This is a genomic window from Flavobacterium sp. N2038, from assembly GCF_025947185.1.
In the GTDB taxonomy this organism is placed as follows: domain Bacteria; phylum Bacteroidota; class Bacteroidia; order Flavobacteriales; family Flavobacteriaceae; genus Flavobacterium.
Map to the genome: position 1 here is coordinate 4,440,694 of NZ_CP110001.1, position 57,671 is coordinate 4,498,364.

The following is a 57,671-nucleotide window of genomic DNA, read 5'->3' on the forward strand; positions in this document are numbered from 1 at the left end:
GCCGGAGCAAAACGTGCTTTAATTTTACCTGTTGGCGGTGCATTTCACTCACCAATGATGGAGCCAGCGAGAGAAGAATTAGCTGCAGCGATTGAAGCAACGACATTCTCTACTCCTATTTGCCCGGTATATCAAAACGTTACTGCAAATGCAGTTTCTGACGCAAATGAAATTAAAAAGAACTTAATCATTCAATTAACAGCTCCTGTAAAATGGACTCAGTCTGTACAACAAATGATCGTTGACGGCGCTACTTTGTTTACAGAAGTTGGCCCAGGAAAAGTATTAGCCGGTTTAATTAATAAAATTGATAAAGAAGCACTTACTGCGAATGCTTAATTTTTAAGAGCTCAATATTCAGTTATTAACTGTATAAATAATAAATCCTCATAGACTTTAAACAGTTTATGAGGATTTTATTTTTATTTTTATTTAAATTTTACTTTGCATAAGTGGTCTTTGCTGTGCTACAAAACTTTCTTTTCCTTTTTCTTATAATTGACAATAAAAACCCCCAGAATAATAAGAGCAGTTGCAATAATAAAATCAATTGTAATGATTTCGTCCAGAAGAAGCCATCCTAAAAAAACAGCAATTATTGTATTTATATAAGAAAGAATAGAAACTTGTACTGCTGTAACATGTTTCAAAGCATAATTATAACTAAAGAAAGCAATCACTGAACCAAAAACAGATAAATACAAAGCAGCAAAAATACTTCTTGAACTCCATAAACTCAGGTCCGGATTTGGCGAGAAAATTGCAGCCAATACTAATTGGATACAAGAAGCCATTGTAAACTGATAAAACAAATTGAGTATAATATTGTTCGATCTATTTGCATGTGTTTTAGTATAAATCGTCCCGGCAGCCCAAGCCAAAATTGCAAATCCCATAAACATCATTCCGGTTCTGTAATCGGCATCCAAAAATGACCCCAATCCGTCTTTGAAAATGAAAACTACACCCGAGAATCCAATAATCACCCCTATAAATCCCTTTAAACTTATCTTCTGCAATCCAAATAAAATACTGCCCAGAAAAATAAGAATTGGAGACAAGGCACTTATTACAGAGGCCAGCCCGCTGGGTAAAGTTTGTTCAGCAATTGTTGTAAAACCATTTGCAATAACAATCATCAAAACTGACGGAATAAGCTGTTGCTTTAAATTATTCCAGCCAATCCATTTTAGTTCCTTCTTAAACAACAAAATTGTCATCATAATAAGTCCGGCCAATCCCTGGCGAATAGAGGTTACAAACCAGGGCGGAATCGTCTCAACCGCAACTCTTATTCCCAAAAATGTTGTCCCCCAAATAATTCCAACCGCCGCCAGAGCGAAAATTAATTTATAATCTAAACTTTGTCTCATGATAATCAATCATCTAAAAAAATCCCAAATTATATTGCTATAATTTGGGATTTTAAAATTTTATAATTCTAATGTAAAGAATTATTTATTCCTTACTTTTTGTTCCCATTTCCAGGCGCTCGCCATAGCTTCGTCTAAACTTAGCTCCGCTTTCCATCCTAAAACATTATTTGCTTTATCTGTATTTGCATAAGCCTCGGTAATATCACCCTCACGACGCGGCATAATCTTATAAGGTAATTTTTTATCACTAACTTTTTCGAAGCTATTAATCACTTCAAGTACTGAACTTCCTTTTCCGGTACCTAAATTGAAAGTTTCAACTTTTGATAAATTCTTCTTATTTAATAAACGCTGTAGCGCAATAACGTGTGCTTTTGCCAAATCTACCACATGAATATAATCACGCACTGCTGTTCCGTCTGGTGTTGGGTAATCATTTCCAAATACAGATAATTCCTGACGCAATCCTACTCCGGTTTGCGTAATAAAAGGAACTAAATTCTGAGGAACACCTATTGGTAATTCTCCAATTTCTGTAGTTGCATGTGCCCCTACCGGATTAAAATAACGCAATAGAATTGCTCTAATATTAGTTACTTTAGCAGTATCTGTAATAATTTCTTCTCCAATTTGCTTAGTATTTCCATAAGGAGACATTGCTGCCTGAACCGGAGCATCCTCTGTAATTGGCATTTTTTCAGCCTGACCGTAAACGGTACAGGATGAACTGAAAATAAAACTTGCTTCTGGTTTTTGCTGTAGTTCCTGTAAAAGATATACCAAACTGCTAATGTTGTTTTCATAATACAACAATGGCTGTTCAACGCTCTCTCCAACTGCTTTTGAAGCTGCAAAATGAATTACTCCTGTAACATCGTTATGTTTTTTAAAGAAATCCCGAACGGACGATTTTTCTCTTAAATCTAATTTTTCGAATAAAGGTGTTTTGCCTGTAATCGCTGTAATTCCTTTTAAAACATCTTCTGTAGAATTTGAAAGATTATCGATTATCACCACTTCATAGCCTTCATTTTGCAATTCGACTACAGTGTGAGAACCAATAAATCCTAATCCTCCTGTTACTAATACTTTCATTTTTTGGTTGTTTTGTGCTGTTGTTTATTTGGTTTATTTTTTTTACTTATTTAGAAATTCTAAAACTGAATCTGTGATAAACTTAATTTGCTCATCGTCAAGCTCTGTATGCATTGGTAAAGCAATAACTTCCTGAACTAATTGATTTGTAACCGGAAACTGTTCTTCTTTATAACGAGTATCAACGTAAGCTTTTTGAGAATGCAACGGAATTGGATAATAAATCGCACATGGAATTGCTTTATCTAATAAATGCTGCATTAAAGCATTACGATCTGCATCAATAATTCTTAAAACATATTGATGAAAAACGTGATCGTTTTCGTTTGCATCAAAATCTGGTGTAATTATATGCTTGTTACCCGCAAAAGCTGCATTGTATTTCGTTGCTGCTAAACGACGTGCTTTGTTGTATTCATCTAATAAAGGTAGTTTTGCATTTAAAACTCCTGCCTGAATACTATCTAAACGAGAATTCACCCCTACAACATCGTGGTGGTAGCGCTCGTACATTCCGTGATTTACAATTCCTCTTATTATATGAGCCAGTTTATCATCGTTTGTAAAAATTGCACCGCCGTCTCCATAGCAACCTAAGTTTTTAGACGGAAAGAATGAAGTTGCTGCTACGTGTCCGATTACTCCAACTTTAGTTTTTTCTCCAGATTTTGAGATATAATCAGCTCCAATAGCCTGTGCATTATCTTCAATTACATATAAATTATGTTCTGCTGCAATTTCCATAATCGCATCCATATTGGCTGCGCGTCCAAATAGATGTACCGGAACAATTGCTTTTGTTTTTGGTGTAATTGCTTTTTTAATTGCCTCAATATCAATATTCATATTTACCATATCAACATCAACCAAAACAGGAGTCAATTGCAACAATGCAATAACCTCAACAGTTGCTGCAAAAGTAAAATCGGCAGTTATAACTTCATCTCCAGGTTTTAAATCTAATCCCATCATTGCAATTTGCAAAGCATCTGTACCATTTGCACACGGAATTACATGTTTTGCACCTAAATAATCTTCCAGATTTTTTTGAAATTGATGAACCAACGGCCCATTGATATAAGTATTTGTGTCTAAAACTTCCTGAATTGAAGCATCAACAGTAGATTTTATTTTTTCATATTGACTTTTTAAGTCAACCATTTGAATTTTTTTCATTTTCAATTATATTTAAACTAAAGACCTGATTTTAAAACAGAATCTTTAAAACAAGCAACAAAAATAGTTATTTAATATCGGCAAACCAATGAAAATAATCGAAAGAAATGTAATTTAGCCACAAAAACAAACAGATGCTTTTTCTATATAATTTAGTTATTTCTATTGCGGGGTTTTTTCTGAAAATTGTAGCTCTTTTTAGTCCGAAAATTAAACTTTTTGTTGAAGGCAGAAAAAATGTTTTCAACATTCTGGAAGAAAAAATCAAACCTTCAGATAAGACAATCTGGTTTCACTCAGCATCACTTGGAGAATATGAACAAGGGCTTCCTGTTATAGAAAAGATCAAAGAAAAATACCCCTCTCATAAAATCATTGTAACCTTTTTTTCCCCTTCCGGATACGAAGTGCGTAAAAATAACACAGTTGCAGACGTTACACTTTATCTACCTTTGGACAATAAAGCAAATGCAAAAAAATTCATTAGGCTAGCTCATCCTGAATTAGCATTCTTTATTAAGTACGAATTTTGGCTAAACTATTTAAAGGAATTAGAAACAAATAAAATCCCTACTTATTTAATTTCAGGAATTTTCAGAGACAATCAAATGTTCTTTAAATGGTATGGCGGTTTCTATCGTAAAGCCCTAAAAGCTTTCTCCTATTTTTTTGTTCAGAATGAAAAATCAAAAGAAAAAATCGAATCTATCGGATTTCAAAATGTAATTGTATCCGGAGATACTCGTTTTGATCGTGTTAACGCGATTTTGGAAAGAGACAATTCACTTGATTTTATTGAAAGTTTCAAAAACAACAAACCCACTATCGTCATAGGCAGCTCGTGGCCAAAAGACGAAGCATTATTAACGGAATATATCAATCAGGCTTCAGAAAATGTAAAATTTATTATTGCACCGCATAACATCAAGCAAGATCAGATTTCGAACTTAAAAACACAGCTCACAAAGTCTACCGTGCTTTTTTCAGAAAAAAGTAACGCCGGCAACCTATCAGATTATAATGTATTCATCATTGACACCGTTGGCTTATTAACCAAAATTTACAGTTACGGAACAATCGCTTACGTGGGAGGCGGTTTTGGAAATCCCGGCGTTCATAATATATTAGAACCCGCAACATTTGGGCTTCCTATCGTAATTGGCCCTAATTATTCACATTTTGCAGAAGCCATTCAATTAGTTAATCTTGGCGGATGCATTACAATCTCTAACAACGCAGAATTAAAAGATAGTCTTGATCATTTATTAAATGATCAAAGTTTTCTCAGCGAAAAAAGCAGAATTTGCAAATCCTACATTCAGGATAATACAGGAGCCACAAATATCATACTGAGGATGGTCTCTGAAGCGATTTAAAATTTCAAAAAAAATCATTTTAACAGTCAAACAGTTAAAAAACACTTAAGATTAGAGTATATATTACTTTTGCCATTTACAGAATACTCAGCCAAAATCAAAATAAAGCGCAAGCCACAGGATGCAAACGGTTATTTTTTTTGCAGAATATTCAATAACAAACAATTTCTGCAAAAAATACAACAATACAAACAACTTTTACTGTTTTGGCATATTATTTGATAACTAAGATAATCGTGAGCGATGAAAATATTTTAAAAAAAAAATAAAAAAATATTTTACATATTAAAAAATTTATATCTTTGCCACGAATTAATAATTAACCTTTTATAATAAAGTAAGATGAAAAAAGTATTTTTAAGTTTAGCTGTTGTTGCTGTTTTAACTGTTGTATCTTGTAAAAAAGCTGACGCTGCAGCTGAAACTGCTGTAGATTCTACTGCTGTTGCTGTTGATTCTGCTGCTGCTGTAGTTGATTCTGCTGCTACAACTGTTGACTCTGCTGCTGCAAAAGTTGATTCTGCTGCTACTAAAGTAGAAGAAGCTGCTAAAGAAGTAAAAAAATAATTAGAACCTAAATTCTAAAGATTTTAAAACCATCCATCGTGATGGTTTTTTTATGTCCAAATTTAAACCCGGACATAATCCATAAAAAAAAAGCGTTTACAATTGTAAACGCTTTTTTTATACACCTAACCTCAACTAATCTATTTCATCCCCTACCATTTCCTCCTCATCTTCAAAAATCGATTCATTCGACGAGAAATCCAAAACCTCAGACTTAGCCGCATAAGTAACTATCTCCTTAATTCCCTTTTGCAAAAGCAACTCCGTTGTATACTTTCGACTTGTCGCAAAATGAACCTCTCCCAACATTAATTTAAAAAAATACTTTCCGCCAGAACCTTTAAACTTCAAAAACTTAGCCTGATCTATATTTGCCTTAAACTTTTCAATATCCTCCTCCCCTTCAAATTTCAATTCATAACTCAAACTCGTAAAAATCACTTTCCCTTTCCTGGAAGTGAAAACAAATTTATATTCATCATTAAATCGCCTGCTAATAACGAATGCACCCATTTATAATTTTAGATTTTAATTTTAGACTTCTTAGATTCTTTAAAACAGATTTGCTTTGCAATTCATTTTAAAACGAGAGTTTACACCATAAAAAAAGCCTCTTCAAAAGAAGAGGCTTTAGTACTCAGAGCGGGACTTGAACCCGCACGAACATTGCTGTTCACTGGATTTTAAGTCCAGCGTGTCTACCAATTTCACCATCCGAGCATTATATGGTTTTGAGCGAAAAACGGGGCTCGAACCCGCGACCTCGACCTTGGCAAGGTCGCGCTCTACCAACTGAGCTATTTTCGCATTTCAGATCTTTTCAAGAACTACAACACATCACTTGTTCTGTATTGCGAGTGCAAATTTAGGACATTTATCCAATTAAACAAGCATTTTTTGAAAAAAAAGTTCAGTTATTTTATAACATTCTGATAACCTAAACTTTAAACCTGACTTTTTTTTAGTTTTATTTCTTCACCAGCATCCTTTTAATCTCATTCAGTTTCATTAGTGCTTCGACCGGTGTAATTGCATTAATATCCAGACTTAAAATTTCCTCTTTTATTTCTTCGAGCAAAGGATCATCCAGATTAAAGAAACTCATTTGCATTTCATCGCTTGCCGCTTTAATTCCATTTAATGCATCACTTGAATGATTTTTTTCTAATTTCTTTAAAAGCTTCTGTGCTTTCGAAATAACAAGCTGTGGCATTCCGGCCATTTTAGCCACATGAATTCCAAAACTATGCGCACTTCCTCCCTTTACCAGCTTTCTAACAAACAAAACTGTATCTTTTAATTCCTTTACAGCAACATTGTAGTTCTGAATTCTAGGCAATGATTCGGTCATTTCATTTAATTCATGATAATGCGTCGCAAACAAGGTTTTCGCTCTTCCCGGATGTTCGTGTAAAAATTCAGCGATAGCCCAGGCAATAGAAATTCCATCATAAGTACTGGTTCCTCTTCCAATTTCATCCAACAACACTAAACTTCTGTCTGAAATATTATTCAAAATAGAAGCCGTCTCATTCATTTCAACCATAAAAGTGGACTCTCCCATCGAAATATTATCCGAAGCACCTACTCTGGTAAAGATCTTATCTACAATTCCCATTCTAACACTATCAGCAGGAACAAAACTTCCCATTTGCGCCAGAAGAACAATCAAAGCAGTTTGTCTTAAAATAGCCGACTTACCCGACATGTTTGGTCCGGTAATCATAATAATCTGCTGAGTCTCTCTATCCAGAAAAACATCATTAGCAATATAAGGTGTTCCGACTGGTAATTGCTTTTCAATTACCGGATGTCTTCCATTTTTAATATCCAATTCAAATGTTTCGTCAATTTCAGGACGCACATATTTATTCTCAATGGCCAGTTGTGTAAATGAACACAAACAATCTAATTGCGCAACAAGATTTGCATTCATCTGAACTGGCTTGATATAAGTTGCAATCCAGGCTACCAACTGCTCAAAAAGGTCAGTTTCAATTTTATAAATTCGCTCTTCTGCGCCTAAAATTTTAGTTTCGTATTCTTTTAATTCCTCAGTAATATATCGCTCTGCATTTACTAACGTTTGCTTTCGAATCCATTCTGCCGGAACTTTATCTTTATGTGTATTTCTAACTTCTATATAATACCCGAAAACATTATTAAAAGAAATTTTTAACGAAGAAATCCCTGTTCGCTCTGATTCTCTTTTTTCAATTCCTTCTAAATATTCTTTTCCGGAAGTTGATATTGCGCGCAGTTCGTCTAATTCTTCATTAATTCCTTTTGCAATTGCATTTCCTTTTGCAATTGCAACCGGAGCATCTTGATTTAATGTTGTTTTGATTTTTTCCCTTAATAAATCGCACGCGTGCAAACTATCACCAATAACTTTAACAGCTTCCTGAGGACTCTCAAGTGCTAAGGTTTTAATTGGAATTATAGCATCTAAAGATTCTTTTAAGTAAACAATCTCACGTGGCGATACTTTTCCTGCCGCTATCTTAGAAATCAAACGCTCTAAATCTGAAATTTGCTTAATTTGATATTGAATATTATGCAGAATTTCGGAGTTAGATTTTAAGTAAGCCACAACTTCGTGTCGGCTTTTTACTTTATTACTGTCTTTTAGTGGTAATGCCAACCAACGTTTTAATAAACGCCCACCCATTGGAGAAAGCGTTTTATCAATAACATCCAGAAGCGTAACTGCATTTGGATTATAGCTATGATACAACTCTAAGTTTCTAATCGTAAAACGATCCATCCAAACATAAGCATCTTCTGCTATACGCTGAATTGCCGTAATATGCTGCACGCGATTATGCTGTGTCTCTGACAGATAATATAAAATTGCACCCGACGCAATAATACCCTCTTTTAACTCTTCGACACCAAAACCTTTTAATGAAGTGGTTTGAAAATGTTTAGTAAGGATTTCTAAAGCATAATCTTCTTTGTAAATCCAGTCTTCCAGATAAAAACTATGAAAGTCTTCTCCAAAAGCCTCTTTAAAATCATTTTTATTATTCTTAGGAACCAGAACTTCACTTGGATTAAAATTCTGCAAAAGTTTATCTATATATTCTGCATTTCCTTGTGCTGTCAAAAATTCCCCTGTTGAAACATCCAAGAAGGACACTCCAATATTTTTATTAGCAAAGTAAACAGATGCTAAAAAGTTATTCGATTTAGACTGCAAAACCTCATCATTTAGAGAAACTCCCGGAGTTACAAGCTCAGTCACTCCTCTTTTAACGATTGTTTTAGTCATTTTAGGATCTTCAAGCTGGTCGCAGATTGCAACACGAAGTCCTGCTTTTACTAATTTTGGCAAATAAGTATTAACGGAGTGATGCGGAAAACCGGCCAAAGCAGTTTCAGTTTCGGATCCTGCACCTCTTTTGGTTAATGTAATACCAAGAATTTTAGAAGCTCTAATGGCGTCTTCTCCAAAGGTTTCATAAAAATCTCCTACTCTGAAAAGCAGACATGCATCAGGATATTTACTCTTGATTTCGTTGTACTGTTTCATTAAAGGTGTCTCTTTCACCACTTTTTCTTTAGCTGCCAAATTATTATATTTTAAATGAAAAATTAAGACAGCGAATTTATGCTTTTTTAGCGGCATATCGAAAGCTTCAAAAATTAAAATATTTTAAGATATTTTTAAGCGAGCATTTAAGATTTTTACATAGATTTGTTCATAATTAAAAACAAAGACCCTAAAAGATGAAAAAAATAATTTTATTTGTTATGCTAGCTGTAGTTGGAATTACAGCTTCTAATGCACAAAGCGCTAAAAAAGCTAAAGTTGCTAAAATCGAAGGTGCAGGAATGGCTTTTGAAACTGAAACTATTGACTACGGAACTATCGCTCATAATGCTGATGGTAAACGTGAGTTTGTTTTTGTAAACAACGGAACTAAACCATTAATCATTACAAACACACAAGGATCTTGCGGTTGTACTGTACCAACTACACCAAAAGAACCAATCGCTCCGGGTGCAAAAGGTATTATTGGAGTAAAATATGCTACTGACAGAGTTGGTGCTTTTACTAAAACTGTAACTGTTACTTCTAATGCAGAAGGACAACCAACAAAAGTACTTACAATTAAAGGTACTGTTTTACCAGATCCTGTAAAAAGTTAATCTGAAAACAAAATAAAATAATCGAAAAAGCTTCCTTATCTTTGGAGGCTTTTTTTATGCTCTGAATACAACACCAATGAGAAAACTTGAAAACAGCGAGCTGGATCGCAAATCAATTGAAGATTTTAAAAAATCAGATAAAACACCTTTAATATTAGTATTGGACGATATTCGCAGTCTGCATAATATTGGATCTGTTTTTAGAACTGCTGATGCTTTCCTGATTGAAAAAATTATTTTATGCGGTATTACAGCTACTCCTCCTAATAAAGAAATACACAAAACTGCTCTTGGTGCAACTGAAACTGTAGCCTGGGAACATCATGAAAATGTACTGGAAGTCATTGAAAATCTTAAGAAAGACAATGTACTAACAATGGCAATTGAACAGGTTGAAAGCGCTGTTTTTCTTCAGGATTTCAAAGTAGAGAAAAATCAAAAATATGCATTAGTTTTTGGAAATGAAGTTTTTGGTGTAGCTCAGGAAGCCGTTGCAATATGTGATGGCTGCATCGAAATTCCACAACTGGGAACTAAACATTCGCTTAATATTGCTGTAAGTGCCGGAATTGTAGTTTGGGATTTGTTTCAAAAATTAAATTGGCCAAATTCTATTTAAAATACATTTTAACTATCGTAAAATGATACTTTACAACGAGTTTTCCCTTGTAAATATTAGAAAATGAGATAATTTATAAAATTGAGCACAATTATCTAATTGACACATTTTCTAATTATCTAATTCAATTTCTTCTGAATTTCATTCAAGATAAAAAGATAATCTTCGTGTTTTTTTACAAAATCACGATCTGATACATCTATGATTAAAACATTGAGATCTGTTTGAGATTTAATATAATCCAAATAACCATTGTTGATTTTATCGAGATAACCCGCCTCTATATTTTGCTCGTAACTTCTGCCTCGCTTTTTAATATTCTGAAGCAGACGCTCTGTATTTTGATACAGATAAATATACAAATCGGGTTTTGGCATTTCCTTATAAATGATATCGAATAAATTTCGGTACAATCGATATTCATCTTCTCCAAGTGTTATTTTTGAAAAAATCAAAGATTTAAAAATATGATAATCCGCAACAATAAAATCTTTAAACAAATCAAATTGCTTTAAATCATCTGATAATTGCTGATAACGATCTGCCAAAAAAGACATCTCAAGAGGAAAAGCATAACGATTTTGATCTTTATAAAACTTGGGCAAAAACGGATTATCTGCAAATCCTTCCAAAACTGGTTTGGCATTAAAATCTTCTGCTATTTTATGTACCAAAGTAGTTTTTCCTGCCCCAATATTTCCCTCAAAAGCAATATAATTAAATTTCTCTAATGCAATTTCTCTCAAAGGATTCCTTAAACTCTGAACAACAGTACAAACACTTTCATCCGGGCTAATGGTAATTAATTCTGAAACCGTTTTTTGTAAAATAGGATGTTCCCAATCAAGTTTTAAATCCTGCATGGGCAATAAAACAAAATTCCTGTTTTGCATTAAGGGATGCGGAATCTGAAGTTTTTCCGAATCAATAATTTCACTATCAAAAGCAATCAAATCAACATCAATTAGTCGGGATTGATATCCTTCCTGATTGAGTCTGATTCTGCCCAATTGTTTTTCAACTTTTAAAACCTGATTCAGTATTTTTTGTGCTGATGAAGTACTATGCAAAAGCAGTGCGCAATTATAAAAAGCATCACTTTCAAATCCCCAGGCTGGTGTTTCGTATAGTCTGGACACCCTGATTACCGTACCTACTTCCTGATGTATTAAAGCAATACAACTTTCGATATTTGCTAACCTGTTTCCCTGATTACTCCCTATAGATAAAACGACTTGATGCTGTGACTTCATAATTAATGCAAATTAACTAAAACTATTTTAGAATTAACCAATATATTTGTGAAACGACACATAGAATTGATTATAGAATTATGTGTTAAAAATTGTAACATATTATCTGTTAACACTACTTATTAAAAAAATATACGTATGAAGTTTTTAGGAAATGTAATTGCCACAGTGATTGGTATTTTTGTATTTATAATGATGTTTTTCTTTGGAGTAATTCTTTTAGGAGCCATTTTTGGAGGTGAAGAAAGTGTATCAGTCAAAAAAGATTCTGTTATTGAACTAAATCTGAAAGAAATCAAAAATGACTATGCCGGTAAATATAAAGATCCATGGGTTACCATTTTTTCTGAACAAAAAGGAATTGGATTAACAGATATAATCAATGCAATTGAAGCGGCAAAAACAGATGATAACATCAAAGGAATTTCTATTTTAAATGATGAATCTTCTTTAGGACTTGCTCAATATAAAGATTTAAGAAATGCACTTGAAAGCTTTAAAAAATCAGGGAAATTTGTTTGGGCATATGCCAATACTTATTCTCAAAAAGAATATTATCTAAATTCTGTAGCCAATACTGTTTATTTAAATCCTGCGGGCGATTTAGACTTTAAAGGACTTTCTTCTGAAGTAATGTTCTTTAAAGATTTCCAGGACAAATCCGGTATCCATATGGAAGTGATTCGTCACGGAAAATACAAAAGTGCCGTTGAGCCCTTTTTAGAAAACAAAATGAGTGATGCCAACAGAGAGCAAGTTACAGCATTACTAAACTCAATCTGGGCGACAGTTTCTGCCGATATTTCTAAAAGCAGAAATATTCCGCTTCCAAAACTTAATGAAATTGCAAACGGCTTATTGGCCAGAACTCCGGAAATGGCGAAAGCTAACGGTTTAATTGATATAATTGCCTACGAAGATGTATATCACGATGCTATTAAAAAAGCATTGAAAGTAACCGGAGATGATGAATATAATAAAATTTCAATTTCAGATTATACTCAAAACAATATCACTACAGCCTTAACGAATACGGCTGATGATCAAATAGCCATTATTTACGCTCAGGGCGAAATAGAAAGCGGTGAAGGAGATGTTACTGTTATTGGTGAAGGCTCTATGCGACGTGCACTTAAAGAAGCCAGAAAAGATGAAGATGTAAAAGCAATTGTATTAAGAATTGACAGTCCGGGTGGAAGTGCTTTAACTTCTGATTTAATCTGGAGAGAAATTGAAATAACAAAAAAAGTAAAACCTGTAGTTGTTTCTATGGGTAATTATGCTGCTTCCGGAGGTTATTATATTGCTTGTAATGCCAACAAAATTTTCGCCGAAAATAATACCATTACAGGTTCTATTGGCGTTTTCGGAATATTGCCAAATTTTAGTCCGTTGGCTAATAAATTAGGGATTAATACAGAGCAGGTAAAAACACATGAAAACGCTGCAAATTACAGTCCATTTGTGCCTGTTGATGAAAAATTCAAAGCTTTTACTTTAGAAGGTGTTGAGCACATTTACAACACTTTTGTAACTCATGTTGCTCAAGGCAGAAAAATGACATTTGCTCAAGTTGATGCCATTGCACAAGGAAGAGTATGGTCTGGTTCTGAAGCTGTAAAAATTGGTCTGGTGGATAAAATTGGCGGATTAAATGATGCTATAGCTGAAGCTGCCAAAATCGCTAAAATAAAAACATACAGTACTCAAAATTATCCTGAGTATGAGAAAACAGTTGGAGATCTTTTATCAAAAATGCCTTTTGCACAATCTAAAGAAGCGTTTATAAAAGAAGAAATCGGAGACGAAAACTATATGCTTATTGAGCAGGTTAAAAAACTTCAAAAGCAAAAAGGAGTTCAGGCCATGATGCCATTTGAAATCAACATTAAGTAATTCAATCCGAAAAATGAAAAATTTATTTTTGTTTGTAAGCGTACTGTTTTTCTCCATTGTAAATGCACAAACCAATAATCAGGATACTTTTAAAGAAACCAATGTTACTTTAAAAATCAATGTTGATCAGCTTTATGGTACGCTCACAGTTCCGGATAATATAAAAAAATGTCCGGTCGCTTTATTAATTACTGGTTCCGGCCCAACAGACAGGAACGGAAACAATCCGATGATGAAAAACAATTCCTTAAAAATGCTGGCCGAGGCTTTAGCAAAAAACGGAATTGCATCATTAAGATATGACAAAAGAGGAATTGGAGAAAGCAAAGCTTCTGCCATAACAGAATCTAGTTTGGTTTTTGAGAATTATACCGAGGACGCCAAAAGCTGGATTAATTTTCTAAAACAGGATAAACGTTTTTCACAATTAACAATTATTGGACACAGCGAAGGATCATTAATTGGAATGATTGCCGGTGCAAAAGCAAATAAGTTCATTTCTATAGCAGGAGCCGGTGAATCTGCAGATCAATTAATAAAGTCACAAATTGCTTCAAAATCAAATAAACAGATAGAAGAAATGACTTTCCCGATCATAGACAGTTTAAAAAGTGGTCATAAAGTAAACAAAGTTGATCCGCTTCTTAATTCGCTTTTCAGACCAAGTATTCAGCCTTATCTGATTTCATGGTTTAAATATGATCCTAAAGCAGAAATAAAAAAGTTGACTGTACCAGTTTTAATCGTACAGGGAAGTAATGATTTGCAGGTGATGGTTAAGGATGCTGAAAATCTAGCGCAGGCCAACAAAAATTCTGAATTAATAATCATTGATAAAATGAATCATATCATGAAAATTATCGATGGAGATAATAAGGCCAATATGGAAAGCTACAATAATGAAACCCTTCCGATTTCAGAAACAATGGTAAATAAGATTGTTTCATTTATTAAAAAATAGATGCAATATCAAAATCGTAAATCCGTTTGAAAATTTCAAGCGGATTTTTTTTATTAAAAATTAATACAATTCTTACATTTTTAAGAAAACTTTATCTGCAAACTGTAGCAAAAAAAACTATTTTTGCATAACTTGATTTTTAAGTAAACCCTCAAATCTATAAATTATGTTAAAGAAAATTTTAAAAATAACCGCCATTATGCTCGTGGTTTTCGTGGCCGCACTATTTGCCATCCCCTATTTCTTCAAGGATCAGATAAAAGCTAAAATTGCTGATGCTATTAACGAAAGCGTTGATGCCAAAGTAAGCTTCGCAGATGCTGATTTAAGTTTGTTCAGAAACTTTCCGAATGCTACTGTCGGAATCGAAAAACTTGTTATTATAAACAAAGCCCCTTTTGAAGGAGACACTCTTGTTTCATTGGGTGAATTGAATTTAAAAATGAGTGTAAAAGAGCTTTTTAAAGGAAAAGAAGAACCATTAAGCATTCAGGGAATTACTTCTGAAAATGGTTTAATCAATATTATTTTTAATAAAGACGGTGTCGGAAACTTTGATATTGCTTTAAAAGACAAAAAAGAAACTCAGAAAGACGATAACAGCAAACCCCTTTCGTTAAAAATTCAGAATTATAAAATCGAGAATTTTACATTCAGATATATTGATCAGGGTTCTAAGATTAAAATGGTAATTGATAGTTTAAATCATGAAGGAACCGGAGATTTTACCAACTCAAAATTAGATCTTACAACAAAATCTACAGCAAAAGTATCTTTAGATATGGACAAAATCAATTACATGAAAAATGTAAAACTGACTTTGGATGCTGTATTAGGAATTGATTTAAACCAAAGCAAATATACTTTTAAGGAAAACAAAGCTTTAATCAACCAATTGCCTTTAGAATTTGATGGTTTTATTCAAATGACAGATAAAGCTCAGATTTATGATTTAAAGTTTAAAACACCTACTTCTTCATTTACCAATTTCTTAGGATTAATTCCATCTGCTTATGCCTCAAGTTTAGATGGTGTAAAAACTACTGGAGATTTTACTGTTGCAGGTTTTGCAAAAGGAGAACTTACAGATACTACTGTTCCTAAATTCAACATTGCGATTGCATCAAACAATGCTTCTTTTCAATATCCTAACTTACCCAAATCGGTTCAGAATATTGTAATTGATACAAAAATTATCAACGAAACAGGGATTCTAAATGATACCTACGTCAATTTAGATAAACTGTCTTTCAGAATTGATCAGGATGTTTTTAATGCAAAAGCAAATATTAAAAACATTACAGTAAATCCTATTGTAGATGCCGCTTTAAAGGGAACAATCAACCTGGCTAATCTTTCAAAAGCATATCCAATTAAAATGGATAAGCCTCTTGCTGGTATTTTGAAAGCTGACGTTACTACAAATTTTGATATGGCTTCTGTTGAAAAAAGCCAATATCAAAACATCAAAAATGCCGGAACAATGAGTTTATCAGGGTTCAAATATACTGATGAGAACAACAAATCTATGAATATCAGTACGGCATTGGTAGAATTTAATCCGAGTAAAATCAACTTAAAGCAATTTAATGCAACTACCGGAAAAAGTGATCTTGCGATTAATGGAGTTTTAGAAAACTTCTACGGATTCATGTTCAAAAAGCAGGAATTAAGAGGTAATTTCAATATGAGTTCAAATCAGCTTGCAGTTGATGACTTTATGACTGCCGGAGAACCTGCAAAAGCAGAAACAAAAACTGCAGCAAAACCAGCTGAGGCAATGAAAATTCCCGCTTTCTTAAACTGCACGTTAAATGCTAAGGCAACAACGGTTTTATACGATAATTTAAAACTGAAAGATGTATCCGGAAGATTGATTATTAAAGATGAAAAAGCACTTTTAGAAAACTTTAAAACTTCTATTTTTGGCGGAACTATTGGTTTAACCGGAGCTGTTTCTACAAAAGAAAAAGTACCTACGTTTGACATGAATTTAGGCTTTAATCAGGTTGATATTGCACAAACTTTCACGCAATTAGACATGATGAAAAAAATTGCTCCTATTGCCGGAATCATCAACGGAAAATTAAATTCTACAATTAAATTAAACGGAAAACTAGATTCAAAAGAATTAACTCCGGATTTAAGTTCAATCTCGGGAGATTTATTAGGACAATTGCTTTCATCTACTGTAAATGCTAAAAATTCCACTTTATTGAATGCTTTAGGCTCAAACATTAAATTTATCGATATGAATAAGGTGAATTTAAATGATATTAAAGCGGCTTTAACTTTTGAGAATGGAAAAGTTAATGTGAAACCATTTGACATCAAATATCAGGATATTAAAATTACCGTTGGCGGAACTCATGGTTTTGATCAGACTATGAATTACAACTTAAAACTTGACGTTCCTGCTAAATATTTAGGAAGCGAGGCAAATGCATTTATATCAAAAATGTCCCCTGCTGATGCTGCCAAACTGGAAAATATTCCAATTAACGCGATGATTACAGGTAACTTTTCTAGTCCAAAAATTAGTACTGATATGAAAAGTGCCGTTAGCAGTTTAGCTTCTCAGGTTGCTAATCAGCAAAAGGAAAAATTAACTCAAAAAGGTACTTCGGCTTTAAATGATTTAATCAACAAAAACACTAAAGCAAAAGATACTACTCAGGCTGCAAAAACTGAAAAGGAACAAAAAACTCAGGAAGTCACTAAAAAAGCAAGTGATTTACTAAATGGATTATTTAAGAAGAAAAATTAAATCTCTACAAAAAAGGGTCAATCTAATCGATTGACCCTTTTTTTTATTAAACTGCTCTGGAATATATATTGAGTCTGCCATTGTTTAAAATACTATTGAAGATTTTAAAATAATCATTTCTGGAACAGTCATAAACATTTATTCCTATACTGCTGTTATCGTAAGGTTCGTATTTTTTTAAATTAGAAACCGAAAACAATCCAACTGTTGGAGTCTGAGCCGAACTTGCTAAATGCATAATACCACTATCGGCACCAATAAACAATTCTGTATTTGCAATCAACGCTCCAATTTCTCTGATATTTTTACTGTAAAACGATGGAGCCTGAAAGCCAATCTGAGAAACGTTTTCGACAGGTAGAACCTCTATAATATTGTAGTCTTTATATTTCCTTTTCAGATCTTTATAAAAAACTTCCCACCAATTTTCTTCAAGGCATTTTGCTCCTGTAGCATAAGTAAAAATACAGATTGTTTTTTTAGAATTAGGAACCAGTTGATCAAGTGCTTTTTTGCCTTCCGTTAATTCAAATGAATTTAATTTCAGGTCTACAGGAGCAATTATTCGGTTACTTTTTTCTATTCCTAATGTCGTAAGATAATTTCGGAAGTTATAAACCGGATATTTTGCGATATGCTCATAATCAGGTTTAAGATCAATTTGACTGTCGGGAAAATCTCCAAAGAATTTATATTTAGCATTTGCCACCTTAACAGCTAATCTTCCTGATGAAGAATTCTGATCAACATTTATTGCAAGATCATATTTTCCGTTTTTGATCACAAACCATACTTTGATATACTCGAGTAAGCTTTTAAAAGGCTTTTTAGGCAAATCTATTATCTTTTCGACATTCTCATAGTTCTCAAAAATAATTGGAGCTAATGTTCCCTTAACAAACAAATCGACTTTACAATTTGGAAACGTTGAAGTTATTTCCTGAAGCAAAGGAGTTATCAGTAAAAGGTTTCCTAATCTCCCGTTTGGTCTGCATACCAAAACTCTTTTGATTTCTGATTTGTTGAGCAAAACAATATTCTGGTCAACTTTTGACTTACCTATATTCCTCGTCAGTAAGTTCATTACTGATCTTCTAAAGGAATTAATTTTACGTGAAACATTCATCTTATAAATAATTTACAGATTAAAATTTTTCCTTTATTTAAGAGAAAAACCGTTCTAAAAGAACTGGAACTAAACTAGTTAATCCCATTTTTTAAAACTAAAATATTTCAATAAGTAATTATTACAAAATTGTAATCAAATGTTTCAACATCTACATACAAATGCAATTTACTTATGTAATAAAATTAATCAAATTATTTATAATCAACAAATTATCAAGTAATTACAAAAATAATAAGTCAAAAAAAGCTTTATACATTTATCGCCACAACATAACCCTCTGAGCCACGTATGTTGAAAACAGTACCGTTTTCGAAGATTAGATACTGCCCTTTAATCCCTTTCAGTTTCCCCGAAAAAGAAGGTGTCTTATCCAGATTTAAACTCGAAATTTTTGCAGGATAACTCAAAACAGGATATTTTAATTCATAAACATCGTTTTTCTGACTGTAAAAATAATCTTTAACTTCTGCAGGAATCAAGCTTTCTACTTTTGCTTTTTCGGCAATTAAATCAAAATCTGTACTAGTATGTTGCAGCATTTTTCGCCAGTTTGTTTTGTCTGTAAAATGATCTTTTAAGGCCACCTCAGTGATTCCGGCCAAATATCTGTTTGGAACTTCAACAATAGAAATTGCCTGATCTGCTCCCTGATCGATCCAACGAGTTGGTACTTGTGTTTTGCGGGTTACCCCTACTTTTACTTCACTTGAAATAGCCAAATAAACAATATGGGGCTGTAATTGTACTTTTTGCTCATATTCAAGATCACGATCTGCGATTCCTAAATGAGCAGTGCTTAATTCAGGTCTCATAATCCAGTCTCCAACAGCAGCACTCGAGTAAAAACATTCATAGCAAAAACCCTGACGGTATATTTTTTTCTTTTTATTGCAATTTAGACATTGGTAACCAACAAAATTAATTTCAATTTCTTTATCCAATAATTGATTCATACTCAAAAAACTGTCTTCGAAAACTAAATAATATTGAATTGGGTCTCCCAGTTCAGTCTGCATTTTTGTAAGTACTCCCTGATATTGCATAAGGCTTTAATTTTTAGATTGCTTGTTATAGATCTTACAATAACCTGAAGATTTTAGAGTTTTTATTGTTAAAAATTCAGGTTATGATTTGGAATCTTTGTTGTAAATAGAGCCGTTTTTTATAAAAAAACACTATTTTTGATATAAGGACAAAGTTAGTATTTGTCTGTCGATATTCAAATCTTAAATTTATGCGTTTTGTTCCCGGACAAAATTCAAAATCTAAAATATAAAATCTTCATGCCCGTATCAATTATCAACTCTTTCGCCTCTTGGGTCCTCAAGCAAAGGATACACCAAATTGAACTTTTTCTTAAATATCCGAATGAAGTTCAGGAAGAACTGTTGCATAATTTACTGACTGCCTCAGAATATACTGTTGTTGGTAAAAAATATGATTTTGCATCGATAAATTCCTATCAGACTTTTACTGAAAGAGTGCCAATATCGAGTTATGAAGAACTACAGCCTTTAATTGAACGTACTCGTCAGGGTGAGCAAGGTGTTTTTTGGGAAACCCCTATAAAATGGTTTGCTAAATCAAGCGGTACAACAAATGCCAAAAGTAAATTTATTCCGGTAAGTAATGAAGCTCTGGAAGATTGCCATTATAAAGGCAGTAAAGATTTGCTTTGTTTGTATTTGAATAATAATGAAGATTCTGAATTGTTTTTAGGAAAAAGTCTTCGTTTAGGTGGAAGTTCTCAGATTTATGAAAACAACAACACTTTCTTTGGAGATTTATCGGCTATTTTAATTGAGAATATGCCAATTTGGGCAGAATTTAGTAGTACGCCAAGCAGCAAAACTTCGCTAATGAGTGAATGGGAAACCAAAATTGCTGCCATTATAAATGAAACTAAGAATGAAAATGTAACCAGTTTTGCAGGAGTTCCGTCCTGGATGTTGGTTTTAATGAATAAAGTTTTAGAAAACACCGGCAATCAAAACTTACTGGAACTTTGGCCAAATCTTGAAGTTTATTTTCATGGTGGCGTAAGTTTTTCTCCTTATAAAGAGCAATACAAGAAAATATTACCGAGTAAAGATTTTAAATACTACGAAATTTACAATGCTTCCGAAGGCTTTTTTGCCATTCAGGATTTAAACAATTCAAGTGATTTATTGCTGATGCTGGATTACGGAATTTTCTACGAATTTATCTCAATGGAAACTTTTGGAACTCCTAATCAAAAAGTGATTCGTTTGGCAGATGTCGAATTAAATAAAAACTATGCGATTGTTATTACGACTAATTCTGGTTTGTGGCGCTATTTAATTGGTGATACCGTTCGTTTTACTTCTTTGAATCCTTATCGAATAAGAGTTACCGGCAGAACCAAACATCATATTAATGTTTTTGGTGAAGAGTTAATGGTCGAAAATACCGATCAGGCGATTGCAAAAGCATGTTTGGTTACTCAAACCGAAGTTATTGATTATACCGTCGCTCCAATTTTTATGCAGGATAAAGAAAAAGGCGCTCACGAATGGATGATCGAATTCAAGAAAAAACCTGCCGATGTAGGTCTTTTCCAAAAAGTTCTGGATGAAACTTTACAGACTTTAAATTCTGATTATGAAGCGAAACGCTACAACAATATGACACTAAATCCTTTGGTGATTAATGTAGCTCGTGAAAACTTATTTTATGACTGGCTTAAAGAAAGAGACAAGCTGGGTGGGCAACATAAGATTCCAAGACTTTCTAATCAGAGAGATTATTTGGAGCAGTTGAAGGAAATGTAGATTTATTTGACAAAATTATTATCATAAAAATTGATGAAAAAAATCTGGATTATATTATTTTTTATTTCATTTCAAACATTCTCTCAAACCAAAGAAGAATGCATAAAAATAATTACCGATTATGGCAACAATTATAATAAACCAGAATTTTCAATTGACTATGTTGATCAAAAGATAAATCCAACATTAATCAAAATTCAAACTTTAATCTGCGAAACTAAAGACAAAGAACTTCTAGAAATTTTTTTAGAAATGATTATAAAATCTTCCGGTTCTGCAAACGAAAGTCCCGCAGATGTGTTAGGTAACATTTTTATTTGTAATCCAGAAATTGTTGAAGAACAATTAAAAGACAAATATAGAAATCACATACTCTTTGATTATTTAGAACTTGGATTTTATAATATTACAATGCACTGGCCTATAAATGGCAAAAATACAGATCTCCAAATAAGAATGAATAAATTGATCACGCAAAAAGACTAAACCAATAGCGAGGATTTCACAAATTTCCACGAAATTTCAATATCTATTTTTCTATTGCCCCTAGCTTCAGCTAGGGGTCGTAATATATTTACTCTGGCTTTAACCGAATTCTACATTGCTAAATAATTTGGCTAAAGCCAAAAAACTTATTTCATTCAATATCCCTCCAGTTAAAGCAGGAGGCAATTCATTCTAATCAGAGAGATTATTTGGAACAGCTGAAGGAGATGTCATAAAAGTTCTCCACGAGAATTTCTCGATTTTTTTATATAGTATAGAAACCCGACAGGTTTTAAAAACCTGTCGGGTTTGATTTTTAAATAATCTTTTAAAAGCATAATTCCACCGAATCGCATGAGGGATAGAAGTGGAAATCCTTTTTGTTTTTTCTTTAAAAACAAAAAGATTGAAACGGATAGCCCGACCCGCCTTTTTCGGCGGGACATGCCCATAAAAAAACCTTAGTCTTTATTGAAAACTAAGGTTTGTGTTTTATTTTGATTGTGGAGTTACTTGCGAAGATTTCTCCTTACGTCGAAATGACAAAAATGCCGTCAACATTGATGACTACATCATATCAATATATCGGTCGTGATATCCTAAAAGATATAAAACTCCATCAAGCCCTAAACTTGAGATTGAGGTTGAAGCACTTTCTTTTACTTTTGGTTTGGCGTGGAAAGCAATTCCCAGACCAGCCAGGTTCAACATTGGTAAATCATTTGCACCATCACCAACAGCAATGGTTTGGTTGATATGAATTCCTTCTTTATCGGCAATAGCTTTTAGTAATTCCGCTTTCTTTTGTCCGTCTACGATATCACCTAAATATTTCCCCGTCAGTTTACCATCTTTAATCTCTAATCGATTGGCGTGTACATAATCGATTCCCAGTTCTTTTTGAAGATAGTCTCCAAAATAGGTAAAACCTCCTGAAAGAATTGCGGTTTTATAACCATAATATTTTAAGGCTTTCATCAATCGATGTGCACCTTGTGTTATAGGTAAATTGATTGCAACGTTTTGCAAAACTTCTTCACTTAATCCTTCCAGCAAAGCCATACGTTGTTTGAAACTTTCGTTGAAATCTATTTCTCCATTCATGGCAGATTCTGTGATAGCACGTACTTGCGGGCCAACTCCGTTTAATTCTGCCAGTTCATCAATAACTTCGGTTTGAATTAAAGTTGAATCCATATCGAAGCACACTAAACGGCGGTTTCTTCTGTAAATATTGTCTTCCTGAAAAGAAATGTCTACGTTTAAGGTTCTGGAAATTTCCATAAAACTTGCCGTCATGGCAATTTTATCGACAATATCTCCTGTTAGTGATAATTGTATACAAGATCTTGGATATTCTTCTTTTTCTACAACAGAAGTTCTACCGGTTAATCTTATGATAGAAACGATGTTTAAATTTTGATCAGACAAAAGTTTTGCTACTGCAGCCAATTGTGAAGCAGCCAATTTTTCGCCTAAAATATTAATGATATAACGCTGCTTGGATTGTGTTTTTACCCAATTTTCGTAATCTTCAAGAGAAATTGGAATAAATTTTACTTTAACTTCCAATTCATAAGCTTTAAACAGCAAGTCTTTCAAAACCGGCCCCGAGGTAGAACCCGCTTCAATCTCGAACAAAATTCCTAAAGAAAGTGTGTCATGAATATCGGCTTGCCCAATATCCAGAATAATAGCATCATAAGCCGCTAACACCGCTGTTAAACCAGCGGTAACTCCTGGTTTATCATGTCCTGAAACTTTTAATAAAATAATTTCTTTATTCTCTATTGCCATTTTATCTGAATTGATTTTATGAAGCGACAAAAATCGACAATCTCTTGGTGATAAAAAAGAATAACAGTTGTTTTTTTACAGCAAAAAAGCACATCATTATGTGCTTTTCTGAGTAATTTAACAATTATGTTCCGCTATTAGAATAACGTAACTTTTTCGTTTATGCACCTGGCTGATTCTCATCGAAGTTCACCATCCAGTTGATACCAAATTTATCTGTGAACATTCCAAAATAAGCCCCCCAAAATGTTTTATTCATTGGCATAAAAGCGTTTCCACCTTCTGAAAGTCCATTGAAAATTCGATCTGCTTCTTCTGTGCTTTCTACATTAACCGAAACAGAAAAGTTTCCTCCAAATTTCACATCACCGGATTGTTCGCTGCTATCACTTCCCATTAAAATAGTATTTCCAATTGGTAGTGAAACGTGCATAATACGATTGGCATCTTTTTCTGAAACTTCAGTACAGCCACCATCTTCAGCAGCAGGCATGTCTTTAAATTTTCCGATATATGGAAATTCCCCTCCAAATACGGATTTGTAATGTAGAAATGCCTCTTCGCAATTTCCATTAAAAACTAAATAAGGATTTACTGTTGTCATGATTTCTTGTTTTTTTGTTGTTATTTTTTGCTTTTTATTGTTCTGAAAGTTCTTTTACCTTCTCCAATCCGTTTGGAAAAGTTTCTTTATAGTAATCTAGATATTTCTCCACTACATCTATCTGAGCAATCAAAGAAGTAAATTCCTCTTCCGGAATTAAACGATAGGTCTCCATTGCACCTGTCCAATTTTTTGTTTCTTCATTAAGAGGCAGTTCTTTAAAGTCTTTTATTTCGCCTATATGTTTAAAGGCCATATATTCGTTTGGCGTTTTGGTTTCGATTACACTATACATTCCTTCTCCATTTGGAGACATAAAATGTATTTTATCACCTTCGTTCCAGTCGGTTATGGTATGTGAACCTTCGCAAAAAACACTTGTCCATTTTTTATACGTTTCATCATCCCATAAAACATTCCAAACTTTCTCAGCTGGTGCTTTAATCTTGATTGTAAATTCTAAAGTTTCCATAATTAAGATAATTTACTAAAATCCATAAATAGTACATTCCAACGATGACCATCCAAATCTGAAAAGCCAAAACCATACATCCATCCCTGACTTTCTGCAGGAGGGCTAAAAATTTCACCACCGGCATGTTGTACTTTTTTTGCCAGTTCATCAACTTCTTCTTTACTCTCGGCATCTATAGAAATCAAAACTTCAGAACTTTGCTTAGTGTCTGTTAAACTGTTTTGAGAGAAACTTGTAAAAAGTGAATCCTCAAAAAGCATAACTACAAAATGCCCCTCACCAACTACCATGCATGTCGAACTTGGCGTATCGTGTTGCTCATTAAACGAAAAACCAATTTCCCAGAAAAATTTTTTCGCTTTTGCAACATCTTTAACCGGTAGATTCAACCAGATTTGTTTTGTCATTGTTTGATATTTTTTGTTAGAAAATTATTTAAACTATAATTAAATGATAGACACTAATCTATATAGTCTCTATTTTTAATCTTTGAATCTTCGCTACTTAGAGCTTAAAAGCTAATTGCTTTCTGTATAATTCTTAAAACTGTCAAGAATAGCCTGCCAGCCACCTCTTTGCATTTCTTCCGGATTTTGTGTTTCGGGATCAAAACTTTCTATTACTTCTACTCCATTTGGTGTTTCGGTAAAACTAATTTCAACCTTTCTTCCGTCACCCATTACATACTCGATAGCTTCATTTGTTTTGACCAAAGTATATTCTCCTTCAAAATCAAAACTCATGCTTCCGTCTTTGGCAGCCATTGTCGATTTAAATTTTCCTCCTTCTCTTAAATCATTTTCAGAATATGGTGTATGCCATTCCGGAGAGGCCGAACACCATTTTGAAATATGTTCCGGAGAGTTCCAAAAATTCCACACTTTGTCTACAGATGCCTTTATTGTACTTTTTACTGTTATCATTATATATTAATTTTAGTTTTAAATTATTTATTTTAATTTTCTCTTAAATACTCTCAACATATTTCTTAAAATTATCGATTACAGCCTGACACCACATTTGTTGCATACTTACAACATCTGTCGCATTAGGTTCAAAAACTTCTGTAATTTTCACTTGATCCCCATCAATCTCAAAATAAACACTTCCTGTCCTGTTGTCTAGCAGTTTATATTCGATCAATGAGAATTTTTCTACTTTAGTATATACTCCTTCAAAGTCAAAACCGGCACTATTATCTTTTGCTGCCATTTCATATCGGAACTTGCCATCTACTTTCAAATCATTCTCTGCAAAGGGAGTATGCCAAGTGTCAAAAGCATAATTCCAATTTTGTATGTGTTTGGGCGTAATCCAAAGTTCCCATACTTTTTCTACAGCTGCATTAATTGTATTTTGGACTGTTATCATTTTTGCTCCTTTAAAATAATTACATCTGAGCCGGTATCTTACTTTCATCCATAAAGAAAAGTTCCCAATGGTGTCCATCTAAATCAAGAAATGACCTTTGGTACATCCAGCCATAATCCTGCGCTTTCATATAATCTGTTGCACCGGCTTTAAGCGCTTTCTCAATCAATGTATCAACCTGCTCACGAGTTTCTACCGAAATAGAAATAATAACTTCACCAGTTGTAGTCGTATCACAAATTTGCTTACTGGTAAATGTTTTGTAGAACTCTTCAAGCAAAAGCATTACATTTATATTTTCTCCTATTACCAAACAAGTTGCTTTGTCATCAGTAAATTTTTGATTAAACGAAAAACCTAACTGAGTAAAAAAAGCAATTGAACGATTTAAATCTTTTACGGCAAGATTTAAGAATATCTTTGTTTTCATGTTTATAAAATTACGAATTAATCAAAACAAATTTAAAATATTACCATTATCTAAATGATACATTAAAAGTCAACTTTAGGGGCATTTAAGACATTTTTCATACTTTTGTAAGGAAGTTATTTTACAAAAAAGCAAAAATCATGACTAAAAAAGTAGCCTTAATTGTTCCGCACGATTATAAATTGTTAAGTATAGCAGCGATTTTAGAAGTTTTTGAAACTGCCAACAAACTGAGTAAAGAGAAAGAGAAACCTTTTGAAATTACGATTTTTCAATTGGCCGAACAAATCAGTCAGGATCGCTTATTTGGATATGAAACCAACTCTATTGAAGGATCTGACGAAATATCAGAATTAATTTTAATTCCTGCTTTTACGACAGACAATATGAGCGAAATGATTGCAAAGAATAAAAATTTTATTCCGTGGCTGCAAAAACAACATCAGGCTGGAGCAGAACTGGCAAGTTTTTGTACCGGAGCATTTTTGTTTGCCGCATCAGGTCTGCTAAATGAAAAATTAGCAACTACACATGTTGATGCCTGCAGTGCTTTTACAAAGGCTTTTCCGATGGTTAAATTAAAACCAGAGGAAACTCTAACGGCCGACGGAAGTTTGTATACCAGCGGCGGCTCTACCTCAACTTTTCATTTACTGATTCTTTTGGTGCAGAAATATTGCGGAAATGAAATTGCGGTGCAAATTGCGAAGATTTTCTCAATCGATTTAAACCGATATAAACAGAGTTATTTTAGCACTTTCAGACCTAATCATTTGCATAATGATACTTTGGTTGCGATGCTGCAGCAAAAAATCGAAAGCCAATATCATAGTATAGAAAAACTGGAAGAAATCACTAAAGATATCCCAACCAGTACCAGAAACATGACACGCCGTTTTAAACAAGTTACCGGAATTCCTCCCATAGAATATCTTCAAAATATTAGGGTTGAAAGCTCAAAGAAATATTTGGAACAAACACAACTTTCGATTTCAGAAATAATTGAAAAAACAGGATATAATGATCCTAAAGCTTTTAGAAAAGTATTTTATAAAATGGTCGGAATGAAACCTATTGAATATCGTGAGAAGTTTAGAGTACAATAAAAACATTTAATCTCTTTTTTCCTATATTTACTTAAACTATTCTAAACCATTATAATAAATGAAAAAAATTATTTCTATTTGTTTACTTACATTTACTTTATTTAGCTGTAACTCAGATGAAATTATAAATGGATTCGATTTTGATACGTCTTTAAACATAAGTATCACTGGTTCAAATGGTCACGACTTACTAGATCCCATTAATTCTGATGCCTTTGATCAAAGTAAAATAAAAATACTTTACTTAGTCGGCGGTAAATTAATTCAAAAGCCCAATGGTACTGATTATCCTGGTAATTTTTTAATTTACAAACAAGATAATCGTACAATCATGAGAATTTTCCTAAACGATTCTGAAGACGAAAAATATCCGGAAACCTATATTCAGTGGGATGAGAATCATACTGACATCATAAAAATTGAATTCAACAGAACGAAGAACGCTGTCTCTAAAAAAACAATTTGGTTTAATAATGAATTAAAAACTGATATAGTTCCTTATTTAAAAATTGTCAAATAATTTTTATCGTATTTTATTACATAAAAAAAACACCTAACAAATATTATGTCAGGTGTTTTTTTTTTTATTTAATTCACAAAATTTATTAAGAAGCAATTTCCATTCGCTTCAATAAGTTTTTGCTTAAAGTATGTTCTGCATAATCTTTATCGATTGATAAAACTTTATCGTCTGAACTTGGTAGTTCATACATTGCATCTGTTAAGATTGCTTCGCATAACGAACGTAATCCACGTGCACCTAATTTGTATTCTAATGCCTTGTCAACAATAAAATCTAATGCTTCATCAGTAATACTAAATTCAACCTCATCCATTAAGAATAATTTCTGATATTGTTTTACTAATGCATTTTTTGGTTGTGTCAAAATTGCACGCAATGTTTCTCTATCTAAAGGATCCATGTGTGTCAAAACTGGTAAACGACCAATAATCTCCGGAATCAAACCAAAATCTTTAATATCTTTTGGAATAATATATTGCAATAAATTGTCTTTATCGATATTATCTACATTTTTTGAAGTAGAATATCCAACAGCCTGACGGTTTAAACGTTTCGAAATAATACGTTCAACTCCATCAAAAGCTCCTCCGGCGATAAACAGGATGTTTTGAGTATTTACCTCAACAAATTTCTGATCCGGGTGTTTACGTCCTCCTTTTGGCGGTACGTTTACAACTGTTCCTTCTAATAATTTCAATAATGCCTGTTGAACTCCCTCACCAGAAACGTCACGTGTTATGGATGGATTATCGCTCTTACGGGCAATTTTATCAATTTCGTCAATAAATACGATTCCTCTTTCAGCTTTGGTTACATCATAATCAGCTGCTTGTAGCAAACGTGTCAAAATACTTTCAACATCTTCTCCTACATAACCTGCTTCTGTAAGTACAGTTGCATCAACAATAGCCAAAGGAACGTCTAACATTTTTGCAATAGTTTTTGCTACTAATGTTTTTCCTGTTCCGGTTTGACCCACCATGATGATGTTACTTTTTTCAATCTCTACCTCATCATCTAATTGCTGTTGCATTAAACGTTTGTAGTGATTGTAAACTGCAACCGACATTACTTTTTTTGTCTGATCTTGTCCAATAACATATTGATCTAAGAAAGCTCTAATTTCTTTTGGTTTCTTTAAAATTAAATCACCAACAAGTTTTGCGCTTCCGCTTGATTTTAATTCTTCTAATACAATTCCGTGTGCCTGTTCAATACACTTATCACAGATATGTGCATTAATACCCGCAATTAATAAATTAGTTTCTGGCTTTTTTCTTCCACAAAACGAACATTCTAATACTACTTTTGCCATTCTTTATTTAAGTTACTAAGCTGCAAAGATACTAAGTTTCTAAGCTTTTTAATTAAAACTTTAAAACTTAACTCCTTACAGCTTAATCTTTTTATTTTTTTGTTTCAAGTTTCAGGTTTCATGTTCCAAGTTGCTTGATAAACTTGAAACATGAAACCTGAAACAAACTTTAACTTTAAGAATTATCCTCTTCTTAATACTTCGTCAATCATTCCGTATTCTTTTGCTTCATCTGCAATCATCCAGTAATCACGCTCACTGTCTTTGTGCACTTTGTCAAAAGTTTGTCCTGAATGTTGTGAAATGATATTGTATAATTCATCTTTCAATTTCAACATTTCACGTAAGTTGATTTCCATATCTGTTGCAACTCCCTGTGCTCCTCCAGATGGCTGGTGAATCATTACTCTTGAATGTGGTAAAGCCGAACGTTTTCCTGCTGCTCCTGCACATAATAAAACTGCTCCCATAGAAGCTGCCATTCCTGTACAAATTGTAGCAACATCTGGCTTAATGTATTGCATGGTATCATAAATTCCTAATCCTGCATAAACACTTCCTCCCGGAGAGTTTAAGTAAATCTGAATATCTTTTGATGCATCAGCACTTTCTAAGAATAATAACTGAGCCTGAACGATATTAGCGATTTGGTCATCGATACCAGTTCCTAAGAAAATAATTCTGTCCATCATTAATCTTGAAAATACGTCTAATTGAGAAATATTCAACTGACGCTCCTCGATAATATATGGAGTCATATTAGTTGGATTCATTGCTGCTATGATTTTGTCATAGTACATAGCATTTACTCCTTGGTGCTTTGTAGCAAATTTTTTGAATTCTTTACCGTAGTTCATATGTATCTGTTTTACGTTTATTTGGTGTATATATTTTTATTCTCTTCAAAGGTCATACCTTTTTAAAAAGAATGTCAATTTGTCTTCTTTTTTAAGATACTAAGGTTCTAAGCTGCTAAGATTCTAAGTTTTTTTTAAAACTTAGAAACGTTCACCAACTGAAACCTGAAACAAAAAAAGAACGTCAATAGAAGAAAAACTTCCATTGACGTTCAAATATAATTATTTTTATCTTTCAGTTTCTGTAATAAAATCTTAATTTTTAAAATCAAGTTAATGAAGCCTCCATCTTAACTTTTGACTTTACAACTTTCGACTTTCAGACTAAAATTTATTCTCCGTAAGAAGCTGCAATAAATTCTTCGTAAGTAACCTCTTTAGTTGTTGGGTTTGCTTTTTCTTTGAAAATCTCCAACAATTTAGCTGCTACAACTTGCTCAGAAAGTCTTTTCACTTCTTCCTGGTTAGATAAAACTCTAGCCACGATTCCCTGAACTTCTTCTTCTGTTGGATTTGTTTGTCCAAATTGAGCCATTTGTTGTCTGATAGCACCTGATGTAAACTCTTTCAAGTCTTCAAATGTAATTTGAATATTACTTTGAGCCATTGCTTTTCCTTCGATTAATTGAAAACGTAAACCTTTTTCAGATCTTGCGTATTCAACTTCAGCTTCTTCTGCAGAAAGTTTTTTCTCTCCAACAGTTTGTAACCATTTTTTAAGGAATTCAGAAGGTAAATCAAATTTAGTGTTCTCGATCAAGAAATCCTGAACATCTAATAATAATTTTTGATCTGCTTGCTGCGCGAATTGAGCTTCAGCATCTTCTTTAATTTTAGATTTTAAATCTTCTAAAGAAGCTACTTTTCCTTCACCAAAAAGTTTATCGAATAACTCCTGGTTTAATTCAGCCAATTCAGCACCGTTGATTGCTTCGATTGTAAAGTTTACTTCGATATCTAAACCGTGAACATCATCATGAGCTACTTTTAAGTAATCCATTAATTGGTGATCGTCTTCAAATAAACCTTTTGTGCTTACTGTAACAACATCTCCAACTTTTTTACCGATGAATTTATCACCTGCTTTTTTATTGAAAGTAGATACAGAAATTGTAGTTGTATTGTTGATTCCTTTTTCTTCGTTTGCGAAAGTTCCAGTTAAGTCTGAATCAGCTTCAACTTTATCCTGAGGAATTGCTTTTCCGAATTGTTTTTGGATACGCTCTACTTGTCCGTCGATTAATTTATCATCGGCAGTAACGATGTATTTTACGATATTATTTTTTGCTTCTAAATCAATTTCGAAGTTTGGTACTAAACCAATTTCATATTCGAAAGTTAGTTCTTCTGCATCCCAATCAAAGTTTTCGTTTTCTTTAGCAAGAGGAGTTCCTAAAAGGTTTAATCTTTCAGATTGAACAAAACGCTCTAAAGCCAAATCAACTACTTTTTTAACTTCTTCCTGCTTAATTGCTTTTCCGTATTGTTTTTCAACAAGGTCTTTAGGAACTTGCCCTTTTCTAAAACCTTTAACGGTAGCCAAAGGCATTTTTTCGTTAATTCTTTTTGCTACTTGACCTTTATAATCCATGTGAACAACTGTCATTACAATCGTTTCATTCACTGCATCTATTGCTACTCTTTTAATATCCATCTTCTTCTTTAATTTACATAATAAAATTGGGTCGCAAAATTATAAAATTTTTGCAACCCAACCAAGTTTTTAATCTATTGTATTTGAAGCTGTTTTAATGTGCTTCATTTGTTTTATTTATCGTCTCCCAGTATTTTATAGGTAATGGATTGCAGAATAGACAAAATAACACTAAAAATTAGCGCTGTCCAGAAGGAATCGACTGCAAAGCCTCCTACAATGTTTGTACATAATAAAATAATGATAGCATTGATTACCAGCAAAAACAAACCAAGTGTAATAAATGTAACAGGTAATGTCAACAGAACCAAAATAGGTTTTATAAAAAGATTTAATAATCCTAAAACCACGGCCACAATTACAGCAGTACCAAAACTAGCCACATGAACCCCAGTTAAAAGATTAGATAATAACAAAACCAGAGCCGCAGTAACAAGGAGTCTAAGTAATAATTTCATAGTTTTTAATTTTAAAATTTATTTAAAAGTAATAAAATTTAATAATACAATCCTCTATTTAAAATCCCATCAATTGCTTTTTTTTCGTGTGCAATTAACCTTTCCCTTTTAACATCTTCAATATCATGTCCTACTCCATAGTATTCTATACTGAAAAATTTCAGAATTTCATCAAAAATAAGTTTTACTCTTTCTAAATGATAATCTGAAGTAATGACGATAGCAGAAAGCAAACCATGATCCTCTAATATTTTTTTTGACAGAACTGCATCTTCAACTGTATTACCCGATAAAGCAGGTTCTAAAAAACTTCCTGCATCTACTCCTTTATCCATTAAGTATTTCATTGCATAAGTTGCATGCGGATCAGGACTAGTATTAAAATGTGTTCCAAAACCACCTGTGCAAAGTATATAATGTTCTCTCGGATTAAATATTTTTAAACAATAATTCAATCGATCTTTAGGAGTACTACTCAAATCCCCTGTTTCGGAATTTTTTGCACCCAGTACAATTAAAACTTTCATCTCTTTAAATTTTGCACCACTAAAAGCAATAGTTTTTATATCTGAAATTCTATTCCTTTAAAAATTCTGCTGTAAGTTCAAAAAACATTTTAGGATTTTCGGCATGAAGCCAATGTCCTGCATTTGGAATCGTTTCTAGTTTTAAATTCGGAAAGTGCTTTTTAATAGCATCAATTTCTGAATCCTGAATATATCCTGAATTCCCACCTCTTATAAATAATGTTGGTTTATCAAAAACTAAACCTTCTGCCAATGGTTTTCCAATTGCGTCAAGATTATTATTAAAGGCCTCTAAATTAAATCGGAATGCCAATTGCCCCGGTTCTGCCCAATATAGATTCTTCAGCAAAAACTGACGTGTTCCAAAATCTGAAACATATTGTGATACAATTGCTTCAACATCATTTCTGCTTGGTTTTACAGAGAAATCAACAGCATTTAATCCTGCCAGAATATCCTGATGATGCTGTTTGTAAAACTTAGGACCAATATCAGCAACAATTAATTTATCTACTATTTCGGGATGTGTTGTTGCAAAAAGCATGGCTACTTTTCCTCCCATCGAATGCCCAAGAATATCAATCCTTGTTAATTGATGCTCCTGACAATATTCGAATACATCCTGAACCATGGCCTCGTAACTCCACTCATCTGAATGAAAACTACGCCCATGATTTCTTAAATCTAAAATATGAACCTGGAATCCGGCTTCTACATATTGTCCGGCAAGTGTTTTCCAGTTATCCGACATTCCCAGAAATCCATGCATGATGACAAATGGTTTTCCTTCTCCTTCTATTTTTGAGTATAACATTTAGTATAGGTATTAATAAGTTTTACAAAGATAAAAAAAACTTATCAGGCAAAAAATGCAAGAATACTTCTAATATACTGACTACTACGTTTAGTAAATAAAATTTTACGTTTTTACGGAAACCCGTAAACATCTACGAAATGAATGAACTACCTTCGCCAAAAAATCAAAGCCAAAACTTTTGATTTAACAACTAATTTAAATACCAAGTTATGATTAAAAAATTCCTTTTATTATCGTTAGTTGCTTCGCAACTTATGGTTTCATGTTCAAGCGACGAAAGCGGCGAAGAAACTACTAAACCTGAAAAAGAATTAACTCTTGAGGAGCAAATTGCTAATCTTGTAAAACAACCATACTCAAAATTAACTCCTACTGAACAAAAAGCAAAACTAGAAGTTGAAGCTAACGACATGTTGGTTCAGTTAGACAAATCTAAAAGCTCTAGCGCTATCGAAGCGATTGAAAACTTAAACCGCTTATTAGACATTGCTACTGTTGATATTTTTGGCGGAAAAAATGATAACGAAGTAGAAGATATTTTAAACATCTCTGGTGCTTACGGTATCTATACATGGAATAATACTAAAAAAATCTGGGATAAAACAGCTTCGACTACAGAATTAAAATTTGTTTTCCCTGCTAAAGAATCTCAAACTGCAAATAATGCCATTTTTTCGGCAAAAGGTGTTTCGTCTGATGTAAAAATTAAATATTACGACGGTTATAATGATACTAAAGGCTCAGATGTATATGACAATCTTTTTTTTCCAAGCTCATCTGATGCAACTTTAACAATAGACAATGCTCAGGCAGCTACATTTACTCAAACTGCTAAATATTCATCTAAAAACTCATCTCCAGACGAATTTGCTTACAAGATGACTTTAAATGATGGTTATGTTTGGGAAATGAGTGGTAAAAAAGGTACTGAACCTACTGCTAAAGCTATCCTTACATACAACGGGAAAAACTTAATTGACTTTAATTCAGGAAGCACTGCTAACATTGATGGTTTAATCGAAAATGATGCGTTAATTCAATATAGAGGAAAAGCTAATGGATTAATGAAACTTATGGACAATTTTGTTATTGTTGCCAATATGGATTTAGCAACTGAAGCAACTGACGAAATTGCTCTTGAAAAAACTTTACCAAATTCTGATTACAATACCAAAACATACTATTCAGATATAAACGCAAGTAACCTTAAGTACTCTGAAGGTTCAGTTCTAAACTTCAACAAAAATATGAAGTTAATGTTAGTATCTAAAAAAGACGGAACTAAAATAGCTGATATTGTTCAACGCTCTGCAAAATCAGGATCTTACACTCAGAATGTAAAATGGATTGTTGATACTAAAAACAACAACGGAGGTTATTGGTCTTATGACGCTAATAGTGAAGGCATAGTTATTAATGAATATGAAGAAGTTTTTTACTTAAAATTCAACGATAACACTGAAGCTTCATTTAGCACTTACTTCTCTGTTGGATTCGAAAAATTCGAAGCTAAATTTGAGGATTTCATCAAAGCTTTCAATAAATAATAGCTTTTAAAATATATTTTAAGGCCGATTTGAAGAAATTCAAATCGGCTTTATTTTTTTGGTGGTGTTTTTACAATTATCGTGCTTTGCCCGTATCCTGCCCAAATTCCTATTCCTCCTTTTATATTCGATTTTAAACTTGTATTTGAAGGATAAATTGGATTTCGGCTGTTTACGATTTCGTTCTGCCAGCTGTTCCAGAAATCTAATGCATCTTTGTTTTGTGTTCTTAACTTTACATGAATTAGATCTCCATCTGCAAAATAAGGGGTAAATTTTGTTTTTGGGAACAATAAAATCCCTCTATTTATCTGAACCGAAACCGAAGGAGAACTAAAATTCTGATCATCCAGATTACCATAAAAAGAAGGAACAAAGATGGGTTCTTCGCCATTAATTTTTGTTGCAATCTGATAATAGTTTTTTTCATCAACTTGGTCATCAAATTTTACAAAAACATATCCCGTTGTATCTGTTGGATTCTTTTTGATATACTCAGCACTTTTAAGTGCCACCGATTTTGGAATTGTGGTTGTAGCCTCAACTATACGATTTAAAAACTCTATTTTAAGCGAATACTTTTTTCCGGCTTCTCCTTTTAGTGTGTTTCCAAAATAAACAAACGGCGGTATCCTGTTTTTGTCATTTTTAACACTTAGAACTTCTGAATTTTCTCCATCCGAAATTGTAATTTTTGCCGATCTGATTACATGGTTCAGCACATTAGTCGAATCAATAACATCTGTCACAGGAATACTACTGGATAATAAAACATTGGCATAATCGCCTTCTTCTATCCAGCCTTCAACAACTATTTTAGATTCAATACTTTTTTGCTCACTAAAGTCGTCTTTTGAACAACTCATCATTAATAAACCAAAAAGAAATAGTAGACACTTTTTCATCTTTTAAAATTTAAATCTCCAACTAACAGATGGTAATATTCGATACAGCACTTTCTTTTCCTGAGTTACGACCACTTTACTTTTATCTTCATTTACCTGAATGTTCAAAACAACATAAATCGGGTTTTCGATATTGAAAGCATTATAAATCGAAAAATTTAAAGCACTTTCTTTCTTGGCACTTTTTATAAAATAATAATTTGCCGAAAGATCGGTTCGAATATAATTTGGCATTTGCGCATTATTATATCCTGAATATTCTTTGACCGGATTATTATTAATAAAATACCACGAAGTTGGCATTGTAAATCGATTTCCTGAACTAAATATTTGCGTAACACCAAAACTCCATTTTGGATTTAAGTCATACATTCCCACCACAGAAAGATTATGACGTCTGTCGTATTTGGCAAAATACGTTTTTCCATTATTCAATTCGTCAAAATTCCTGTCAGACCAACTCAGGGTATAACTTACCCAGCCATTAAATCTACCGTTACTTTTGCGAAGCATCATTTCAAATCCATAAGCTTTTCCTTTTCCTACAAGCAAATCATTTTTTAAAGTTGTTACTTCATTAAATTGAGTTATCCCGTACGGGTATTCCAAAAGGTTTTTCATTGAGCGATAAAACCCTCCAAAAGAAGAAGAAAAATTTCTCGTAATATTTTGATTTGAACCTACCGCAAACTCATCCGAAGATTGTGGTTTTATTCCGTTAGTACTTGCGATCCAGAAATCAGTAGGAATTCCAACACTCGAAGTAGTAATCATACTCAAATATTGATACTGTTTATTATATGACGCATAAAATGAATACTTTTCATTTGCAAAATAATTCACAACAGCACGAGGCTGAAAATGCAAATAAGAGTCAGTTCCGGAAGTATAATAATTAATTCGAAGTCCCAATTCTGCCGTTACTTTTTCAAATAATTTTGGTCTTGCAATTGTAAAAATTGCTGCTTCATTGGCGTTAATAATCTGCTGTGAATTATTATTAACCGATGTCAAATTTTCAACATTTACTTTCTGCGGCTGCAAGTTATGGTAAACATATTGCGCTCCTGATTCAAAAGGAATATTTTTGATGAAATATTTTACTGAATTTGTAAATCCAAAATCTTTAATATAAGAAGAAACTTCAAATTGAATGGTTGCCTGATTCATATTCAAATCGTTTGAATACTGGCTAAAATAAACCGAATTTGACATACTGGTTTTAGGAGACAATGTAGTCGTCAGAGTTGGCGAAACCGTGAAGTTACTCCATTTTAAATTGGTTCTTAGCGCTAGATTATCATCTTTAACTTTTAGTTCATCACTACTAACAAAGGCATCAACAGAAAATAAATTATTCTTTGAAAGTTGTGAAATGAAGGCAAAATTACCATCTGAAAAACCATACTTCATGTCCTGAACGTCATTGTTTGATCCCGACTTTAAGATTGGCCCAACAATTTCGTCAATGTACGTTTTCCGTCCTGAAATATAAAAACCTGTTTTATCTGTAACAGGAACAGCCAATGTTAATTGAGAGGCCAGAATCCCCAAATTTCCCTGAATTCCAAATTCAGCAGGGATTTTTTTATTCGGATTTAATAGCGTTGTTGAGCTTAAGCGCCCTCCATATTTTGCATTAGAACTTGATTTATCAAATTCTACATCTTTTATATGATCCGCATTATAAAACGGAAAAATTCCGAGCAAATGTGACATTCCATATATGGGCGTTCCGGCGTACAATATTGCATTATGCCCCGGATCTCCTCCTCGTACATAAAAGTAACCATTTGCATCTCCGGAATTCTGAACTCCGGGAGTTAATTGCAATAATTTGATGATATCGGTAGTTCCTAAAACAGTCGGAACATTACTAAGCTCTTTTAGATTAAAAGAAAGCTTTCCTCCGGATAAATTAGTGATGGCACTTTTCTTCCCATTAGCTATAACAACTTCTTTTAAATGAGAAATGTCTTTTTCTAAAACAATAGAAATTAGAGTGTCTTTTGAGAAATTAAAATTAAAGGCTTTTTTAAGATAGCCTTCTTTATTTATATCAATTTTAATCTTTCCAACCGGAATTTTTTCCAAGAAATTGCCCAGTGTATCCGTTATCACAAAATACTGCTGATTATTGATCTCTAAAGAAATGCTGGTACCTACTAAATTTTCGTGTTCGGCAGATTTTATATTCCCAGTTATTGTTGCCTTAGATTGCGCAAACACATTGGAAAAACAGAATAAAAAAAAGATAAAAATTGATTTTGGCACTTGATATTTAATAAGAAAAGTGCGAAAATAAACAATTATAACCCAATTATATCAGGTTATAATTGTTTAATTACTATTCTTACTTTAATTTATTTAAATACATATTAACCACATTATCCAGACCAAGATAAAGTGCCTCGGCAATTAGGGCATGACCAATTGAAACTTCTAATAAACCAGGAATGTTTTGTTTAAAGAACTGAATATTCTCCAGACTTAAATCATGTCCGGCATTAATACCTAAACCTAATTCATTTGCCAGCTCTGCTGCTTTTACATAAGGATCAATTCCTCTTTCGTTTCCTAAACCATATTGATGTGCAAAAGCCTCAGTATACAATTCAATTCTGTCTGTTCCTGTTTTTTTAGCTCCTTCTATCATTTCTAAAACCGGATCAACAAAAATCGATGTTCTGATTCCATTTCTTTGAAACTCCTGAATAACCTCTGTTAAATACGCCTGATTATTTATCGTATCCCAACCTGCAGAAGAAGTAATAGCGCCAATAGCATCAGGAACCAATGTTACCTGATCTGGCTTGCATTCTAAAACTAAATCAATAAAATTATGCTGCGGATTTCCTTCAATATTATATTCTGTAGTAATAATTGATTTTAAATCCCGCGCATCCTGATAGCGTATATGGCGTTCGTCCGGGCGAGGATGAATCGTGATTCCCTGTCCGCCAAAACGCTGAATATCTACAGCTACTTTCACTAAATCAGGTACATTTCCACCTCGAGCATTTCGAAGCGTTGCAATTTTATTGATATTTACACTTAACTTTGTCATATAAATAGATAATTAATTCTAGTAACACTATATTTGTTACGACAAAAATACAAAGTAAAACGTAGCAGTTTTTGGTATTTTTTGATTATTTTGCATGAAATATCCTCAATTGATTTATGACAGAAATTACAAACTATATCACCAATGATTTCAGAGCAATTGATAGTCAGGAAACGATAGCATCGGTTCAGGACTTTTTTGCCGAAGTTGATTTTTCGCATTTTCCGGTTTTGGAAAACGGAATCTTCATTGGAAGTATCGCTTCTGATGACGTTGAAACTTTTGATACTGATAAAAAAGCAATTGACTACAAATATACACTAGAACGTTTCTTTGCAAGAAAAGAAATGATCTGGCTGGATGTTCTGGAGGTTTTTGCTAAAAATCACACTAATACTGTTCCCATTCTTGATGAAAATAATACCTATGTAGGTTATTATGAAATGGAAGACATTATGAGATTTTTTCAGGAAACTCCATTTTTAAAAGAACAAGGAGGAATTATCATTGTTCAAAAAGGGCTTTTAGACTATTCTATGGCTCAGGTAACTCAAATTATAGAAAGCAACAATGGTAAAATCCTGGGCTGTTTTATATCCGAGGCCGATTTGGAAAATGTTCAGATCACGATAAAAGTCAGCACAGGACCAATGAATGAAATTATCCAGACTTTTAGACGCTACAATTATGAAATTATTTCTGAACATCAGGAAGACTCTTATATCAATAGTTTAAAAGAGCGTTCTGATTATTTAGACAAATATCTCAACATATAAATTATGAATGTGCCAATGAGAAAATTAGTTACTTAGATAATTTTCGAATTTACCAATTATCTAATTGACACATTGACAAATTATCTAATTTAACAAGAATGAAAATAGCCATTTACGGACAATATTATCAAAACAGTACTGAACCTATTATAAAAGACATTTTCTCTTTTCTTACTTCTAATCATGTTGAAATAGTTATTGAAGAGAACTTTCTTCAAATGCTTTATGAAAAACAACTTGTAAAAAAAGATTACAAAACCTTTACTTCCAGCACGATATTAGACAGTAGTTTTGAAATGTTAATTAGTATTGGTGGAGATGGAACCATGCTCCGATCAGCTGCTTTTGTTCGTAATTCCGGCGTTCCTCTTTTGGGCATAAATGCAGGACGATTAGGTTTTTTAGCCAAAGTTCAAAAAGAAAACATTGATAGTTTGTTACAATATGTAATCGATCAAAACTATACCACGTCTGAACGCACTTTACTTGGATTAACTTCCGAACCCAATAATGACGCTTTCAAGGAACTGAATTTTGCAATGAATGAAGTAACTGTCAGCAGAAAAGATACCACTTCGATGATTACGGTTGAAACATATCTTAACAATGAATATTTAAATTCTTATTGGGCAGACGGACTAATCATTTCGACACCTACAGGATCAACAGGGTATTCTTTAAGCTGTGGTGGCCCATTATTAACACCCGATGTAAAAAGCCTGGTAATCACCCCTATTGCACCACATAATTTAACCACAAGACCATTGGTTATTCCGGATGATACCGAAATCACATTACGTGTCTCAGGTAGAGAAGATCAATATTTAGTTTCATTAGACTCCAGAATTTCATCAGTAAAAAACGAATCTATTTTAAAGATAAAAAAAACAGATTACAAAATAAAAATGGTTGAGATTCCGGGCGAAACTTTCCTTAAAACTTTAAGGAACAAATTACTATGGGGTGAAGACAAAAGAAATTAAGTCTTTTTCTGACGACTCACTATACGATAATGCTACTTTTTCTCGTTCTGCATGTATCGAATCCTTATTAAATGGCTCAAAATCACATTGTAAATTGAAAAAAAAGCACATTTAACTAAAGCAACGTTGATTCGTATCGATAATTATTATATTTGCACGCAATTTCGAATTAAATGAAGAAAATTTTTAATTTATTGTTATGTTTTTTCCCCTTTATTACACTACAGGCTCAAATCAATGAGATTGGTGTTTTTCTAGGCGGAAGCAACTTTGTAGGTGATGTAGGAAGTACTACTTATATCGCTCCCGAAAAACTAGCTTTTGGTGTTCTGTACAAGTGGAACAAAAGTCCCCGACATTCGTATCGTTTTTCTTATACACAATCAACTGTGATAGGAAATGACAAAAAATCAGATGAAACAGGAAGAAGTAACAGAGGTTACAGATTTGAAAATAATGTAAAAGAATTTTCTGCTGGCCTGGAATTTAATTTTTTCGATTTCAATCTTCATGATTATCATCCAAAAATTACACCTTACGTATATTCGGGTTTAAGCTTTTTTCTCTACGATGGCTTATATCGCTATAACACCAACCCAAATAATATATATAGCGTGAATTCAAATTCATTTGCAATTCCAATGACACTAGGTATAAAATCGAATGTAACACCACATTTTATTTTAGCAGCAGAAGTTGGTGCACGTTATACTTTTACAGATAATATTGATGGCAGTAATCCGAATACCAGCAATGCTAATATTTTAAAATTCGGAAATTTAAATAATAATGACTGGTATGTGTTTTCTGGTATTACTTTAACGTATACCTTTGGACAAAAACCTTGCTATTGCGCAGAATAATAAAATGAATTTAATAGACTCTATAGACCATACAAATTTACCTAAACATCTGGCCATTATTATGGACGGAAATGGACGTTGGGCAAAACAACAGGGTTTTTTACGTGCTTTTGGCCATGAAAACGGAACAAAATCGGTAAAAAAAACAATTACAACTTGTGCCAAACTTGGTATTGAGTACTTAACATTATATGCATTTTCAACAGAAAACTGGAATCGTCCAAAACTGGAAGTTGAAGCCTTAATGAAAATATTAATCAATTCATTAAAAAAAGAGCTTACTACACTTCAGGAAAACAACATCCGTCTTAATGCTATTGGCAATCTTGATAAATTGCCAAAATCAGCCCAAAAAGAGCTTTTGGATGTAATTGAAAAAACAAAAAATAACACACGTCTTACGCTAACACTAGCATTAAGTTACGGATCACGAGAAGAATTGGTAAATGCCGTCAGAATCATCAGTGATAAAGTTAAAAATAATATAATTTCAATAGACACTATTGACGATTTAATTATAAATGAGCATCTTTACACGCAAAATTTACCTGACGTAGATTTATTAATAAGAACAAGTGGAGAACATAGAATAAGTAATTTTTTGCTATGGCAGATCGCCTATGCCGAATTGTATTTTACTAATGTCTTATGGCCAGACTTTAAAGACCAAGATTTATATGAGGCTATTATTAGTTATCAAAAAAGAGAACGTAGATTTGGAAAAACCAGTGAACAAATTAAATAATTTTTTAGTGTTACAAAAAAGAGTACAAATAGTCCTTACCCTACTACTTTTGGGTAGTTTTTCACAAATAAAAGCACAAGATCGAGTTCCTTTTGATCAGGGAAAAAAATATATTCTTGCTAAAGTTTCTGTCGTTGGTAAAATAAGCTTCAATGAACAAACCGTCGTTACATTTTCCGGCCTTCAAAAAGGACAGGAAATAACGGTTCCTGGTGAAGAAATTAGTGGCGCTATTAAAAAATTAGGTAAACTAGGTTTATTTGATGAAATTGCTTTTTACATTAATAAAGTAGAAAATGACAGCATCTACCTGGACTTAAACATAGTCGAACTTCCAAAATTAAACGAAGTTAAAATCGTTGGTGTTAAGAAAAGTAAGGTTGAAGGTCTTATTAAGGATAATAATTTGACAAAAAACAAAATTGTCAATGAAAACTTAATCACGACTACTAAAAATTACATCGAAAATAAATATAAAAAAGAAGGATACTATAACACAAAAGTTACTATCACAAATACACCTGACACCTTAGCCGGAAATCAAGTAAATATGCTTGTTCGGATTGACAAAGGCGATAAGGTAAAAATTAGCAGTATTGATTTCAGCGGCAACAAACAACTTACTGATACCCAGCTAAGAGCTGCAATGAAAGACACTAAGCAGAAAAATGTACTTCGTGTACTAAAAGCTTCTAAATTTATTCCTGAAAAATACAAAACCGACTTAGAAAAGGTTATATCAACGTATAAAGAAAAAGGATACCGTGATGCTCGTATTATTTATGACTCTGTTACTTATAACAAAGAGAAAAATATGCTTGCAATTAAAATTAATCTGGAAGAAGGAAATAAATACTACTTCGGAAATATTAAATTCTTAGGAAACACCGTATATTCAGATCAGCAATTAAACCGTTATTTAGGTATAAAAAAGGGCGAAACATACAATGGTGTTTTACTTGAAAAAAGAATTGCAGATAAATCAAAACCAGATGCTGAGGATATTACCAACTTATACCAAAACAACGGTTACCTATTCTCTAACATCAATGCTGTAGAGGTAAAAACAGCAAATGATACTATTGATTTTGAAATTAGAGTAACAGAAGGTCCTATTGCATACTTCAATAAAATTTATGTTACAGGAAACGACAAAACAAATGACCACGTTATTTACCGTGAGTTAAGAACTAAACCAGGAAACAAATACAGTAAAGAAGAATTAGTAAGAACAATTCGTGAAATTGGTCAATTAGGTTTCTTTGATCCGGAATCTATCAAACCAGAATTTAGAAATGTTGATGCCGGTGCCGGAACTGTAGACATCGAATACCAACTTGTTGAAAAAGGATCTAGCCAGGTCGAACTTCAGGGAGGTTACGGTGGTGGAGGTTTCATCGGGACCTTAGGACTTTCATTTAACAACTTCTCGGCAAGAAAACTATTTGACAAAGAAGCTTACAAGCCTCTTCCTATGGGAGATGGTCAAAAAATAGCACTTCGTTTACAAGGAAGTACATATTTCCAGACTTATAGTTTATCATTCTCTGAACCATGGTTTGGAGGAAAAAAACCTGTACAATTTAGCTCATCTATCTCTTATAGTAAACAATTCTTAAACAATTATATTACAAGAGATGTAGACAAAAGCAAAAGTTTTAATATTTTTACAGTACAAGTTGGTTTAGCAAAAAGGTTAACAGTACCGGATGATTACTTTGTATTATCACAATCGGTAAGTTACCAACATTATGATCTGAATAATTACAACACTGGTTTGTTTACTTTTGGTAACGGAGCTTCAAGAAACTTAGCTTACACAATTGGACTATCCAGAAGTAATAAAGGGGTTAACCCAATATTCCCAACATACGGTTCGGAGTTTAGTGTTTCTGCAAAAGTAACACCTCCTTACTCATTGTTTAACGGAATTGATTATGCTACTCTTGGTGATAAAGAAGAGTACAAAATGAAGGCTACTGCTGATGCTACAACGGGAGATGCAAATGGGCAAATGATCAAAAAAGGAGATTATCTTGATACAAGTGGTAACAAAGTAAGTACTTATCAGGAAGCTGCTGCAGATCCTGCAAAAGTTGATCAACAAAAATACAATTGGTTAGAATATTATAAAATTAAATTTAAAGCAGACTGGTACACGAAAGTTTATGGTAAATTAGTTTTAAGAACATTAACTGAATTTGGTTTCTTAGGAGCTTACGATCAGGCAAGAGGTGTAGTACCATTTGAGCGTTTTTATTTAGGAGGAGACGGAATGGCACAATACTCAATGGATGGTAGAGAGACTATTGGTTTAAGAGGTTATCCTAATAACTCATTAACTCCTGTAAACTCTAAAGGCGAACAAATTGGAGCAACTATCTATAATAAATTCTCGATGGAATTAAGATATCCAATTACCTTAAAATCATCTGCATCTATCTATGCTTTAACGTTCTTAGAGGCTGGTTCATCTTATCCGACTTTCAAAGATTACAACCCGTTTGATTTGAGCCGTTCTGCTGGTGTTGGTTTACGTGTATTTATGCCTGCATTTGGATTGTTAGGAATTGATTTTGGATATGGTTTTGATGCATTACCAGGATCTGTTACTAATAAAGCAAATGGTTGGGAAACGCATTTCATTATTGGACAACAATTTTAGAAAAATAACGTTTGGTTAAAAATCATCAAATAAAATTATGTTATGAGAAAACAATATTTATTTATATTTTTAGCCTTGATTGTAGCAAATACAAGTCAAGCGCAGACAAGGACGACGAGAATTGGCTACATTGACATGGAATACATATTAGAAAATGTTTCCGATTATAAAGAAGCTACAGCTCAATTAGAGTTAAAAGCCCAAAAATGGAAACAAGAAGTTGAAACCAAAAAGCTAGAAATAAATAAATTAAAAGAAAGTCTAAAAACTGAAAAAGCTTTACTTACTAAAGAGCTAATAGAAGAAAGAGAAACTGAAATTAAGTTTCTGGAAACTGAAATGCTCGATTACCAGCAAAAACAATTTGGTTCAGATGGAAATTTAATGCACCAAAAAGCTGCTTTAGCAAAACCGATTCAAGATCAGGTTTTCACGGCGGTTCAGGATATTGCCGAAGCTAAAAATTACGATTTTGTTTTTGACAGATCATCTGATTTAACAATGCTTTTTAGTAATAAAAAATTTGATATAAGCGATCAGGTTATCCGTATTTTAAACAGAACTGACAAACGAGAACAATTGACTAAAAAACAATTGAAAGATCAGGAAGTTAAAGAAAGTAAAGAAAATGCAATTGATGAAAACCCTGCATTAGCAGATCGTCAAAAAGCTTTGGATGAAAAGAAAGCCGCCAGAGAAAAACTTATAGAAGACAGAAGATTAGAGCAGGAAGCTAAGAAAAAAGAATACGACGACAGAAGAAAAGCTATCCAGGCCGAAAGAGAAGCGAAAAAAAATGGCACGGTTTCTGAAACTGCTAAAACAACCGAACCAGCAAAAACTGACGGTACAACAGCAAAACCAGCTACAGCCACAGCTACCGGAACTGCACCAGCAACCACTGAACCTGCCGTAGACAAAGCTGCAGAAAGACAGAGATTGTATGAAGAGCGTAAAAAAGAATTAGAAGAAAGAAGAAAGAAAATACTAGAAGAACGGGAAGCGGCCAAAAAAGCAAAAGAGGCCGAAACACAAAAAACAAATACGACCAATAATTAATTAATATTTTAAAAATGATGAAACAAATCAAAACTTTACTAATTGCTGCGATACTAATTTTAGGAGCAAGTAACACAATGAATGCACAGGCGAAGGTTGCCCATGTTGATGTTAGCGAGATTATGTCGAAAATGCCTGCTATGCTAGATGCTCAAAATCAACTACAAAAATTAAGTGGTACATATGATGCTGAATACAAAAAAATGGTTGATGAATATCAAACAAAAATCAAAAAGTATGAAGCTGAAGCTGCAACAGTAACTGAAGCTATAAACGGTGAGCGTTCTAAAGAAGTTCAGGATATGCAAAAGAGAATTGTTGACTACAGAGACAATGCTCAAAAAGAATTACAACAAAAAGAAAGTGATATCGTAAAACCATTAATGGAAAAAGTAAGAGCTTCTATCCAAAAAATTGGAAAAGCTAAAGGTTTCCAATATGTATTAGATGGTTCTTCTCTTCTTTTAGCTGATGGTCCAAACATTACTGCTGATGTGAAAAAAGATTTAGGATTCTAAAAAAAGAATACCTTATTAAAAAACTGCTCAAACCTTTAAAGTTTGAGCAGTTTTTTTTTACATTTATTTAAGATTATCATGCAATAGAATTTGAAGATTTCAGTTAAATTAGAATATAAATTTATTTTAAAAAATACTAAATTTGTACTATGACAAACAATAATCCTATCGGCGTTTTTGACTCTGGAATTGGTGGAACCTCAATTTGGAGCGCAATTCATGATTTACTTCCAAACGAAAAAACTATTTATTTAGCAGACAGCAAAAATGCGCCATATGGTCAAAAAACCAAAGAGGAAATTGTTGCGTTGAGTAAAAAAAATGTCGATTTATTACTTGAAATGAACTGTAAATTGATTGTTGTGGCTTGTAATACTGCAACAACAAATGCTATTCGTGAACTTCGTGCAGATTACAACATTCCTTTTGTTGGTATTGAGCCCGCAATAAAACCAGCAGCCACCAATTCAAAAACTCAAGTTATAGGTATTTTGGCTACCAAAGGAACTTTAAACAGCGAATTGTTTAATAAAACAGCCGAAATGTTTCAGAATACCACTATAATTGAACAAGTTGGCCATGGTCTGGTACAACTTATTGAAGATGGAAATCTGAACTCACCAGAGATGACTCAGTTACTAGAATCTTATTTACAACCCATGATTGATGCCAATATTGACTATCTTGTTTTAGGTTGCAGCCATTACCCATATCTGATTCCTCAGATAAAAAAAATACTGCCTGACCATATTCAAATTATAGATTCAGGAGAGGCAGTAGCACGCCAAACACAAAATCTTTTACGTGAAAAAGTTGGTTTTTCAGATGCCCAGAAAAGTGCACCTGAATTTTATGTCAATTCTAATCCTGCAGTTTTAAACTCAATATTAGAAAACAAATATCCTGTAATTCGAAGAGACTTCTAAACCGTTATTCAATCTTTCGTTTCACAAACCAAATTCCGTCTAAAGACAAATTAAGAGACAACTTATGATAATTTTCTTTAATTAAATTATCTGAGATTCTTCCTTTTTGTCCATACGAATAAGAAATGTTTAAACTCGAAAAAGTATTCTCTATCGGTAAATTAAGTCCAATTGAGATTGCAGCATTATTAATTCTTTTTCCGTCAATTTCCAGATAACCATTATCAAAATTTGCGCCCATCGCGTATTGCACTCTATCCCAATACTTGCGAATATTTTTTCTAGGTTTATAGGTAAACCCCAAAGCAAATCTGTCCTGATTTACAAAATCACCGTATAACTCAGATTGATTGGTATTACTCCATAAACTCTTTTCGTAATCAAATGTTATATTTAAATTGTTCTTAAAACGTTTGCTGATTCCAACGCCTATCTCTGAAGGCAAATAATAATCATCTACGTTTGAAGCAACATCAGACTCAACAGTTGTTACTACCTCATCTGTAACCATCTGAACAGTCTGTACTTTTGACGCTTTAATCTGAGCCGGTAACTTAAACGTTGATGCAATTGTAAAAGTTGAATCTATTTTATACTGTGCCCCTAATGTTGCACGCAGACCATTGTAATTTGTTTTTTTGCTAATTGCTGTAACCGAATTAACAATCAGATAACTTCGTTCATCGGTTGTGTTTCCAAATAATACAGAAGCTGATACTCCGGCTGAAAATTTCTTTCCAAATCGATATCCATACGAAAAATCAAAATTGTTTAATCCGCCGGAACCCACAGCTGTTAAATAATAAAAGTCCTGGCTGTTTGTAATGGGTAATTTTAAATTCGATATTTTAAAAGTAGCACTCGAATAGGGTCTTAATGCTACACTAAATCCCGAATTCTTAGTCACCGGAAAAGCAAAAGCAAGATGCGAAAACTGAAAATTATTTCGATTCTCTGTTCTTGAAGCACTTTGATAAGTCGACGCAATTGCCTTCCCTCCTATGTCAAACATAAAATGATTTAAAGGCATATAACCCAGCGAAGCCGGATTTAGATTATTTATAAATGTATCTGACGGCAAAGCCAAACCTGATGACCCAATTGAAGGAAGAATTCCAAAATCTGAATCATATAAACTCCCTACCCCATAAAGAGAATATGGCGAACTTGAAATACTTTGAGAAAATGAAGTCATTGACAATAAAACGAAGTAACTTAAATAAATTATTTTCTTTTTCATTTAATAGGAGATGTAATAAATTTTCAATTGAATTTTATTGTTCAGATTCTTTTGGTCTCCCAAGACAATTCGGTTGACTGTTTTATTAATTCCCGGCAATGTCAGAATAAGACTGGACCTGGAATCGCTTTGTTTTAACATTTCTTTCTGCAGGAAATTACCAACCGGAATGGTGTAACCCACATTTTCATTAAACTCGTCGCTTTTTTTATTTAAAATACCAAAAACAGCTGTTCCTGCAGCATTTTGCAGCGAACCACTAATCCTGTTTAGGTTGTCCCCCACATAAACCGCTAAAGAATCTGCCAACGGATATTGCTTTGTATATGTATTATTGACCGCTTTCAAAACAAGTTCGGCATTTACAATTGCGCCATTTTCAGAAATATACTTTAGCTGTTTGATATTTGGAAAATCGATTCGACAAGCCACCCCTGTTCCAGACTGAATAAAGCCTTGTTTATTGATTAACGAACTTGACAATGCTTTACTTGAAACAGGTAAACTCGAGAGCAGTGTTCCTGTTTTATCCAACGAAATAGAATTAAACTGTTTTGAAATATCCAAAATGGTAAAATCAACAAAATAGGATATTTCTGTATCGGCCTGATATTTTGAATAATACAGCCGTACTTTACTTGTAGCGGCATGAAAACCAATAACGCTTGAAGAATTGGATGTTGATGGTACAATAACAAGTCCTTTAAGGTATTCTGTAAAATTATCAAACCCAGTAACTTCTCTTTTTTTAATCTTTTGAAAAAGTTCACTCCCAAAAGTGTCACTCATTTTAATCACAATTGAGTCTTTTTCAAGAGGTCTGGGTTTATATGAAATTGTCCCTAGACTTTCACTATTATAAGCTAGTGCCGAATTGTTGTAAAAACTGTCATTATCCGTATTTGGCTTTACCTTTTGTATTAGTCTGTGAATATCTAACGTTTGTACTTTTGTTGTATCTCCAAAATAGTACTTATCATATTTTAAAATCATAGCAATAGAGTCAAAAACAAAGTTTGTTGCCTCTGTATCTGAACCACTGGAATTTAAGGAATAGATTGCCCCCGACACCTGGAAATAACTATTTGATTTTACTTTTCCGAAAATAGGGTCATCATAATTTCCAACTAAAATTCGGCTTTGACCCGATGTAACCAAAGAATCAAAATTTATTGTAGACATTTCGACTGAAACAGTATCAATCATAATTACTTTATTATTTACGGCTAAATAATCAGATCCAACAACAAATTCGCCAGCATCTGTATCTGTACCACATGAAAGCAATGTGATGGCAAAAAAGAACATCAATAAAAACTTGTGCATAATAAATTTTTTCAACAAATATAAAAGGCACACTTCTGCACTGCACTATAACATATACAGCCCCGTATTTTTAACCTACAGACAGCAAAAAAACATCTACAACAGAACAATCAGTACAAATTATTGTTTCGACCGCAAAAAGGAGGATTTAGTCTATCAAAAAGTGCCATACATATATATTCTTTTTTTTAAAAGCATGAGGAAACTACTTTTGAGCCAATAAATAAGTAATGAAAATAAGGCTCTTAATATGTTCGTTTTTTACCATTTCATTTTTTAGCATGAAAGCTCAGGAAACCTTTTCGGCAGATTTTAATTTAAAAACAGAATCAACTGATCAAATTGATTTCACGGAAATCAATATGGAGATGCAATACAATAAAAAAACAGATAACAAAGATCAACTGACAAATACATTTGAGTATACAAATCTGAATGTAAATTACGAATTGGGCCGTTTTACAACATATAAAAATTTGGATCGGTTTAATCAATTGAAAAACAAGACCGATTTCCTGCATAAATTTTCAAATACAACAAAAGTAAATTTCAGCTTGATACCAGTATTTAGTTTTCAGCAAAACCCGGACATTTCAGATTTTTCTATTTTAGGAAGTCTTGAAATTATTCAGCAAATAGACTCAAATATAAGTCTGGCTTTTGGTGCAGCCAGAGCAGCTGTGTTTGGTTATCCCGGATTTATACCTGTTGCATCTTTAAACTTTAAAATAAACAACAAAAGTAATTTGTTGATAGGGTTTCCGGATTCGAAGATTTCTTACTCCAATAATATTCGAAACAAATTTAATCTGAGCAATAGTTTCAATGGTAATTTCTACAATTTAGATCAGGCGATAGCTACAAATACAGCTACAAGGGCAAGCTTAGCACAGATGACATCAGCCTTTGAATATGAAAGAAATGTCGAAAAAAACTGGTTTATTCATTTTAGGGCCGGATATGATTTTAATAAAAAATACAAACTGATGGATTCTGACAATCATAAAATATATGATTTTAATTCAGGCAACGGATATACTTTGGGAGTTGGCATCAAATACAAACAATAAATAAATTTAATACACTATGAATAATTTAAAAAAAGGAATATTATTCGCAACATTGCTTTCGGCTCTCTTTTTGGTAAGCTGCAGCAACGATGACGACGACGATGATTTAATAGGAAACTGGATTAAAAAATCTGCATTTGATGGACCAGCCAGATCAAGCGCAACTAGTTTTGTTATTGGTGATTATGCTTATGTCGCTACAGGATATACCGGCGATGAATATTTAAAAGATTTATGGGCTTACAACTCTAATGGTGATTACTGGGAACAAAAAGCAGATTTTACCGGTGTTGGAAGAAGTTCTGCTTCTAGTTTTACGCTTAATGAAAAAGGATATGTTGGTCTTGGGTATGACGGAACAAACAAATTGAAAGATTTTTATCAATACGATCCCGTTAGCAATTCCTGGTCTCAAAAAACAGACTTTGCAGGAACTGCCCGTTATGGCGCACTTGGATTTCAGGTTGGTGGAAAAGCTTACTTTGGCACCGGCTATGATGGGAATTACTTAAAAGATTTTTACCAGTATAACGATCAGACTAATGCCTGGACGCTTATGAACGGGTTTAGCGGAAACAAAAGACGAAATGCTACTGTTTTTGTAATTGGAGATAAAGCGTATATAGGCACAGGGATTAACAATAGTGTTTATCAGGAAGATTTTTGGGAGTTTGATCCTTCTACTGATGTCTGGACAAGAAAACGCGATATAGACAAAGATACTGATGATGATTATACCTATAACGATGAGTATGCAATTGTGCGTGCAAATGCATCTGCTTTTTCTATGAACGGATTAGGGTATGTTGTAGGTGGTGAAAGTATCAAAACTGTTTGGGAATACAACCCATCAACAGATTATTGGACAGAAAGAACCGCAATGGAAGGAGCTACAAGAACCGATGCTGTTGGATTTGCCATCAACAATCGTGGTTTTTATATGTTAGGACGAGTTGGCTCAAGTTATTTTGATGATGCATGGGAATTTAAACCTCTGGATACACAAAGCGACGATGATAATTAATTCCAAAAAACAATTCTTCTGGAGTAAAATCCGGAAGAATTTACTGTTTATCACAGTAGTTCTATTAATTTCTTCCTGTACTCAAAAGGAAGTTTTTAAGATCCGTTCTTTCAAAACCAATACTGGCTGGGGATATACAATTACTTATAAAAACAAAACTATAATAAAGCAATCTGTTGTTCCGGCGATAAGTGACAATAAAAGTTTTTCCAGTGAAGACGATGCTTTAAAGACAGGTAATTTAGTAATTGAGAAACTCCGGAAGAAGACATCTCCAACGGTAACAAAAAATGATTTAATTTTATTAAAAATAAAATTCTAAATGAAGATCGATACCATTAAAAATACAAGTTCAAATAAAATTCTATTCCATTGTATCATATGGATTTTCTTTATATTGACTTCTTTAATTCAATTTTATGAAAGTCCTTTTAAAATCAATAATGATTTCTATGCACAATGGATTACGGGAATAATTTTGTTTTATCTGAATTATTTTTATCTGGTACCCGCTTTGCTTCTGGAGAAAAAATACTGGCTCTATTTTGTTTTTGCACTGGCCTTGATTTTTGCTTTTATGGCCATCAGAGTAAATTATTTTATTCCCGAATTCAGACACCTCAGATCAGAGAATATGATATCACCACGAATGATGCCTCAGGACGCAAAATTTTTGGAACATGCACCTCATTTTAGAAGAGAAATTCGACAACCGCTTTTTTTTAAAATTGCTCCGTCATTTTTCTATATTTTAATTATTACTATAAGTGCCATTATCAGAACATTGTCTGAGTTTTACAACAATCAGCAAAACAAATTAATTGCCGAAACACATAGAACAAATACTGAATTGATTTATTTGCGTAAACAAACCAATCCGCATTTTTTATTCAACTCTTTAAACAGTATTTATTCATTAGCACACAAAAAATCTGATTTGGTCCCTAATGCCATCGTAACATTATCCGAACTTATGCGGTATATGCTGTATGAAACTGATAACAAAACGGTGGCTTTAGAAAAAGAAATCAATTACATTCAAAATTACATCGAATTACAAAAACTCAGATTAAACAATATTGAAGATATTGTAATAAATGTTCATGGTAACACCAAAAACAAATTTATCGAACCACTGCTTTTGATTTCTTTTGTTGAAAATGCCTTTAAATACGGAACAGATTATAAAGGTGCGGCACACGTAAAAATTAAGATTTTTATTTTGGAAAATAGTCTCGATTTCTGGATCGAAAACACCATTGAAAATTATGTTAAAGATCCTGAAAACTCAGGAATTGGTTTAGTTAATATCCAAAACAGACTTGATTTACTATATCCAAATGCACATCAGCTTACTATAACACATGATAATGAATATTATCGAATTCATCTGAACTTAAATTTAGATCAAATTCAGACCGCTCAAAACTAAATATTCCCCTCTAAAAGTTAAGATTTAATTATAAAATAAAGGGCTTATTTTATGATAACTTTAAAACTTAATTAACTGGTTTAAAAGTACTTTTGAGCACCAAAACAAAATTTAAAAACTTAATTTTCAACAAATGAAATGTGTAATTATAGACGATGAACCTTTAGCGGTTGAGTTACTGGAAGATTTTGTTCAGAAGATAGATTCTCTGGAATTAATTACAACTTTCAATAATGCAATTGATGCGGTATCATTTATCAATCAAAATAATGTCGATTTAATTTTTCTCGACATTCAGATGCCACATTTCTCCGGAATTGATTTTTTAAATACAATCGAAAAAAAACCTTTAGTCATTTTTACGACTGCTTACTCTGATTATGCAGTCGAAGGTTTTAATTTGGGGGCTGTTGATTATTTAGTAAAACCAATTCCGTTTCACCGTTTTTTAAAATCAGTCGTCAGAGCACAGCAAATTTTTAATCCGGCATCAAGTATCCAGACCATTTCTGAGAACATAACAGCTCCTGAACTAGAACAGGATTTTATGTTCGTTAGAGCTGAATATGAAAATGTTAAGATGAATTTTTCAGATATTTTATTTATTGAAGGCCTAAAAGATTATGTGAAAATTTATACTACGGATAATAAATTCACACTTACCTTAATCAGCTTAATCAAATTAGAAAATTTACTTTCCAACAAAGGTTTCTCCAGAATCCACAGATCCTATATCATTAACATAAAACATGTTAAGTCGATTCAGAAAAATAAAGTTTTGATTAGTGATAAAAGAATTCCAATTAGTGAAAGTTATAAAACTGCTTTTTTCGAAAAAATCAACCTTTAATTAAATTCCAAAATAAAAAATTCCAAATACCAATAAGACATATGCATCATTGGTATTTGGAATTTTATTTTTTAAGATATTGTTCTAATTATTCTTCGTTTTTAAGCCAGCCAGAATACATAACATAATTATTTGAAATACGCTCAATTTCACCAGCAAAGTCAGATTGATCGATATCTTTTACTTTTGTTGCCGGCACACCTGCGTAAATACTTCCGGATTTAACAACCGTGTTTTGTGTTACAACTGCACCCGCAGCAATAATAGAATTGCTTTCTATCACACAATTATCCATAACAATCGATCCCATTCCTATTAAAACATTATCATGAACGGTACAGCCGTGAACGATTGCATTATGACCTATTGAAACATTATTTCCTATAATTGTTGGGTGTTTCTGATACGTACAATGAATTATTGCTCCATCCTGAATGTTAACTTTATTACCGATTTTAATAAAATGAACATCACCACGTATTACAGCATTAAACCAAACACTACATGATTCGCCAAAGGTTACATCACCCACTATTGTAGCATTTTCAGCTACATAACAATCCTCTGGAATTTGAGGAGATTTTCCGTTTACAGATTTGATTAACATAAAAAAAATTAATTAATAGCAGGGCAGTTACAATCATAACGTTCCTTTTTACAAAATAAATTAATACCCAAAGTAATTTGATGGTAACCACCAGTATCAAATTTTACATCACCAGTTACCTGTGTATAGGTATAGGCAAACATAAAATTCTTGTAATTTATACCAATTATAGGCGTAAAGTATTGCAGTTTTTGAGTTTGAATTCCGCTTCCTGTATTATACTGCGCTCCATCAAAACTTCTTCTATAAGAAAGCGCAGCCCATAAACTTCCAAAATCCATATTTTTGTACCCTTTCATATTCAAGTCAATAGATTTTTCTTTTGTCTCATCAAAAATCTGAAGCAATATCGAAGGCTCCCAGGTAAAGTTTTCTTTCTTACCAAAAACATACCCTGCACTAAATAAAAACTTCCTTATATTATCACTTTCATAATCGGTATACATATCTCTTCTGCTTTCAACTAAACCCTGAACTGTCGCATGAGCATAAAAATCGAGATAATTGTATGATGCTCCAACATCAACAGTAAAATAAGTATCTTTTTGAATCGATCCAAAAACTATCGGATCAAAAGTCCCTCCAAATTTTGTCTCGTCTAACTGATTCTGAATTATGCCTCCACTAATACCAAAAGAAAGCTGATTCAAGTCAATTTCATCTCTGGAAAACATTATATGATGGGCATAGGTTGCTTTTAATCCTTTCTGTGAATGATAACCATTTTTATCATTAAAAATAATAACTCCGGCTCCGGATCGCTCCCCTACTCTTCCATTAAAACTTAAAGTCTGCAGAGATGGCGCATCGTCCTGACCAAACCATTGTTTTCTGGCAGTTAATCTAATTTTGGCACAATTTGCCGCGCCAGCCATTGACGGGTGAATTAAATAATAATTATCTGACAAATAATCCGAATAGACAGGAATTCCTTCTTGTGAATAAGAGTAAATTGCAGTTAGACAAAAAATAATTAAAACCCTGATTCTAAATCCCATAAAAGCAAAATAGTTTAAAAATATTTTTGACTCCCTTAATTTAATACGATTTATTTGAAAAGAGTCTTAATTATTTTATTAAAAAATCAAATATAGGTATTAGTAGAAAATAACTTTAGTAAATTTGCGAAAAATTACATACCATGACAAAAATCACTATAAGAGAAACACAAAATCCTACTATATTAAAATTTGAGTTTGAAGATTTCATTACACAAAATCAAAACTTTGAATTTAAAAATATTGATGAAGCACAAGAATCGCCATTAGCACAGCAATTGTTTTATTTGCCATTCGTTAAAACAGTTTATATTTCAGGTAATTTCATTGCAATTGAAAGATATAGCATTGTAGACTGGGATGATGTAAAAGATGCCGTAGCAGAGCAAATTGCTGCATTTGTTGATAAAGGCGGGGTGATCATTAAGATCGACGAAAACAAAGCAAAAAAACAACCTATAACGGTTTATGGAGAAACAACTCCAAATCCATCTGCCTTAAAATTTGTAGTTAGCAGAATGTTAACCCGAAATGCAGTTGAATACAAAAATATTGACCAAACTGCTTCTTCTCCGCTTGCACAGGAGTTGTTTAAATTTCCTTATGTAAAAGAAATTTTTATTGATGAGAATTATATTTCGGTTACAAAGTATGAAATCAATAACTGGGACGAAATTACTTTAGAATTAAGAACATTCATTAAACAATTTATCGAAAATGGTGGAACTGTTCTGGATGAAAGCTTAATTGAAACAGCCACTAAAAATGATATTACTAAAGATGAAGCATTTGATAAATTGGATGTTACATCACAACAAATCATCAATATCTTAGAAGAATATGTTAAACCGGCTGTAGCTGCAGATGGAGGAAATATTGCTTTTGATTCTTATAACGAAGAGGACAAAACTGTTAAAGTAATTTTACAAGGTGCCTGCAGTGGTTGCCCATCTTCTACATTTACATTAAAAAGCGGTATCGAGAATATGCTAAAAAGTATGCTAAATGATGAAGGTATTAAGGTTGAAGCCTTGAATGCTTAAAAAAATAATATTAAAAAAAGAAAGCGTCCCGATTGGGGCGCTTTTTTTATGCAAGAACTTATCTGTCTAATTTTCAATAAATTATTTTAACAATATCATCATTATTCTCTAAAAAAGTTTAATATTGTAATCTAAACCAATCAATATAAAACTATGGGATTATCATCATTCTTCAAGAATTTATTTGGCTCGACCAAAGAATCTGTAACTGAATTGGCAAACAATGCCGAAAGTACTTTTGAACAAGCTAAAGAAGCTGCTGCTCCTTATATTGACAAAGCAGAAACTTTTGCAGAAGAAACAATTGCAAAAGCAAAAGTAGCTTCAGAACCAATTATTGAAAGTGCTGCCGAATACGCAAATCAGGCAAAAGATATTGTAAGTGAGTATGTTGAAAAAGCTTCTGATTCAATAGGAGAAGTAATCGATTCTGTAAAAGAAAAAA

56 protein-coding genes and 2 tRNA genes (2 of these 58 only partly in view) are annotated in these 57,671 nt (G+C 32.9%); 28 read left to right on the forward strand and 30 right to left on the reverse strand.

Annotation, left to right across the window (positions count from 1 at the left end; translation table 11 throughout):
- A protein-coding gene (gene fabD, locus OLM51_RS19405) for an ACP S-malonyltransferase (RefSeq protein ID WP_264552223.1) crosses the window boundary here: on the forward strand, positions 1–339 show its end. It extends 537 nt beyond the left edge of the window; the window shows 339 of its 876 coding nt (coding positions 538–876); its start codon lies beyond the left edge, outside the window; its stop codon occupies positions 337–339.
- Positions 340–467: 128 nt separating this feature from the next.
- Here fabD and OLM51_RS19410 read toward each other — a convergent pair whose 3' ends face one another.
- The 3 genes from OLM51_RS19410 to OLM51_RS19420 form a co-directional block, all read right to left on the reverse strand.
- Positions 468–1,373 carry a DMT family transporter gene (locus OLM51_RS19410; RefSeq protein ID WP_264552224.1) on the reverse strand — a complete coding sequence of 302 codons (906 nt, stop codon included), beginning with the start codon at positions 1,371–1,373 and terminating at the stop codon, positions 468–470.
- 81 nt (positions 1,374–1,454) lie between these two features.
- Positions 1,455–2,471: a UDP-glucose 4-epimerase GalE gene (galE, locus tag OLM51_RS19415; protein ID WP_264552225.1), complete on the reverse strand. Its 1,017-nt coding sequence runs from the start codon at positions 2,469–2,471 to the stop codon at positions 1,455–1,457.
- A gap of 42 nt (positions 2,472–2,513) precedes the next feature.
- Positions 2,514–3,647 carry a DegT/DnrJ/EryC1/StrS family aminotransferase gene (locus OLM51_RS19420; RefSeq protein ID WP_264552226.1) on the reverse strand — a complete coding sequence of 378 codons (1,134 nt, stop codon included), beginning with the start codon at positions 3,645–3,647 and terminating at the stop codon, positions 2,514–2,516.
- 134 nt (positions 3,648–3,781) lie between these two features.
- On the opposite strand from OLM51_RS19420, the gene OLM51_RS19425 reads away from it, so the two are divergent.
- Both OLM51_RS19425 and OLM51_RS19430 read left to right on the forward strand, forming a co-directional pair.
- A complete protein-coding gene (locus tag OLM51_RS19425) occupies positions 3,782–5,023 on the forward strand; it encodes a 3-deoxy-D-manno-octulosonic acid transferase (RefSeq protein WP_264552227.1) in 1,242 nt (413 codons plus the stop codon).
- Positions 5,024–5,365: 342 nt separating this feature from the next.
- A complete protein-coding gene (locus OLM51_RS19430; RefSeq protein WP_213254559.1) occupies positions 5,366–5,590 on the forward strand; it encodes a hypothetical protein in 225 nt (74 codons plus the stop codon).
- Positions 5,591–5,725: 135 nt separating this feature from the next.
- On the opposite strand, the gene OLM51_RS19435 is transcribed toward OLM51_RS19430, so the two are convergent.
- The 4 genes from OLM51_RS19435 to mutS all read right to left on the reverse strand — a co-directional run bounded on the left by OLM51_RS19435 (position 5,726) and on the right by mutS (position 9,164).
- Positions 5,726–6,103, reverse strand: a complete 378-nt coding sequence (locus OLM51_RS19435; protein ID WP_264552228.1) for a DUF1508 domain-containing protein — start codon at positions 6,101–6,103, stop codon at positions 5,726–5,728.
- Positions 6,104–6,224: 121 nt separating this feature from the next.
- Positions 6,225–6,310, reverse strand: a tRNA-Leu gene (locus OLM51_RS19440).
- Positions 6,311–6,324: 14 nt separating this feature from the next.
- Positions 6,325–6,397 (reverse strand) — tRNA-Gly (locus OLM51_RS19445).
- A 160-nt stretch (positions 6,398–6,557) separates the two neighbouring features.
- Entirely contained in the window at positions 6,558–9,164 is a 2,607-nt protein-coding gene (gene mutS / locus OLM51_RS19450; protein WP_264552229.1) for a DNA mismatch repair protein MutS, read from the reverse strand.
- Between the two features lie 158 nt (positions 9,165–9,322).
- On the opposite strand from mutS, the gene OLM51_RS19455 reads away from it, so the two are divergent.
- Both OLM51_RS19455 and OLM51_RS19460 read left to right on the forward strand, forming a co-directional pair.
- Positions 9,323–9,745, forward strand: a complete 423-nt coding sequence (locus tag OLM51_RS19455) for a DUF1573 domain-containing protein (protein WP_264552230.1) — start codon at positions 9,323–9,325, stop codon at positions 9,743–9,745.
- A 76-nt stretch (positions 9,746–9,821) separates the two neighbouring features.
- Positions 9,822–10,364 carry an RNA methyltransferase gene (locus tag OLM51_RS19460; RefSeq protein WP_264552231.1) on the forward strand — a complete coding sequence of 181 codons (543 nt, stop codon included), beginning with the start codon at positions 9,822–9,824 and terminating at the stop codon, positions 10,362–10,364.
- A gap of 119 nt (positions 10,365–10,483) precedes the next feature.
- Here the strand turns inward: OLM51_RS19460 and folK are convergent, their stop codons facing one another.
- Positions 10,484–11,617 (reverse strand): 2-amino-4-hydroxy-6-hydroxymethyldihydropteridine diphosphokinase, encoded by a 1,134-nt coding sequence (gene folK, locus OLM51_RS19465; protein ID WP_264552232.1) that lies wholly within the window; start codon positions 11,615–11,617, stop codon positions 10,484–10,486.
- A gap of 138 nt (positions 11,618–11,755) precedes the next feature.
- On the opposite strand from folK, the gene sppA reads away from it, so the two are divergent.
- The 3 genes from sppA (at position 11,756) to OLM51_RS19480 (ending at position 17,241) form a co-directional block, all read left to right on the forward strand.
- Positions 11,756–13,513: a signal peptide peptidase SppA gene (gene sppA, locus OLM51_RS19470; protein ID WP_264552233.1), complete on the forward strand. Its 1,758-nt coding sequence runs from the start codon at positions 11,756–11,758 to the stop codon at positions 13,511–13,513.
- 13 nt (positions 13,514–13,526) lie between these two features.
- Complete coding sequence (locus tag OLM51_RS19475; RefSeq protein WP_264552234.1) at positions 13,527–14,474, forward strand: alpha/beta hydrolase; 948 nt, start codon at positions 13,527–13,529, stop codon at positions 14,472–14,474.
- A gap of 166 nt (positions 14,475–14,640) precedes the next feature.
- On the forward strand, positions 14,641–17,241 hold the full coding sequence (locus tag OLM51_RS19480) for an AsmA-like C-terminal region-containing protein (RefSeq protein ID WP_264552235.1): 2,601 nt from the start codon (positions 14,641–14,643) through the stop codon (positions 17,239–17,241).
- Positions 17,242–17,287: 46 nt separating this feature from the next.
- Here the strand turns inward: OLM51_RS19480 and OLM51_RS19485 are convergent, their stop codons facing one another.
- Together OLM51_RS19485 and OLM51_RS19490 are read right to left on the reverse strand one after the other, a co-directional pair.
- Positions 17,288–18,325, reverse strand: a complete 1,038-nt coding sequence (locus tag OLM51_RS19485; protein ID WP_264552236.1) for a glycosyltransferase family 9 protein — start codon at positions 18,323–18,325, stop codon at positions 17,288–17,290.
- 293 nt (positions 18,326–18,618) lie between these two features.
- Complete coding sequence (locus OLM51_RS19490; RefSeq protein WP_264552237.1) at positions 18,619–19,413, reverse strand: DUF2797 domain-containing protein; 795 nt, start codon at positions 19,411–19,413, stop codon at positions 18,619–18,621.
- 240 nt (positions 19,414–19,653) lie between these two features.
- On the opposite strand from OLM51_RS19490, the gene OLM51_RS19495 reads away from it, so the two are divergent.
- The gene (locus tag OLM51_RS19495; RefSeq protein WP_264552238.1) at positions 19,654–21,162 is read left to right on the forward strand and encodes a GH3 auxin-responsive promoter family protein; all 1,509 of its coding nucleotides are present in this window, start codon (positions 19,654–19,656) and stop codon (positions 21,160–21,162) included.
- Positions 21,163–21,195: 33 nt separating this feature from the next.
- On the forward strand, positions 21,196–21,648 hold the full coding sequence (locus tag OLM51_RS19500; protein WP_264552239.1) for a hypothetical protein: 453 nt from the start codon (positions 21,196–21,198) through the stop codon (positions 21,646–21,648).
- 567 nt (positions 21,649–22,215) lie between these two features.
- Here OLM51_RS19500 and serB read toward each other — a convergent pair.
- From serB to OLM51_RS19535, 7 genes are all read right to left on the reverse strand, one after another.
- Positions 22,216–23,445, reverse strand: a complete 1,230-nt coding sequence (serB, locus tag OLM51_RS19505; protein WP_264552240.1) for a phosphoserine phosphatase SerB — start codon at positions 23,443–23,445, stop codon at positions 22,216–22,218.
- A gap of 160 nt (positions 23,446–23,605) precedes the next feature.
- Positions 23,606–24,049, reverse strand: a complete 444-nt coding sequence (locus OLM51_RS19510; RefSeq protein WP_264552241.1) for a VOC family protein — start codon at positions 24,047–24,049, stop codon at positions 23,606–23,608.
- Between the two features lie 34 nt (positions 24,050–24,083).
- Positions 24,084–24,521, reverse strand: a complete 438-nt coding sequence (locus OLM51_RS19515) for an SRPBCC domain-containing protein (RefSeq protein ID WP_264552242.1) — start codon at positions 24,519–24,521, stop codon at positions 24,084–24,086.
- Between the two features lie 2 nt (positions 24,522–24,523).
- Positions 24,524–24,931, reverse strand: a complete 408-nt coding sequence (locus tag OLM51_RS19520; protein WP_264552243.1) for a VOC family protein — start codon at positions 24,929–24,931, stop codon at positions 24,524–24,526.
- A gap of 111 nt (positions 24,932–25,042) precedes the next feature.
- Positions 25,043–25,447 (reverse strand): SRPBCC family protein, encoded by a 405-nt coding sequence (locus tag OLM51_RS19525; RefSeq protein WP_264552244.1) that lies wholly within the window; start codon positions 25,445–25,447, stop codon positions 25,043–25,045.
- Positions 25,448–25,490: 43 nt separating this feature from the next.
- Positions 25,491–25,895 carry an SRPBCC domain-containing protein gene (locus tag OLM51_RS19530; RefSeq protein ID WP_264552245.1) on the reverse strand — a complete coding sequence of 135 codons (405 nt, stop codon included), beginning with the start codon at positions 25,893–25,895 and terminating at the stop codon, positions 25,491–25,493.
- A gap of 19 nt (positions 25,896–25,914) precedes the next feature.
- Complete coding sequence (locus tag OLM51_RS19535; protein ID WP_264552246.1) at positions 25,915–26,325, reverse strand: VOC family protein; 411 nt, start codon at positions 26,323–26,325, stop codon at positions 25,915–25,917.
- 140 nt (positions 26,326–26,465) lie between these two features.
- Between OLM51_RS19535 and OLM51_RS19540 the strand changes: the two genes are divergently transcribed.
- Entirely contained in the window at positions 26,466–27,431 is a 966-nt protein-coding gene (locus OLM51_RS19540) for a GlxA family transcriptional regulator (protein ID WP_264552247.1), read from the forward strand.
- Positions 27,432–27,489: 58 nt separating this feature from the next.
- Entirely contained in the window at positions 27,490–27,951 is a 462-nt protein-coding gene (locus OLM51_RS19545; RefSeq protein ID WP_264552248.1) for a hypothetical protein, read from the forward strand.
- A gap of 85 nt (positions 27,952–28,036) precedes the next feature.
- Here OLM51_RS19545 and clpX read toward each other — a convergent pair whose 3' ends face one another.
- From clpX to OLM51_RS19575, 6 genes are all read right to left on the reverse strand, one after another.
- Positions 28,037–29,269: an ATP-dependent Clp protease ATP-binding subunit ClpX gene (gene clpX, locus OLM51_RS19550; protein WP_264552249.1), complete on the reverse strand. Its 1,233-nt coding sequence runs from the start codon at positions 29,267–29,269 to the stop codon at positions 28,037–28,039.
- 182 nt (positions 29,270–29,451) lie between these two features.
- Positions 29,452–30,126: an ATP-dependent Clp endopeptidase proteolytic subunit ClpP gene (clpP, locus tag OLM51_RS19555; protein WP_089054473.1), complete on the reverse strand. Its 675-nt coding sequence runs from the start codon at positions 30,124–30,126 to the stop codon at positions 29,452–29,454.
- Positions 30,127–30,457: 331 nt separating this feature from the next.
- Complete coding sequence (locus OLM51_RS19560) at positions 30,458–31,780, reverse strand: trigger factor (RefSeq protein WP_264552250.1); 1,323 nt, start codon at positions 31,778–31,780, stop codon at positions 30,458–30,460.
- A gap of 113 nt (positions 31,781–31,893) precedes the next feature.
- Positions 31,894–32,238, reverse strand: coding sequence for a phage holin family protein (locus OLM51_RS19565; RefSeq protein WP_213254623.1), 345 nt, complete (start codon positions 32,236–32,238; stop codon positions 31,894–31,896).
- A gap of 38 nt (positions 32,239–32,276) precedes the next feature.
- Positions 32,277–32,765 carry a YdcF family protein gene (locus tag OLM51_RS19570; protein ID WP_264552251.1) on the reverse strand — a complete coding sequence of 163 codons (489 nt, stop codon included), beginning with the start codon at positions 32,763–32,765 and terminating at the stop codon, positions 32,277–32,279.
- Positions 32,766–32,814: 49 nt separating this feature from the next.
- Positions 32,815–33,579, reverse strand: a complete 765-nt coding sequence (locus tag OLM51_RS19575; RefSeq protein ID WP_264552252.1) for an alpha/beta fold hydrolase — start codon at positions 33,577–33,579, stop codon at positions 32,815–32,817.
- A gap of 212 nt (positions 33,580–33,791) precedes the next feature.
- Here OLM51_RS19575 and OLM51_RS19580 point away from each other — a divergent pair, with 212 nt between their 5' ends.
- Entirely contained in the window at positions 33,792–35,129 is a 1,338-nt protein-coding gene (locus OLM51_RS19580) for a hypothetical protein (RefSeq protein WP_264552253.1), read from the forward strand.
- 50 nt (positions 35,130–35,179) lie between these two features.
- Here the strand turns inward: OLM51_RS19580 and OLM51_RS19585 are convergent, their stop codons facing one another.
- The 3 genes from OLM51_RS19585 to OLM51_RS19595 all read right to left on the reverse strand — a co-directional run bounded on the left by OLM51_RS19585 (position 35,180) and on the right by OLM51_RS19595 (position 39,101).
- Positions 35,180–36,034: a DUF4249 domain-containing protein gene (locus OLM51_RS19585; RefSeq protein WP_264552254.1), complete on the reverse strand. Its 855-nt coding sequence runs from the start codon at positions 36,032–36,034 to the stop codon at positions 35,180–35,182.
- Between the two features lie 3 nt (positions 36,035–36,037).
- Positions 36,038–38,155: a TonB-dependent receptor plug domain-containing protein gene (locus OLM51_RS19590; RefSeq protein ID WP_264552255.1), complete on the reverse strand. Its 2,118-nt coding sequence runs from the start codon at positions 38,153–38,155 to the stop codon at positions 36,038–36,040.
- Positions 38,156–38,387: 232 nt separating this feature from the next.
- The gene (locus tag OLM51_RS19595) at positions 38,388–39,101 is read right to left on the reverse strand and encodes a pyridoxine 5'-phosphate synthase (protein ID WP_264552256.1); all 714 of its coding nucleotides are present in this window, start codon (positions 39,099–39,101) and stop codon (positions 38,388–38,390) included.
- Positions 39,102–39,217: 116 nt separating this feature from the next.
- Here OLM51_RS19595 and OLM51_RS19600 point away from each other — a divergent pair, with 116 nt between their 5' ends.
- From OLM51_RS19600 to murI, 8 genes are all read left to right on the forward strand, one after another.
- Complete coding sequence (locus tag OLM51_RS19600; protein ID WP_264552257.1) at positions 39,218–39,877, forward strand: CBS domain-containing protein; 660 nt, start codon at positions 39,218–39,220, stop codon at positions 39,875–39,877.
- Between the two features lie 98 nt (positions 39,878–39,975).
- A complete protein-coding gene (locus tag OLM51_RS19605; protein ID WP_264552258.1) occupies positions 39,976–40,860 on the forward strand; it encodes an NAD kinase in 885 nt (294 codons plus the stop codon).
- Positions 40,861–41,033: 173 nt separating this feature from the next.
- On the forward strand, positions 41,034–41,723 hold the full coding sequence (locus OLM51_RS19610) for a DUF6089 family protein (RefSeq protein ID WP_264552259.1): 690 nt from the start codon (positions 41,034–41,036) through the stop codon (positions 41,721–41,723).
- A gap of 4 nt (positions 41,724–41,727) precedes the next feature.
- Complete coding sequence (locus OLM51_RS19615) at positions 41,728–42,468, forward strand: isoprenyl transferase (RefSeq protein WP_213255372.1); 741 nt, start codon at positions 41,728–41,730, stop codon at positions 42,466–42,468.
- Positions 42,401–45,133, forward strand: a complete 2,733-nt coding sequence (gene bamA, locus OLM51_RS19620; protein WP_264552260.1) for an outer membrane protein assembly factor BamA — start codon at positions 42,401–42,403, stop codon at positions 45,131–45,133. The genes OLM51_RS19615 and bamA overlap by 68 nt, the downstream gene beginning before the upstream one ends.
- A 42-nt stretch (positions 45,134–45,175) precedes the next feature.
- Positions 45,176–46,192, forward strand: coding sequence for an OmpH family outer membrane protein (locus OLM51_RS19625; RefSeq protein WP_264552261.1), 1,017 nt, complete (start codon positions 45,176–45,178; stop codon positions 46,190–46,192).
- Positions 46,193–46,206: 14 nt separating this feature from the next.
- Positions 46,207–46,710 (forward strand): OmpH family outer membrane protein, encoded by a 504-nt coding sequence (locus OLM51_RS19630; RefSeq protein ID WP_264552262.1) that lies wholly within the window; start codon positions 46,207–46,209, stop codon positions 46,708–46,710.
- Positions 46,711–46,859: 149 nt separating this feature from the next.
- A complete protein-coding gene (gene murI, locus OLM51_RS19635) occupies positions 46,860–47,636 on the forward strand; it encodes a glutamate racemase (protein WP_264552263.1) in 777 nt (258 codons plus the stop codon).
- 4 nt (positions 47,637–47,640) lie between these two features.
- Here murI and OLM51_RS19640 read toward each other — a convergent pair whose 3' ends face one another.
- Both OLM51_RS19640 and OLM51_RS19645 read right to left on the reverse strand, forming a co-directional pair.
- Complete coding sequence (locus OLM51_RS19640; RefSeq protein ID WP_264552264.1) at positions 47,641–48,876, reverse strand: aromatic hydrocarbon degradation protein; 1,236 nt, start codon at positions 48,874–48,876, stop codon at positions 47,641–47,643.
- Positions 48,877–50,202 (reverse strand): DUF4270 domain-containing protein, encoded by a 1,326-nt coding sequence (locus OLM51_RS19645; protein ID WP_264552265.1) that lies wholly within the window; start codon positions 50,200–50,202, stop codon positions 48,877–48,879. It abuts the gene before it with no gap.
- A 230-nt stretch (positions 50,203–50,432) separates the two neighbouring features.
- Here OLM51_RS19645 and OLM51_RS19650 point away from each other — a divergent pair, with 230 nt between their 5' ends.
- From OLM51_RS19650 to OLM51_RS19670, 5 genes are all read left to right on the forward strand, one after another.
- Positions 50,433–51,272, forward strand: coding sequence for a DUF6268 family outer membrane beta-barrel protein (locus OLM51_RS19650; RefSeq protein WP_264552266.1), 840 nt, complete (start codon positions 50,433–50,435; stop codon positions 51,270–51,272).
- Positions 51,273–51,288: 16 nt separating this feature from the next.
- Positions 51,289–52,296: a Kelch repeat-containing protein gene (locus OLM51_RS19655; protein ID WP_264552267.1), complete on the forward strand. Its 1,008-nt coding sequence runs from the start codon at positions 51,289–51,291 to the stop codon at positions 52,294–52,296.
- The gene (locus tag OLM51_RS19660) at positions 52,286–52,618 is read left to right on the forward strand and encodes a DUF4907 domain-containing protein (RefSeq protein WP_264552268.1); all 333 of its coding nucleotides are present in this window, start codon (positions 52,286–52,288) and stop codon (positions 52,616–52,618) included. Before OLM51_RS19655 ends, OLM51_RS19660 begins: the two co-directional genes overlap by 11 nt.
- Positions 52,619–53,728: a sensor histidine kinase gene (locus OLM51_RS19665; protein WP_264552269.1), complete on the forward strand. Its 1,110-nt coding sequence runs from the start codon at positions 52,619–52,621 to the stop codon at positions 53,726–53,728. It abuts the gene before it with no gap.
- Between the two features lie 133 nt (positions 53,729–53,861).
- Positions 53,862–54,578 (forward strand): LytR/AlgR family response regulator transcription factor, encoded by a 717-nt coding sequence (locus tag OLM51_RS19670; protein WP_264552270.1) that lies wholly within the window; start codon positions 53,862–53,864, stop codon positions 54,576–54,578.
- An 88-nt stretch (positions 54,579–54,666) separates the two neighbouring features.
- Here OLM51_RS19670 and OLM51_RS19675 read toward each other — a convergent pair whose 3' ends face one another.
- Together OLM51_RS19675 and OLM51_RS19680 are read right to left on the reverse strand one after the other, a co-directional pair.
- The gene (locus tag OLM51_RS19675; protein WP_264552271.1) at positions 54,667–55,185 is read right to left on the reverse strand and encodes a gamma carbonic anhydrase family protein; all 519 of its coding nucleotides are present in this window, start codon (positions 55,183–55,185) and stop codon (positions 54,667–54,669) included.
- Between the two features lie 8 nt (positions 55,186–55,193).
- The gene (locus tag OLM51_RS19680; protein ID WP_264552272.1) at positions 55,194–56,183 is read right to left on the reverse strand and encodes a type IX secretion system membrane protein PorP/SprF; all 990 of its coding nucleotides are present in this window, start codon (positions 56,181–56,183) and stop codon (positions 55,194–55,196) included.
- A gap of 143 nt (positions 56,184–56,326) precedes the next feature.
- Here OLM51_RS19680 and OLM51_RS19685 point away from each other — a divergent pair, with 143 nt between their 5' ends.
- Positions 56,327–57,226, forward strand: coding sequence for a NifU family protein (locus OLM51_RS19685; protein ID WP_264552273.1), 900 nt, complete (start codon positions 56,327–56,329; stop codon positions 57,224–57,226).
- Between the two features lie 153 nt (positions 57,227–57,379).
- Positions 57,380–57,671, forward strand: the 5' portion of a protein-coding gene (locus OLM51_RS19690) for a YtxH domain-containing protein (protein ID WP_264552274.1). 116 nt of this gene lie beyond the right edge of the window; 292 of the gene's 408 nt are visible here — the first part of the coding sequence; it begins with the start codon at positions 57,380–57,382; the stop codon falls past the right edge of the window.

Bases quoted from the DNA above. Each gene is read 5' to 3' on its own strand.
- OLM51_RS19410 (WP_264552224.1), bottom strand. From the start codon at position 1,373: ATGAGACAAAGTTTAGATTATAAATTAATTTTCGCTCTGGCGGCGGTT.
- galE (WP_264552225.1), bottom strand. From the start codon at position 2,471: ATGAAAGTATTAGTAACAGGAGGATTAGGATTTATTGGTTCTCACACT.
- OLM51_RS19420 (WP_264552226.1), bottom strand. From the start codon at position 3,647: ATGAAAAAAATTCAAATGGTTGACTTAAAAAGTCAATATGAAAAAATA.
- OLM51_RS19425 (WP_264552227.1), top strand. From the start codon at position 3,782: ATGCTTTTTCTATATAATTTAGTTATTTCTATTGCGGGGTTTTTTCTG.
- OLM51_RS19430 (WP_213254559.1), top strand. From the start codon at position 5,366: ATGAAAAAAGTATTTTTAAGTTTAGCTGTTGTTGCTGTTTTAACTGTT.
- OLM51_RS19435 (WP_264552228.1), bottom strand. From the start codon at position 6,103: ATGGGTGCATTCGTTATTAGCAGGCGATTTAATGATGAATATAAATTT.
- OLM51_RS19455 (WP_264552230.1), top strand. From the start codon at position 9,323: ATGAAAAAAATAATTTTATTTGTTATGCTAGCTGTAGTTGGAATTACA.
- OLM51_RS19460 (WP_264552231.1), top strand. From the start codon at position 9,822: ATGAGAAAACTTGAAAACAGCGAGCTGGATCGCAAATCAATTGAAGAT.
- folK (WP_264552232.1), bottom strand. From the start codon at position 11,617: ATGAAGTCACAGCATCAAGTCGTTTTATCTATAGGGAGTAATCAGGGA.
- sppA (WP_264552233.1), top strand. From the start codon at position 11,756: ATGAAGTTTTTAGGAAATGTAATTGCCACAGTGATTGGTATTTTTGTA.
- OLM51_RS19475 (WP_264552234.1), top strand. From the start codon at position 13,527: ATGAAAAATTTATTTTTGTTTGTAAGCGTACTGTTTTTCTCCATTGTA.
- OLM51_RS19480 (WP_264552235.1), top strand. From the start codon at position 14,641: ATGTTAAAGAAAATTTTAAAAATAACCGCCATTATGCTCGTGGTTTTC.
- OLM51_RS19485 (WP_264552236.1), bottom strand. From the start codon at position 18,325: ATGAACTTACTGACGAGGAATATAGGTAAGTCAAAAGTTGACCAGAAT.
- OLM51_RS19490 (WP_264552237.1), bottom strand. From the start codon at position 19,413: ATGCAATATCAGGGAGTACTTACAAAAATGCAGACTGAACTGGGAGAC.
- OLM51_RS19495 (WP_264552238.1), top strand. From the start codon at position 19,654: ATGCCCGTATCAATTATCAACTCTTTCGCCTCTTGGGTCCTCAAGCAA.
- OLM51_RS19500 (WP_264552239.1), top strand. From the start codon at position 21,196: ATGAAAAAAATCTGGATTATATTATTTTTTATTTCATTTCAAACATTC.
- serB (WP_264552240.1), bottom strand. From the start codon at position 23,445: ATGGCAATAGAGAATAAAGAAATTATTTTATTAAAAGTTTCAGGACAT.
- OLM51_RS19510 (WP_264552241.1), bottom strand. From the start codon at position 24,049: ATGACAACAGTAAATCCTTATTTAGTTTTTAATGGAAATTGCGAAGAG.
- OLM51_RS19515 (WP_264552242.1), bottom strand. From the start codon at position 24,521: ATGGAAACTTTAGAATTTACAATCAAGATTAAAGCACCAGCTGAGAAA.
- OLM51_RS19520 (WP_264552243.1), bottom strand. From the start codon at position 24,931: ATGACAAAACAAATCTGGTTGAATCTACCGGTTAAAGATGTTGCAAAA.
- OLM51_RS19525 (WP_264552244.1), bottom strand. From the start codon at position 25,447: ATGATAACAGTAAAAAGTACAATAAAGGCATCTGTAGACAAAGTGTGG.
- OLM51_RS19530 (WP_264552245.1), bottom strand. From the start codon at position 25,895: ATGATAACAGTCCAAAATACAATTAATGCAGCTGTAGAAAAAGTATGG.
- OLM51_RS19535 (WP_264552246.1), bottom strand. From the start codon at position 26,325: ATGAAAACAAAGATATTCTTAAATCTTGCCGTAAAAGATTTAAATCGT.
- OLM51_RS19540 (WP_264552247.1), top strand. From the start codon at position 26,466: ATGACTAAAAAAGTAGCCTTAATTGTTCCGCACGATTATAAATTGTTA.
- OLM51_RS19545 (WP_264552248.1), top strand. From the start codon at position 27,490: ATGAAAAAAATTATTTCTATTTGTTTACTTACATTTACTTTATTTAGC.
- clpX (WP_264552249.1), bottom strand. From the start codon at position 29,269: ATGGCAAAAGTAGTATTAGAATGTTCGTTTTGTGGAAGAAAAAAGCCA.
- clpP (WP_089054473.1), bottom strand. From the start codon at position 30,126: ATGAACTACGGTAAAGAATTCAAAAAATTTGCTACAAAGCACCAAGGA.
- OLM51_RS19560 (WP_264552250.1), bottom strand. From the start codon at position 31,780: ATGGATATTAAAAGAGTAGCAATAGATGCAGTGAATGAAACGATTGTA.
- OLM51_RS19565 (WP_213254623.1), bottom strand. From the start codon at position 32,238: ATGAAATTATTACTTAGACTCCTTGTTACTGCGGCTCTGGTTTTGTTA.
- OLM51_RS19570 (WP_264552251.1), bottom strand. From the start codon at position 32,765: ATGAAAGTTTTAATTGTACTGGGTGCAAAAAATTCCGAAACAGGGGAT.
- OLM51_RS19575 (WP_264552252.1), bottom strand. From the start codon at position 33,579: ATGTTATACTCAAAAATAGAAGGAGAAGGAAAACCATTTGTCATCATG.
- OLM51_RS19580 (WP_264552253.1), top strand. From the start codon at position 33,792: ATGATTAAAAAATTCCTTTTATTATCGTTAGTTGCTTCGCAACTTATG.
- OLM51_RS19585 (WP_264552254.1), bottom strand. From the start codon at position 36,034: ATGAAAAAGTGTCTACTATTTCTTTTTGGTTTATTAATGATGAGTTGT.
- OLM51_RS19595 (WP_264552256.1), bottom strand. From the start codon at position 39,101: ATGACAAAGTTAAGTGTAAATATCAATAAAATTGCAACGCTTCGAAAT.
- OLM51_RS19600 (WP_264552257.1), top strand. From the start codon at position 39,218: ATGACAGAAATTACAAACTATATCACCAATGATTTCAGAGCAATTGAT.
- OLM51_RS19605 (WP_264552258.1), top strand. From the start codon at position 39,976: ATGAAAATAGCCATTTACGGACAATATTATCAAAACAGTACTGAACCT.
- OLM51_RS19610 (WP_264552259.1), top strand. From the start codon at position 41,034: ATGAAGAAAATTTTTAATTTATTGTTATGTTTTTTCCCCTTTATTACA.
- OLM51_RS19615 (WP_213255372.1), top strand. From the start codon at position 41,728: ATGAATTTAATAGACTCTATAGACCATACAAATTTACCTAAACATCTG.
- bamA (WP_264552260.1), top strand. From the start codon at position 42,401: ATGAGGCTATTATTAGTTATCAAAAAAGAGAACGTAGATTTGGAAAAA.
- OLM51_RS19625 (WP_264552261.1), top strand. From the start codon at position 45,176: ATGAGAAAACAATATTTATTTATATTTTTAGCCTTGATTGTAGCAAAT.
- OLM51_RS19630 (WP_264552262.1), top strand. From the start codon at position 46,207: ATGATGAAACAAATCAAAACTTTACTAATTGCTGCGATACTAATTTTA.
- murI (WP_264552263.1), top strand. From the start codon at position 46,860: ATGACAAACAATAATCCTATCGGCGTTTTTGACTCTGGAATTGGTGGA.
- OLM51_RS19640 (WP_264552264.1), bottom strand. From the start codon at position 48,876: ATGAAAAAGAAAATAATTTATTTAAGTTACTTCGTTTTATTGTCAATG.
- OLM51_RS19645 (WP_264552265.1), bottom strand. From the start codon at position 50,202: ATGCACAAGTTTTTATTGATGTTCTTTTTTGCCATCACATTGCTTTCA.
- OLM51_RS19650 (WP_264552266.1), top strand. From the start codon at position 50,433: ATGAAAATAAGGCTCTTAATATGTTCGTTTTTTACCATTTCATTTTTT.
- OLM51_RS19655 (WP_264552267.1), top strand. From the start codon at position 51,289: ATGAATAATTTAAAAAAAGGAATATTATTCGCAACATTGCTTTCGGCT.
- OLM51_RS19660 (WP_264552268.1), top strand. From the start codon at position 52,286: ATGATAATTAATTCCAAAAAACAATTCTTCTGGAGTAAAATCCGGAAG.
- OLM51_RS19665 (WP_264552269.1), top strand. From the start codon at position 52,619: ATGAAGATCGATACCATTAAAAATACAAGTTCAAATAAAATTCTATTC.
- OLM51_RS19670 (WP_264552270.1), top strand. From the start codon at position 53,862: ATGAAATGTGTAATTATAGACGATGAACCTTTAGCGGTTGAGTTACTG.
- OLM51_RS19675 (WP_264552271.1), bottom strand. From the start codon at position 55,185: ATGTTAATCAAATCTGTAAACGGAAAATCTCCTCAAATTCCAGAGGAT.
- OLM51_RS19680 (WP_264552272.1), bottom strand. From the start codon at position 56,183: ATGGGATTTAGAATCAGGGTTTTAATTATTTTTTGTCTAACTGCAATT.
- OLM51_RS19685 (WP_264552273.1), top strand. From the start codon at position 56,327: ATGACAAAAATCACTATAAGAGAAACACAAAATCCTACTATATTAAAA.